The following is a 55,654-nucleotide window of genomic DNA, read 5'->3' as shown; positions in this document are numbered from 1 at the left end:
CAGTCATGTTCACTTCCCGCGCCCATGCCGTGGTCAGGTCGATGCCGTTCGGCATAGGGGGCTGTTCAGGGATGGCGTGATCCTCAGCAGGCGGTAGTAGGCTCATACGGCATTCCTGATGGCTTTCAACTGTTGAACCTGTCGTAGAAAGGCGGCTGGCTTCAGAGCCCTGCCACGGTGGGGTTGGAGTGCCTGCGCGATGTCAGCGGTGGACATTCCGCTGCGCTTGGCCAGCCATTGCCACTGGGCGGCGACCGGCCAGTGAGCGAAAGGGGGATGGCGGTATCCTGCCCGGCGCAGGAGGTCTTCACGCAATCCCTGCAGCAAGGCTTCGCCACCGGCGGTCCGATAGGGTGGCAGGGCGGGCATGCTTGCTCTGCGGCGTGCCCGCACGGACTCGCGAGGCCATGCCCACCAGCCTAGCAGCCCGAGGGCACAGAGCAGCACGCCAAAGGTGAGGGGAAAGCGCTCGAGTATCTCGGCCAGGCCGCCGACTGGGGAGCGGTACTGCAGCACCACGTTACGCCCCTGGTTGAGGTACCAGAGCAACCAGGCATTGTCGAACTGGTCGATGGCAGGGTTGCGCCATAGGCCGGTATCGCTGACTACAGTGAGCGTGCCAGCGCCCAGGTTCAACTGCAGCATATGCGTGCCCTGAGGGCTGTTTGCCCAAGACTGCGCCAGGTCGTCGGCATCTTCCAGATGCCTGCCTGGGGCGAAACCCAATAGCATGGGCCGGGTTGCGGTCTCCAGATAAAGCGCCGTCAAGGTGGAATGGGCGGGCAAAAGGGTGGCACCCGCGCTGGCGTATGCATCGAGCAGGCGAATATTGAGCGGGCCGAGCAAGGGGTCGTTGCCGTTCTGGCTGAGGGAAGGCAGGCCCTGGGCGCTGACCAGCAGGCGCCCGCCAGCATAGACCCAGGCCAGCAAAGACTGCGCCTGGCTGGCGCTCATCTGGTCGCGACTGCCGAGCAGCATCAGGCTCAGGGCGCGGGGCGAATACAAGCTCAAGGGCTGCAGGTCCTGGGTCCGAATCACCTTGAGCCCCTGAACCTCGAGAAAGCGGGCACCGGCGCTGAAGGGGTCGTCCGCGCGCGAGGTCCAGGCCGCGCTCAATAGCACCGCCCCCGCCACGGCCAATAGCGAAGCGACCCAGTGATTCGGCAAACCCCGACTCATGCTGGGTCATCGCCGGGGAAAAGGTGCCGCCAACCTTCGCAAAGTTGGGCCCAGGCGGCATCGTCAGGCGCCACGCCGGCATAGCGTGCCCTGAGCCACTGCTCCTGAAGGTGATGGGTGAAGGCTTCCAGACCACTCAAGCGCAGGCCCCGGACCAGCTTCAGCAGTTCGGTCTCGGTAGTGCCCGGCGGCCAGGATAGGCGGTAATCAGTGGCGAGCCTGGAAAGTAGGCCCTGGTACAGCAGGTCGACAGCGGCGAGTGGGGCGACCCTCCGGGCTTGCTGGGCCTGGCCAAGCGTTTTCGTCGAGGGAACCGGTGTTTCCAGGGGTGTGTAGCGCACCGGGCTGGCATCCAGAGCGATGCGTTCACGTCGCCAGCGGGCCAGGCAGAGGCAGCCGGTGGCCCCCAGGAACGCCATGATCCCCAAGGCATAAAGCAGGGTGAGGGCCCAGGGAGGCAGGGGCGCGGTGTCCAGCAATACCTGGGTGATAGCCGCGCGGGAGGCTTCGGCGCTCAGCTGCGGCTCAGCCATGACTCCCGGCACGCTCAGGACGAACAAGCCGGGCATCGTTAAGGGGCGCAAGTATGAAGGGCGTGAACCTCTGAACGGCATGGTCCGCTCGCGGCAAGGGTGAGCCTGCGATGCTAGCCAGCCCCAGGCGCTCAGGCAACTGCTGGCCGGGTCTGGATACAGCCCGTAAACTGCGGCCTTGTTTGCACCGGGAAACTTCAGTGACCAACAGCCTCTTCTGGTACGACTATGAAACCACTGGCATCGTGCCCAGTCGCGACCGGCCGCTGCAAGTGGCCGGCATTCGCACCGACCTGCAGCTCAATGAGATCGATACGCCGCTCAATATCTACTGTCGCCTGGCCGATGACATTCTGCCTCACCCCGCCGCCTGCCTGGTCACCGGCATTACTCCCGGCCGCCTGCGCGAGCATGGTCTGCCCGAGGCCGAGTTCATGGAGCGCATCCATGCCCAGATGAGCCAGCCGGGCACCTGCGTCGCCGGCTACAACAGCCTGCGCTTCGACGATGAAGTCACCCGTTACAGCCTTTACCGCAATTTCCATGACCCTTACGCCCGTGAATGGCAGGGCGGCAACAGCCGCTGGGACCTGATCGACCTGGTGCGCGCCGCCTATGCGCTGCGCCCGGAGGGCATCGAGTGGCCCCAGGTGGATGGCCAGGTCTCCCTGAGGCTTGAGCTGCTCACCGCGGCCAACGGCCTGGCCCATGGACAGGCCCACGATGCCCTGTCCGACGTGCGTGCGACCATCTCGCTGGCACGGCTGTTACGCGAGCGCCAACCTCGTCTTTTCGATTGGCTGTTCGAACTGCGTAACAAGCACAAAGTGATCGAGCGCGTGCAATTGATGCGGCCTTTGCTGCATGTCTCCGGTCGCTTCGGCGCGGAGCGGAATTATGTGGGAGTGGTGCTTCCCTTGGGGTGGCATCCTCGTAACCGTAATGCCCTTATCATTTGTGATCTATTTCACGACCCTCGGGTACTCTGGGAAGAGGAGTGGGAAGTTCTGGCGCGCCGGTTATATACCCGGCGCGATCAGTTACTGGAGGGGCAGTTGCCCGTACCGCTGAAGTTGATCCATGTGAACAGGTGTCCGGTGATTGCCCCATTGGCCGTGTTGGCGGAAAAAGACCGCGAGCGCCTGCAGCTCGATTTTGCCCTTTATGAAAATCATGTCAGGGGCTTGCGCGAGGCCCAGCATGTATGGACGGAAAAACTCAATCGGATCTACGCCAGCGATGCCTTGGCTGGCAATGATGATCCCGAGCAACAGCTGTATGCCGGTTTTATTGGTGATCGAGACCGCCGCTTGTGCCTGAAAGTTAGAGAGTCGGCTCCCGAAGCGTTGGCGGGGCAGACCTGGATGTTTGACGATCCACGGCTGCCCGAATTGCTGTTTCGCTATCGAGCCAGGAACTATCCCCATACCCTGGACGGAGAAGAACGCGCGCGCTGGCTGGAGTTTTGCCGCCAGCGCTTGCTCGACCCCAGCCTGGGGGCGCCTCATACCCTGGGCAGCTTCCAGCAGGCCCTGGAAGACGCGCTCAAGAGCACGACCGAGACCCAGCGCGCCCTGCTGGTACAGTGGCAACAGTATGTGAATGGGCTGTGCTTGAAACTCGGGCTATAAAAAAACGCCGGCGAGCCGGCGTTTTGGGGAAAACCTTCAGGTATTAGCCCAGCAGCGTTGCCCAGCTTTCCACTTCGTCGCCGCCCCACTTGGCTTTCCATTCTTTCAGGGTCTTGTGGTTGCCGCCCTTGGTTTCAACCACTTCGCCATTGTGAGGATTCTTGTATTGCTTGACCTTACGCGCGCGCTTGGTGCCGGTGGTTTTAACAGGGGCGTTGCGGCTGGGTTTGGAAGTGCGGGACTCCGGATCCAGCAAGGCGATGATGTCACGCAGCGATTTCTGATATTCGCCCATCAGTTCACGCAGTTTGGCTTCGAATTCCAGCTCGGTTTGCAGATTCTTGTCCTGGGACAGGCTTTGCAGGCGAGCCTGGAGTTCCTTGATGGCTTCTTCGGTGTGACGGTATTCGTTGATCAGTGACATGAGACTACCTATGAATGGGGTGTCGATTCGCGCCGATAATAAACACAGCAGTAACTAGAGTAAAGATTAAACTGGCCCGGCGCTGGTGATTTGAGAAAGTGTTTTACCCCAATTTATTTCGAAGTGTTTATAAATGCCAGGGCCGATGCGAACCTCATAAACCTCCTTGACGCCAACCGCGGATGGCACGTGCCTCGCCGATACTGCAGTTTTTCACGGCAGTGGTAGAATGGCGCTCTTTTCTCGATGTACTGGAGCTTTACCGATGCGCACTTTTCGGCTGGTGATCGCCTGCCCCGACGGCGTTGGCATTGTCGCCAAGGTCAGCCATTTCCTTGCTTCGCACAATGGCTGGATCACCGAAGCCAGTCACCACTCCGACGAGCAGAGTGGCTGGTTCTTCATGCGCCATGAGATTCGTGCCGACAGCCTGCCGTTCGGCCTGGATGAATTCCGCGAAGCCTTCGCGCCCATTGCCGAAGCCTTTTCCATGGTCTGGCAGATCACCGATTCGGCCTGCAAGAAGCGCGTCGCTCTCATGGCGAGCCGGGAATCCCACTGCCTGGCCGATCTCCTGCACCGCTGGCATAGCCAGGAACTGGACTGCGACATCGCCTGTGTGATTTCCAACCATGACGACCTGCGCAGCATGGTGGAGTGGCATGGCATTCCTTATTACCACGTACCGGTGAACCCGCAGGACAAGCAGCCGGCCTTCGCCGAGGTGTCGCGCCTGGTGGCCGCGCATGGCGCGGACGTGGTGGTGCTGGCCCGCTACATGCAAATCCTCCCACCCCAGCTGTGCCAGGACTACGCCCAGCGAGTGATCAACATCCATCACAGCTTCCTGCCTTCTTTCGTGGGCGCAAAACCTTATCACCAGGCCTCGGCGCGCGGGGTCAAGCTGATTGGCGCTACCTGTCACTACGTTACCGAAGAACTGGACGCCGGCCCGATCATCGAGCAGGACGTGGTGCGGATCAGTCATAGCCATAGCACCGAAGACATGGTCCGCCTGGGCCGGGACGTGGAGAAGATGGTCCTGGCGCGCGGGTTGCGCTATCACCTGGAAGACCGCGTGCTGGTTCACGGCAACAAGACCGTGGTCTTCGACTGAGATGGGCGATCCTCGGGACCGGGCAACGTCCTCGGCCCCGCCCACCTTGGGCGAGGGCTGCACGGCGCGCTACGATCCCGCGGCGCTGAGCGAGGACGATGGCACGACCTTCCCTGGCGCCGCGCAGCTGTGGCGAGCGCTGGTCCAGGTCGGGGAGCAACAGGCAGTTGCCGAAGATGGCGAGCCGGAACAGGTAAATGCCACGCCTGACGCCGGCACGGCGAAGGAAGCCGATGACCTTACGCCTGGCGCAGCGCCATGAGGCGTCGCAACAGGGGCTTGCCCACCATCAGCACGAACACCGGCGCGCCTGCCAGCAGATAGAAGTAGAACGTCACGATCCGCCAGATGAGAATCGCGGCGGCCGCGGTGGGCTTGCCCACCAGCGGCGTGAGCAGGGCCGCGCTGGTGAGCTCCGCGGCGCCGGCGCCGCCTGGCAGGAGGCTGAACTGGCCCGCGCTCAGTGACAGGATCTGCACCAGGAAGCTCCATGCCCATTGCAGGTCTGCTCCCAGTCCGTGCAAGGCCAGCCAAAGCACGCTGAAGCGCAAGGCCCAATGAGCGCAGGTCAGCAGAAAGGCCAGCGCCAGGGACGTTCTGGGCATGCCGGCGGTGTCCTTGAACGCATGGACGAAACCTAGCCAGCGACGTGCCCAACGCCAGCGGCGCGGTCGGGACATGCGCAGGCGTTTCAAGACGAACCCGCTGAACTGGACGAAGCGCCGCTGGTGTCGCGCCATGGTCCAGCAGGCCAGCAAGGTGGCCACCATCAGAATGGCGCTGCTGCCCAGCAGCCACTCCATTCGGCTATTGAGCTGGTGGAACACGGCGTAGAGCAATACCCCGGCAATGGCCATGCAGAAGAACAGCAGGTCGCTGAGCTGATCCATGGCGAAGACGGCGCCGCTACGCGCGGCAGGGATACCCTGGCGATCGAGCAGGGCAACCAGGGTAAGCGGTCCGCCGCTTCCACCGGGAGTCGCGCAGATCGCAAACTCCGTTGCCATCACCATGCCAATGGTTCTAGGCAGGCTCAAGGCCTTGCCCTGGGCTTGCAGCAACACCCGCAGGCGAATGGCGTTGAGCGTCCAGCACAGCAGGATCATGGCGAACAGGCCGAGCAGCAATGGCAGCGGAAAGCCCCTCAGCTCGCTCAGCAGGCCGGCTCCGCCCAGGGCCCATGGCAAGGCCACCCCGGCGGCCAGGGCCAGGGCGAGCCAGATCAGACGCTTCATGCGGCCTGGGCCGCGGCGCCTTGCTGGGCGAGCCAGGCCCGTTTGGTCGTCGCGACCCGGCCCTCCGCCAGCAGGTGGCGTAAGGTGTCGAGCCAATACGCTCGGGAATCGGCGAAGCGCATGTCTACCGGGTGCAGACCCAGGCGCAGGGAAGGTGCTTCACGCCAGCGCTTGAGCTGCCAGTCGCTGACGGCCCGCGAGAACGAGCGGCGCCAAGCGGTACCGGCGCTCCATACCAGCCCAGGGGCCCGGATCTTCTCGAAGCTGGGCAAGCGGTAGAAGTGCTGCGGGTCGCTGGTGTAGGCCAGCGGGAGTTGGCGCAGCGCCTGTCGGGTACCTTGGCTCATCAGCCAGGCGGGGGCAACGAACCCATGCAAGGGCCAGCCCAGCCGGTGGAAGAGCTCGATACCCTGGTTCAGCCGCTCCAGTGCCTGTTGCTCGGCGAGGGTGTAGAACTCGCCTTCCCAGGTGTACACCCGGCGCATGAACCATTCCCTGGGCGTGCGAGGCGGCGGCGCGTCATCGGCGTGGTAATAGCCATGCAGGGCCAGCTCGTCACCGGCTGCCAGGCGACTTTCCATGACCTGTCGGAAGGACCGGTCATGCTCTAAGGGGTTGCGATGATGGAAGTTCGGTACCACCAGGTGGGTCATCACCACGCCGCCCAAGGCGTCAACGGCCTCGACGAAGGGTTGGTAGTCTGGCCAGGTCTCCGGGGCCACGTCATGCAGTACCAGGAGCACGCTGCGCGCTGGATGATCGAGCTCAGCCATGGACCACCGCCGGCATGCCATAGCTGCCCTGAACAGCTCGGTAATGCCCCAACAGGCCATTCACGACGGTATCCCAGGCGAACTCACGCTCCGTATAGGCACGGGCCCGCCTGCCCCAGGCGGCCGGGTCTTTCTGGAACAGCTGGCGCACAGTCTCGGCCATGGCGCCGGCATCGTTCGGCGGGCAGCGCAGGCCCCCTTCTTCATTGACGAATTCCTTGAAGGCGCCTGCATCTACCGCTACCACCGGAATGCCACTGGCCATGGCCTCCAGGATCACCAGGCCAAAGGTTTCCTGATTGCCGGCGTGGAGCAGCGCGTCGGCACTGGCCATCAGCCTGGCCACTTCATGGATGGGGCAGAAGTGATTGATCACGGTTACGTTGCCAGGGACATTGGCGGGCATGTTCGATCCCACCAACAGCAGATGGTAGTCCGGGCCCAGGTGTTTCATGCACTCAAGCAGCACGGGAATGTTCTTTTCCTTGGAGCCTCGCCCGGCGAAGATCAGCAGGTGGGCATCCGCGGGTATGCCCAGTTCCGCCCTGAGCCCTGGGTCACGTCGTGCCGGATTGAACATTTCCAGGTCTACACCCAGGCGTTGGACATGGACTTCGCGCACGCCGAGGCGGCGAAGCTTGTCCGCCATGACCTTGCTGGGTGCCAATACGCGGTCGAAATTGCCATACAGCTTGCTGACATAGGCTTCCACATTGGGGGTGAACCAATTGCCCATTCGGTTGCTCACCAACAGCGGCAGGTCGGAGTGATAGAAGCCAATGACAGGCACGTCCAGCTGACGCCGGGCGCCAAGGGCTGCCCAGGCGGTAAGGTAGGGGTCGCCCACTTCGATCAGGTCCGGCTGCAGGTCGCGAAGCACGTTGCACCAGGGGGCCAGGCGCAGGGGGAAACGGTAGCCGTTGCCAAAGGGCAGCGCTGGCGCCGGTACCCGGTATACGCCGTTCTCTTCGCTCAGGCTGGGGCCCGGAATCAGCAGGCTATGGCGGATGTCGGCTCTACCGGTCAGGCGACGATGTTTGGCATCAAGATAGGTCCTGACCCCGCCACTGGCCGGGGCGTAGAACATGGTGATGTCAGCGATGTGCACGATCAGCTTCCTTAGGGCCGTGGTCCATTACATGGACCTTCATGACCATTGGATGTTCGATCGGCGGCTTCGGTTAACCTGCGGTGACCTGTCGCGGGGAGGAGGGGTGGGCCGCCGTAGACCGGCGGCCCGCGGGTTCAGGCCATGACCTTGGAGGCCAGCCAGAACAGCCCGGCGGCCAGGGCCATGGTAGCGGGCAGGGTAAGTACCCAGGCCAGCAGGATGTTCTTGACTGTATTGCCCTGCAGGCCGCTGCGGTTGGCGACCATGGTGCCGGCCACGCCCGAAGACAGCACATGGGTAGTGGACACTGGCAGGCTGAACACGTTGGCCAGGCCAATGGCGAAGGCGGCGGTGATCTGCGCCGACATGCCCTGGGCATAAGTCATGCCTTGCTTGCCGATTTTCTCGCCGATGGTCAATACCACGCGCTTCCAGCCCACCATGGTGCCGATGCCCAGCGCCAGGGCCACGGCGAAGATCACCCAGAAGGGGGCGTATTCGGTAGTGCTGGTCAGGTCCTTGCGCAGCTTGTCCAGGTCGGCTTTCTCACGTGCCTCCAGGGCAGGCAGCTTGCTGACCTTGCGGGCGGTGTCGTCCAGGCAGAGCAGGAAGCGACGGGTTTCGATGCGTTTTTCCGCGGGCAGGTCATGGTAGTCCGCGACCCCGCGCAGGTTCTCCTGCAGGGCGGCGAGGGTAGGTTCAGTCTGCCGCGGGTCGCATTCGAACTGCTTCGGCAGGTCGCCGGGCAGGCTCTTGCCCAGGGCCAGGTACTCGCCCAGGGACGCGGCGTTGCGCTGGTAGAACTGTGCCAGGTGCAAGGTAGCGTCACGGGTACGCTCGATTTCATAGGTGCTGCTGGTCAGGTTCAGTACGAACTGACTCGGCACGATGCCTATGAGCACCAGCATGATCAGGCCGATGCCCTTCTGCCCATCGTTGGAGCCGTGCACGAAGCTGACGCCCAGCGCGGAAAGCACCAGTACCAGGCGGTTCCAGAAAGGCGGATGCTTCTTGTCGTCCAGCTTGCGTCGCTGGTCCGGGGTCTTGTGCATCTTGGACAGTGGCCGCCAGCGCTTGAGCCCTATCAGCATCAGGCCCGCGACCGCGAAGCCGGCCATGGGCGAGACCACCAGCGAGGCGCCTATGTCGATCGCCTTCTGCCAGTTGACGCCTTCGCCCAGCGCGATGTGGTTGATCATGGCATTGGCCAGGCCGACGCCGAGGATCGAGCCGATCAGGGTGTGGGAACTGGAGGCCGGAATGCCGAAGTACCAGGTACCCAGGTTCCAGGCGATGGCGGCGGCGAGCAGCGAGAACACCATGGCCAGGCCCTGGCCGGTATTGACGTTGATCAGTAGCTCGACCGGAAGCAGATGCACGATCGCATAGGCAACGCCGACACCACCGAGCAGCACGCCGAGGAAATTGAAAAGCCCCGACAGCACTACCGCCAGATGCGGCGGCATGGCCTTGGTATAGATGACGGTCGCTACCGCGTTCGCGGTGTCATGGAAGCCATTGATGAATTCGAAGGCGAGGACGAAAGCCAGCGCCAGGAACAGGCTTATCAGGACCCAGGCGTCCAGTCCGCTGAATAGTTCGATCATGAAGGTTTGTGACCAGCCGATAAGGGGGCCGGATTATGACAGAAAAATTGCTGAGCCGATGCCCTTCGCTGCCGGTCGGCCCTGGGAAGGCTCTGGCCTGTCATGATCGAACCAATGGCGGCGCCTACTGTGCAAGCGCCGCCATTGGCTACAGGAGCCTCAGGTTACCCCGCCAGAGCAGGGTCGCTGAGCTCTTTTTCAATCTTCTGAATTTCCTGTTGGAAGGCCTGGTCCAGCAAACTCGCGCGTTTGCGCCAAGGTTTGCGTTCTGGATCAGGTTGCGCAGCGTAAGTAGTCACTTCGCCGCCGTAGACGTCCTTGTACCGTTTCTCCTGGCGCTCGAGTTCCGCGCGCAGTTCGTCTTTGGTCACTTGCTTACCTATATCAGGGTGGATCAGGGTGGATTGCTGGACGATACCCTTGCGGGCGAAGCCTTATCAGGCCGGGGCCGCAGGGGCGGTGCCCTTGTATTGCACCATTGAACCGTACGGCGCCAACGTTAGCGCCTGAAGTTGGGTGAGGTCAACTTGGCCTGGTATCAAACTATTAGCCTGGCCAAACTAACCTTACCCAACTTGCAGTTTGTACCGGATAGAACTTGGATCCTCCAACTCGCCGAAAAGTTTAAACAGGTTCGATACAAATCTATCCGCGCATAAAAATGCCCCGCTGGAGCGAGGCATGCCTGACTTCCCTAGTGGGTACCTGACCAGTATTCCCGGGAAGTCATCAGCGCCCCAAAGGTATAGTGAGCTTGGGGAAGGGGTCAATTGCGATTATCGGGCGATCGTTCGATAATCGGCCTCAGGTTTTTATCCGAAACGCCTGGAGGGCTCCATGAACGACCAATTGCGCACTGCCTTCAGCTCCCTGGCTCCTCCGATCGTTGCGTCTCCCGCCAAACGCATCCAGGCCTTTGCCGGAGATCCAGACTTCATGACCTCTCTGGCCCGAGGCCTGGCCGTGGTCCAAGCGTTTCAGGAACGCAAGCGGCACCTGACCATCGCCCAGATCAGCCATCGCACGGAAATTCCCCGCGCGGCGGTGCGCCGGTGCCTGCACACCTTGATCAAACTGGGGTATGCCACTACCGATGGCCGCACTTACTCGCTGCTGCCCAAAGTGCTTACCCTCGGCCATGCCTACTTGTCATCCACACCGCTGGCGGTATCTGCCCAGCCTTATCTGGACCGCATGAGCGAGCAGTTGCACGAGGCTTGCAACATGGCCACCCTGGAAGGGGAAGACATTCTCTACATCGCTCGTAGCGCCACTACGCAACGGTTGATCTCGGTCGATCTCTCCGTGGGCGGACGGCTGCCGGCCTATTGCACGTCCATGGGGCGTATCCTGCTCTCGGCGCTGGATGACGCCACCCTGCGCGAGTACCTGCTCAACGTGGACCTGCAGCCCAAGACCAGCAAGACGTTGACCGACCGCGAAGAACTGGCCCAGTGCCTGGAGCAAGTGCGCCAGCAGGGCTGGTGCATCGTTGACCAGGAGCTTGAACAGGGCCTGCGCTCCATCGCGGTACCGGTATACGACGCCTCCGGGCAAGTGCTGGCAGCCTTGAATGTGAGTACCCACGCTGGTCGGGTGAGCCGCAGCGAACTGGAGCAGCGTTTCCTGCCCATCATGCTGGCGGCCAGTCGTGACCTGAGCAGTCAGCTGTTCCGATAGGGATTCGTTCGATCATCGAACGGATAAGCGTTTATCGAATTGACCCCCCGGCGGGGCCCTCGTAATGTCGCTGCACCGGCGCTGATTTGGCGCTGGCCCATAATAAAGCGAGAGGCCCGGCCCATGAATCGAATGCTTTCGCAGCCTCCTCCGCGCGCCTGTTGCCGCGGCTTGCACCGCCCCTGACAACACTTCACCACAACTCATCGCGCAGTGCTCACGGGCTAGACTGAACCTGTGCGCCTACCTGCGCGTGTCACAGGTAAATAAGAACAATGAACCGCCCACAAGATGCCATCGGCCAGTGCCTGGATGTCCAGACGTTCATCAACAGCCAGCCCTTATCCCGCTTTCAGTGGCGGGTCGTGATCCTCTGTTTTCTGATTGTATTCCTCGACGGCCTGGATACGGCCGCCATGGGCTTCATCGCGCCGGCGCTGTCCCAGGATTGGGGCTTGGCCAAGGGTAGCCTCGGCCCGGTGATGAGCGCCGCGCTGGTGGGGATGGTCTTCGGTGCCCTGGGCTCCGGCCCATTGGCGGACCGCTTCGGCCGCAAAGTGGTGCTGGTGGTGGCGGTCGCGGTATTTGGCGTCTTCAGCCTTGCTTCGGCCTATAGCACCAACCTGGATCAGCTGATGATCCTGCGCTTTCTGACCGGCCTGGGCCTTGGCGCGGGCATGCCCAACGCCACTACGCTCTTGTCCGAATACACCCCCGAGCGGCTCAAGTCGTTGCTGGTCACCAGCATGTTCTGTGGCTTCAACCTGGGCATGGCTGGTGGCGGGTTCATCTCCGCCAAGCTGATTCCCGCCTACGGTTGGCAAAGCCTGCTGTTGCTCGGCGGCGTCCTGCCACTGATCCTGCTGGTCGTGCTGATAGTCTGGTTGCCGGAATCGGCGCGGTTCCTGGTGGTGCGCAAGCGTGGAGTCGAGGCGGTGCGCAAGCTGCTTGCGCCCATCAACCCAAGCGTGGTGGCCCAGGCCGGGAGCTTCAGCGTGCCAGAGCTGGCAACGGTCAAGTCGCGCAATGTACTGGCGGTGATCTTCTCGCAGTCCTACAAGGCCGGGACCCTGCTGCTGTGGCTGACCTATTTCATGGGCCTGGTCATCGTTTATCTGCTGACCAGCTGGTTGCCCACCCTGATGCGTGACAGCGGCGCCAGCATGGAACAGGCCGCGTTCATCGGCGGGCTGTTCCAGTTCGGTGGCGTGCTCAGCGCGGTGGCGGTTGGCTGGGCCATGGACCGTTTCAACCCGCACAAGGTCATCGGCACCTTCTACCTGCTCGCCGGCCTGTTCGCCTACGCCGTGGGCCAGAGCCTGGGCAACATGGCCTTGTTGGCGACATTGGTGCTGATCGCGGGCATGTGCGTCAACGGGGCGCAGTCGGCGATGCCATCGTTGGCGGCGCGTTATTACCCGACCCAGGGCCGCGCCACTGGCGTGTCCTGGATGCTGGGTATCGGCCGCTTCGGCGCGATTGTCGGCGCTTCCAGCGGTGCCGCGTTGCTGGGAGCCGGGTGGACCTTCGCCCAGGTGCTCACCGCATTGCTGGTGCCTGCAGTGCTGGCCACTGCCGCAGTCTTGATCAAGGGCAAGGTCAGCCACGCTGACGCCACCTGAGTCCCTTTTTGTTCGGTGATCGAACTAATACTCGATTATCGGATTGTTCCTAGGCGTGGTGAGTCTTAATCTGCTCCCACGCCCTGTTCTATACCCCCCCGGCAGCAGGTCGCCGTTGGCGGCCTCTTCATACAGACTCACTGAAGGAGTCCATGCGACATGGCTGAACTACTCTCCCTCCACGAGGCCGTGAAGCAGTTCGTCAACGACGGCGATACTGTGGCCCTGGAAGGGTTTACTCACCTGATTCCTACCGCCGCTGGCCATGAGCTCATTCGTCAGGGCAAGAAAGACCTTACCCTGGTGCGCATGACGCCCGACCTGATCTATGACCAGCTGATCGGCGCCGGCTGTGTACGCAAGTTGATCTTCTCCTGGGGCGGCAATCCGGGCGTAGGCTCGCTGCACCGCCTGCGCGACGCCGTCGAAAAACAATGGCCCCATGCACTGGAGATCGAAGAGCACAGTCACGCCGACCTGGCCAATGCCTACGTGGCTGGCGCCTCCGGCTTGCCCTTCGCGGTGCTGCGTGCCTACGCAGGCTCTGACCTGCCCAAGGTGAACCCTCTGATCAAGAGCGTCACCTGCCCCTTTACCGGCGAGGTATTGGCCGCCGTACCTTCGGTGCGCCCGGACGTCACCGTGATTCATGCGCAGAAGGCCGATCGCAAGGGCAACGTGCTGCTATGGGGCATACTCGGCGTACAGAAGGAGGCAGCCCTGGCGGCCAAGCGTTGCATCGTCACCGTCGAGGAAATCGTCGATGACCTGCAGGCACCGATGAACGCTTGCGTGTTGCCTACCTGGGCCCTGAGCGCCGTTTGCCTGGTACCGGGCGGTTCGCATCCGTCCTACGCCCATGGCTACACCGAGCGGGACAATCGCTTCTATCAGGATTGGGACCCCATCGCCCGTAACCGGGATACCTTCACTGCCTGGATCGACGAGCACGTGCGCGGCACCCGCGATTTCGAAGAATACCGCGCCAAACTCAGCCAAGCCGGGGGGAACGCCTGATGACCTACTCCACGTCCGAAATGATGACCGTGGCCGCCGCCAGGCGGTTGAAGAATGGCTCGGTCTGCTTCGTTGGCATCGGCCTGCCATCCAAGGCAGCCAACCTGGCGCGGCTGACGTCGTCGCCCGATGTAGTGCTGATCTATGAGTCTGGCCCGATCGGTGCCAAGCCCAGCGTGCTGCCGCTGTCCATCGGTGATGGTGAGCTGGCCGAAACGGCGGATACCGTGGTTCCCACCGGGGAGATCTTCCGCTACTGGCTGCAAGGCGGCCGTATCGATGTAGGCTTCCTTGGCGCTGCCCAGGTCGACCGCTTCGGCAACATCAATACCACGGTGGTAGGTGACTACCACGCGCCCAAGGTCCGCTTGCCAGGTGCTGGCGGCGCGCCAGAGATCGCCGGCTCGGCCAAGAGCGTGTTGATCATCCTCAAGCAATCCCACCGCAGCTTCGTGGAAAAGCTCGATTTCATTACCTCCGTCGGCCACGGCGAAGGCGGCGACTCTCGCAAGCGCCTCGGCCTGCCAGGCGCGGGCCCGGTGGGAATCATCACCGACCTGTGCATCATGGAACCGGAGGCCGATACCAACGAGTTCGTGGTGACCTCCATCCATCCGGGCGTGACCCGTGAGCAGATCACCGCCGCTACTGGCTGGCCGATCCGCTTCGCAGAGCAGGTGACAACCACCGGCGAGCCTACCGATGCCGAGCTGACCGCTCTGCGCGATCTCGAAGCCCGTACCGCCGCGGCCCACGGCCAAGCACCCGGAGAAGCCTGATGCGCGACGTCTTTATCTGTGATGCCATTCGTACACCGGTCGGCCGCTTCGGTGGCGCGCTGGCTTCAGTCCGCGCGGACGACCTTGCCGCCATTCCGATCAAGGCGCTGATGGAGCGCAATCCCCAGGTGGACTGGAGCGCCGTGGACGAAGTGTTCATGGGCTGCGCCAACCAGGCGGGCGAGGACAACCGCAACGTGGCCCGCATGGCCTCGTTGCTGGCAGGGCTGCCGCCGAGCGTGCCGGGCATTACCTTGAACCGCCTCTGCGCCTCGGGCCTGGATGCCATCGGCACAGCCTTCCGTGCCATCGCCGCGGGCGAGATCGAACTTGCCATCGCCGGCGGGGTAGAGTCCATGTCCCGGGCGCCCTTCGTGATGGGCAAGGCGGAAACCGCCTATTCACGCAACATGAAAATCGAAGACACCACCATCGGCTGGCGCTTCGTGAACCCATTGATGAAGGCCGAGTACGGCGTGGATTCGATGCCGCAGACAGCCGATAACGTAGCCGATGACTACAACGTGTCCCGCGCCGATCAGGATGCCTTCGCCCTGCGTAGCCAGCAGCGCGCCGCGGCCGCGCAGGCCTCGGGGTTCTTCGCTGAAGAAATAGTGCCGGTGCGTATTCCCGGCAAGAAAGGCGAAACCGTTGTCGACACCGACGAGCACCCTCGCGCCGACACTACCCTGGAAGGCCTGGCTCGGCTCAAGCCGGTCAACGGCCCGGACAAGACCGTCACCGCGGGCAATGCCTCGGGTGTGAACGACGGTGCCGCCGCGCTCATCATCGCCTCGGCCGAAGCGGTGAAAAAGCATGGCTTGAAGCCACGCGCGCGGATTCTCGGCCTGGCCAGTGCCGGGGTTGCGCCGCGGGTGATGGGCATCGGCCCGGTGCCCGCGGTGCGCAAGCTCACCGAGCGCCTGGGCCTGGCCATGTCCGATTTCGACGTGATCGAGCTCAACGAAGCCTTCGCCTCGCAGGGCCTGGCGGTGCTGCGCGACCTGGGTGTGGCCGATGACGCGCCGCAGGTGAACCCCAACGGCGGCGGTATCGCCCTGGGCCATCCGCTGGGCATGACGGGTGCGCGGATGGTAGTCACTGCCGTGCACCAGCTCGAGCGCAGCGGCGGCAAGAAAGCCCTTGCCACCATGTGCGTGGGCGTAGGGCAAGGCGTGGCCCTGGCGCTGGAGCGAGTTTAACCGGCGCGTTCATTCAATCCTCCGAAACACTCCAGGCTTCCACGCAAGGCCTGGAGCGTTTCGGGCGATTGTCTGTGGTGGTACGGTAGCGCCTCCGTATCCCATGACGAGAACAACAGATGACAACAACTCATTACACGGGCGAAGAGCGGCGCAAGCGGATTTTCGCTATTGTCGGCGCTTCTTCGGGCAACCTGGTCGAATGGTTCGACTTCTACGTTTACGCGTTCTTCGCGCTTTATTTCGCGCCGTCCTTTTTTCCTTCCGATGACCCTACCGTGCAACTGGTGCAGAGCGCCGGTGTGTTCGCGGCGGGCTTTCTCATGCGGCCCATTGGCGGCTGGCTGTTCGGCCGGGTAGCGGACCGTTACGGCCGGCGAACCTCGATGATGATCGCGGTGCTGATGATGTGCGCCGGTTCGCTGATGATCGCGTTCCTGCCCACCTACCAGAGCATTGGCGTGGCGGCCCCGGTATTGCTCCTGCTGGCGCGCCTGCTGCAAGGGCTCTCGGTGGGCGGCGAGTACGGCACCACGGCGACCTACATGAGTGAGGTGGCGCTGCGTGGCCAGCGCGGGTTCTTCGCCTCCTTCCAGTATGTAACCCTCATTGGTGGCCAGTTGCTGGCCGTGCTGGTAGTAGTGATCCTGCAACAGATGTTCGACAAGGCCGAGTTGATGGCCTGGGGCTGGCGCATCCCCTTCGTGATCGGCGCTTTGGCCGCGTTCGTTTCCCTGCTGCTGCGGCGCTCGCTCGAGGAAACCCTCAGCCCGCAAACGCGCAACGACAAGGACGCCGGCAGCCTGAAAAGCCTGTTCAAGCACCACCGTCTGGCATTCATCACGGTGCTGGGCTACACCGCCGGTGGGTCGCTGATCTTCTACACCTTCACCACCTACATGCAGAAGTACCTGGTCAATACCGCCAAGATGAGCCCGGAGACGGCCAGCTTCATCATGACCGGCGCGCTCTTCGTTTATATGTGCATGCAGCCGTTGTTCGGCGCGCTGTCGGACCGCATCGGCCGACGCAACTCGATGCTCTGGTTCGGTGCCCTCGGCGCCTTGTGCACAGTGCCTATCCTGATGACGCTCAAGACCGTGACCAACCCGATCATCGCCTTTGCGCTGATCACCCTGGCCCTGGCGATCGTAAGCTTCTACACGTCCATCAGCGGGCTGGTGAAAGCCGAGATGTTCCCGCCACAGGTACGCGCGCTCGGCGTTGGGCTGTCCTATGCCGTGGCGAACGCGGTCTTCGGCGGGTCGGCTGAGTTCGTGGCGCTCAGCCTGAAAAGCGCTGGCAACGAAAATGCCTTCTATTGGTACGTCACCGTGATGCTGGTCATCGCGTTCCTGTTCAGCTTCCGCCTGCCACGCCAGGCTGCCTATCTTCACCACGATCATTGATTCCACGTGGCGCGCCCTGGCATGGCGCGCCCTTGGCATGAGGACACCATGAGCCAGAGACCGACCAACAGCCTGTTCGATGCCTACTTCAGTGCCGCAGGCATGCGCCGGATATTCTCCGACCATGGGCGCATTCAGGGCATGCTGGACTTCGAAGCGGCCCTGGCCCGCGCCCAGGCGCGCACCGGGCTGATTCCTGCCGACGTGCCGGCAGTGATCGAAGCCGCCTGCCAGGCAAGCCTGTACGACCCGCAAGCCCTGGCGCTGGCAGTGGGAGGTGGTGGTAACGCGGCCATTCCCTTGGTGAAGATGCTTGGCAAGCAGGTGGCGAGCGCCGACCCGCGCGCCGAGCGCTATGTTCACCTCGGCGCAACCAGTCAGGACGTGATGGACAGCGGCCTGGTATTGCAGATGCGTGACGCCTTGGCGTGGCTGGAAGGCGCCCTGCAGCAACTGACCGACCGCCTGGCCGAGCAGGCCCAGCGTTACGAAGCCTTGCCCATGCCCGGCCGAACCTGGCTGCAACACGCCACGCCGGTCACGCTTGGAATGAAGCTTGCGGGCTGGCTGGGCGCATTGGATCGGCATCGCCAACGCCTGCGTGAACTCAAGCCTCGCTTGCTGGTGGTGCAGTTCGGTGGCGCTTCCGGCACCCTGGCTGCACTGGGCGATCAGGCATGGCCCGTGGCCGAGGCCCTGGCACAGGCACTCGACCTGAGCCTGCCTGAGCAGCCCTGGCATACCCATCGCGATCGCCTCGTAGAGTTCGGTAGCGTGCTTGGCCTGTTGGCCGGCACCCTGGGCAAGATGGGGCGGGACATCAGCCTGCTGATGCAGACCGAAGCGGCCGAACTGTTCGAGCCCTCCGCGCCTGGCAAGGGGGGGTCTTCCACCATGCCGCACAAGCGCAACCCGGTGGGCGCTGCCGTCATGATCGCCACCGCCACCCGCGCGCCGGGACTGGTGTCTACGCTATTGAGCGCGCTGCCGCAGGAACACGAGCGCAGCCTCGGGCTCTGGCACGCCGAATGGGACACCCTTCCGGAGCTGTGCTGCCTGGTATCCGGCGCGCTGGAACAGGCCATCGGCTTCGCCAATGGCATGGAAGTGGATGCCGGGCGCATAAGCAGCAACCTGCAGCTTACCCATGGGCTCGTGCTCGCCGAAGCGGTGAGTATCGTGCTGGCCCAGCGCCTGGGCCGTGATACTGCCCACCACTTGATCGAACAGTGCTGCAAGCGCGCCGTGGCCGAGCATCGGCACCTGCGCGAGGTGCTCGGCGATACCCCCGAAGTGGCCGCCGAGCTTTCGTCTGCCGAGCTCGACCAACTGCTCGACCCCGCTAACTACCTAGGTCAGGCGCAGCGTTGGGTTCAGCGAGCCGTGACTGAACATACCCGTCTGGATGCTTGAAAGGAGGTTTAAGTGGCACGCGTCAAACTCGCCGATGGCGAACTCAATTACCGGCTCGATGGCCCTGAAGAGGCACCTGTGCTGGTGCTGTCCAACTCCCTCGGTACCGACCTGGGTATGTGGGATACACAGATCCCCACCTTCACCGAGCACTTTCGCGTGTTGCGCTACGACACCCGTGGGCACGGCCAGTCGCTGGTGACCGAAGGCCCGTATAGCATCGAACAGCTTGGCCGGGACGTGCTGGCCCTGGTCGACGCATTGTCGCTGGAAAGGTTTTCGTTCTGCGGCCTGTCCATGGGCGGGTTGATCGGGCAGTGGCTGGGCATCAATGCGGGCAACCGGCTGGACCGGTTGGTCATCTGCAACACCGCAGCCAAGATCGCCAACGACGAGGTATGGAACACCCGTATCGAGACCGTGCTCCGCGACCGGGAAGCGGCCATGGTGGGCCTGCGCGATGCCTCCATCGCTCGCTGGTTCACGCCTGAGTTCGCTGAGCGCGAACCTGCCCAGGCCAAGCGTATCACCGACATGCTTGCCGCCACTTCGCCAGACGGCTATGCCGCCAACTGTGGCGCGGTGCGCGATGCCGACTTCCGTGAGCAAGTGGCAGGCATCCAGGTGCCCTTGCTGATCATCTCCGGCAGCCAGGACGCGGTGACGCCACCCAGTGGCGGCGAATTCATCCAGCAGCGGGTAAAGGGCGCCGAGCACGAAGTGTTTTATGCGGCCCACCTGTCCAACGTGGAAGTCGGCGGGCCGTTCAGCCAGCGCGTGCTCGACTTCCTGCGCGCATAAGAGGGTATCACCGTGGACGAACAACAGCGTTACGACGAAGGCATGAAGGTCCGCCGCGCGGTACTGGGCGATGCCCATGTGGACCGCAGCCTGACCAACCTGACGGATTTCAATCGTGAGTTCCAGGAGATGATCACCCGTCACGCCTGGGGTGATATCTGGACCCGGCCCGGGCTTGCGCGGCACACTCGTAGCCTGATCACCATCGCCATGCTCATTGGCATGAACCGCAATGAAGAGCTCAAGCTGCACCTGCGCGCCGCCGCCAACAATGGCGTGACCCGCGAAGAGATCAAGGAAGTGATCATGCAGAGTGCCATCTACTGTGGCATTCCGGCGGCGAACGCCACCTTCCACCTGGCCGAATCGGTGTGGGATGAGTTGGGTGTGGAGTCGAGGGGGTAGGGCATGGCTCCTCGCTAGCAACCACCGGCAGTTGGTCATCAAGGCGACTGGCCAACTGGCTGGTGCCAGCGAAGCTGGCGAATGCTCACATGCCCTTCGCTGGCCTCGCCGGCTCCAGGCGGAGCCAGCGAGGTACCGGATTACAACAGGCTCAACGGGTAGTTGAAGATCAGGCGGTTTTCATCGAAGTCGCCGTTGCCGTTGGAGGCGAAGTCTTTACGCAGGGTAGAATTCCTCCAGCGTACGCTCAGGCTCTTGAAGGTACCGCTCTGGATGGTGTAGGCAAGCTCGGTCTCCCGGCCCCACTCCTTGCCGTCATCCATGGTCGCCGTGTGTACGTTGCTGCCTTGCAGGTAACGGTTCATCAAGGTCAGGCCAGGAATGCCCAGCGCCGCGAAGTTGTAGTCGTGGCGAATCTGCCAGGATTTTTCCTTCAGGTTCTCGTAGCTGGAGCCGTAGGTATCGTTGGCCAGGGTGCCGCCACTGGTGCCGTTGACACGCATCCACATGCTGTCGCCTGCCACCTTCTGCAGGCCGACGTAGAAGGTATGCCCGCCGTATTTGGCCGAGAACAGGCCGGAGAAGGTACGGTTTTCCATTTCGCCCGCCAGGGCACTGCCGTCTTCGGAACCGTGGAAGAAGCCCAGGTTGGCGCCTAGGGTCCAGTCACCCATGGGTTGACTGTGCAGCACTTGCAGGTACTGCTGTTTGTACACGTCTTCCAACTGAGCGCCCCAGAGACCGATCAGGGTGCGCTTTTCGTTGAAGGTGTATTCACCACCAGCGAAGTTGAAGCGATCCGACGCCGCTGCCGTCGACTTGCCCTGCATGTACATGTCTTCCATGCTGGCGTCGTTACGCGGGCTGTTCTGGCGGAACTGGCCACCGTACAGGGTCAGGCCGTCGATTTCCTTGGAAGTGATCTGCGCGCCCTGGAAGGTCTGAGGCAAAGAGCGGCCGTCGTCCGAACGCAGGATCGGCAATACCGGCATCCACTCACCGACCTTCAGTTCGGTCTTGGAAAACTTCGCCTTGCCAGCGACAGCCAGGCGGCCAAAGTCGTCGGCCGGTTCGTTGCCCGCGTGGGTCGGCAACAGTTGGGTACCGTAGGTGCCCGCGCCGCCGTCGAGCTTGATCGAGTACATACCCAGTACGTCGACCCCGAAGCCCACTGTCCCCTGAGTGAAGCCGGACTTGGCGTCGAGAATGAAACTCTGGGTCCATTCTTCGGCCTTGCCCTGGGTGTAGCGCGGATTCACGAAGTTGCGGTTGAAGTAGAAGTTACGGAAATTGAGCGTGGCGGTGGCATCTTCCACAAACCCCGATTCAGCCGCGGCCGCGGGCAGCGCGGCGGCGGAAACAGCCAGGCCGAGGAGGGCGAGGCCGAAACTTTTCTTACGGGCGAAGCTCGTATGGGTGGCGTTCATTCTTGTTGTGGTCTCTGGTGATCATAGGCAATGGTTGGCCGCGCGAGCGGTCACGGAGTGCCGGAGAACCGGTACACCGGGTGTCTGTCTTGAATATCAGGCGTGATGCGGCGGGAGCGCGCGAGCGATATGCATAGTGGCCAACCTGTTGTTATTGGTTTGGGTCCGGACTGCCCGTGTGCGCGGGTAGCCTCGTCTTGCCGATGGTGCTAAGCCCGATCCTTCGGGTCAATTCTGCTGCGGGTAATCCGGGCGATAGGCGAACACTAACTGCCTGGTTACATTACGGCATCAGTCCTATGATGTCCGATCTGATTGTAAGTAAAAATTTCTTTAAAGCGCTATGACTTTTGTCTAAATAAATGCGCCCGTCAAGTCCTGAACCGCTCAAGGACGCGAGAAAGCGCTGAGCCGTATCGGTTTTGGCAAAGCAGCTATGCATTTGTCTTAAGCGAGGCGGGCGGCTCGGGTTGTTTCAATCCCAGGGTGCTTGCCGAAGGAAAGGTGGCATTTTGCTGCTGTTTGCGGCAGAAGTTCGCTCGAGGCGGGAAGGCGCCACCGCTACCCTGGCTTCAGGTAACGGCGGCGGACGGCGGGGGGGTGGACTAACCCTTTGGCGGTTGCAGCGAAGCGTTATTGGCTTGCCCGGCGGTTTCATACCAGCCGCCACCAAGGGCCTTGTACAGGTTCACCTCGGCGGTGAGCTGGGCCAGGCGGTCGCTGATCAGCGATTGCTGGGCGCTGAACAAGGACCGTTGCGCATCGAGCAAAGTGAGGTGGCTGTCCACACCGATGCGATAACGACGGTCCGCCAGGCGGTAGTAATCCTCGCTGGACTTGACCAGGTCACGCTGGGCCTGAAGTTGATCCACATAGGTCTTGCGCGCGGTCAGCCCGTCGGCGACTTCCTGGAACGCCGTCTGGATGGCCTTCTCATAATTCGCCACGTTCACGTCCTTCTGGATCTTGGCGTAGTCCAGGCTGGCGCGCAGCGAACCGGCATTGAAGATCGGCAGGCTGATGGACGGGCTGAAGATCCAGCGTCCCGAACCTCCCTTGAACAAACCATCCAGGTCCGCGCTGGCAGTACCGGCGCTGGCCGTCAGGCTGATGCTGGGGAAGAAGGCCGCCCGGGCCGCGCCTATGTTGGCATTGGCCGCCTTCAGATTATGTTCGGCCTGGAGGATATCCGGGCGGCGGGTGAGCAGGTCGGAAGGCAGCCCCGCTGGCACCTCGCTGAGCAGGTCGCCGTCCAGGTGCTGCCCGCGGGGCAGGTCCTCGGGCAGGCGGGTGCCTACCAGCACGGCCAGGTTGTTCAGGTCCTGGGCCACTTGCCGCTGGTACTGGGCCAGGTTGGCGCGAGCGCCTTCCACGGCGGTGCGGGCCTGGCTAAGGTCCAGCGCCGAAGATACGCCTACCTCGGCGCTGCGGCTGGTCAGCCGCAGGCTCTCTTCATAGGCCTTGAGGGTCTGCTCGGTCAGGTCATACAGGGCCTGGTCCGCCTGCCAGGTCAGGTAGGCATTGGCCACGCTGGCCACCAGGCTGATCTGGGTCGAGCGGCGCGCTTCTTCGGTGGCGAAGTAGCTTTCCAGCGCCTGTTCGCTGAGGCTACGAACGCGGCCGAACAGGTCCAGTTCGTAGGCCGAGATGCCCAGGGTCGCCGAGTAGGTGCTGGAAATGCCGGCACGGCCCGAGGTGGACAGGTCGGCCGGGCTGCGCTGGCGGGTGCCGGCGCCGTCGGCGCTGATGGCCGGCAACAGGTCGGCCCGCTGGATGCGGTATTGAGCCGCGTAGGCATCCACGTTCAGGGCCGCGACCCGAAGGTCGCGGTTGTTCTGCAGCGACAACTCGATCAATCGTTGCAGGGCCGGGTCGCGGAAGAATTCGCGCCATCCCTGCTCGGCGGCGGCGACCTTGGCCGGGTCCGCTGGGGCGAAGGCCGCCCCTTGCGGGTACTGCGCCGGCACCGGCGCCGCGGGTTGCTGATAGTCCGGGATCAGCGAGCAGCCGCTCAGGAGCGCGGCGGCCACTGCCAGGGAAATCAATGACTTGCTCATTGGCGAGCCTCATCAGGTGTAGGGTCGCTAGGCTTCCTGCGACCGTGGAATACAGAAGAAACGGTAACGAAGAACATGGGTACCCAGAAGATCGCCAGGATGGTCGCGGTGATCATGCCGCCGATCACGCCGGTACCGATGGCATGCTGGCTGCCGGAGCCTGCGCCACTGGAGATCGCCAAAGGTACCACGCCCAGGATGAAGGCCATGGAGGTCATCACAATCGGGCGCAAGCGCATGCGGCAGGCTTCCACCGCAGCGTCGAACAGGCTCTTGCCCTGCTCGTGCAACTCCTTGGCGAATTCCACGATCAGGATGGCGTTCTTCGCTGCCAGGCCAACCGTCACCAGCAGGCCTACCTGGAAGAACACGTCGTTGGACAAGCCACGCAGGCTGGTAGCGATAAGGGCACCGATCACGCCCAGCGGCACCACCAGGATCACCGCGATAGGAATGGACCAGCTTTCGTACAGGGCCGCCAGGCACAGGAACACCACCAATACGGACAAGGCATACAACGCCGGCGCCTGGGAGCCCGACAGGCGCTCCTCGTAGGACAGCCCGGTGAAGCTGTAGCCCACGCCGGCCGGCAGTTGCTTGGCCAGGCGTTCTACCTCGTCCATTGCCTGCCCGGTACTGTAGCCAGGGGCCGGAGTACCGAGAATTTCCTCGGCCGCTACGCCGTTGTAGCGCGACAGCTTGGGCGACCCGTAGGTCCACTCGCCCTTGGCGAAGGCCGAGAAGGGCACCATCTTGCCGCTGTCGTTGCGCACGTACCACTTTTCCAGGTCTTCGGGACGCATGCGGCCGCTGGCATCGCCTTGCACATACACTTTCTTCACTCGACCACGATCGATGAAGTCGTTGACATAGCTGCCGCCCAGGGCGACCGACAGGGTGCTGTTGATATCCGACAGGCTCAGGCCCAGGGCGCGCGCGCGTTCATCGTCGACGGTCAGCTGGTACTGAGGCTCGTCGCTCAGCCCGTTGGGGCGCACGCCGGCCAGGATCTTGCTCTGGGCAGCCATGCCCAGGAACTGGTTGCGCGCTTCCATCAGCTTGGCATGGCCGACCCCACCCTGGTCCTGCAGGTAGAAGTCAAAGCCGGTAGCGTTACCCAGCTCCAGTACCGAAGGCGGCACCACCGCGAAGGTCATGGCATCGCCATAGCTGAAGAAATGCTGCTGGGCGCGCTTGGCCACTTCGAACACGCTCATGCTCGAATCGCGCTCGTCCCATGGCTTGAGCATCACGAACGCCAGGCCCGAGCTCTGGCCGCGGCCAGCGAAGTTGAAGCCGTTGACGGTGAACACCGATTTCACCGCATTGCCTTCGCCATGCTCGGCGTCGAGCAGGTATTCCCGCGCGCGGTCGAGCACCTTCTGGGTATTCTCGGCCGAGGTGTTGGGCGGCGTCTGCACCTGGGTGAAGATCACGCCCTGGTCTTCGTCCGGAAGGAAGGCCGCCGGGATGCGAGTGAACAGCCAGGCCATGGCGGCCACGATCACCAAGTAGACCAGGAAGGCCGGCACCCGATGGCGGACCATATGCCCCACGCCGCGCTCGTAGCTGACTACGCTGCGGTCGAAGGTACGGTTGAACCAGCCGAAGAAGCCGCCCTTGGGCTGGCCGTGCTTCTGTTGGTCGATGGGCTTGAGCAGGGTGGCGCAGAGGGCGGGGGTGAACACCAGCGCCACGAACACCGACAGGGCCATGGCCGAGACGATGGTGATCGAGAACTGCCGGTAGATCACGCCAGTGGAACCGCCGAAGAATGCCATCGGCAGCAGTACCGCCGAGAGCACCAGGGCGATACCCACCAGCGCGCCCTGGATCTGCCCCATGGATTTGCGCGTCGCTTCCTTGGGTGAAAGATGATCCTCGGCCATCACCCGCTCGACGTTCTCCACCACCACGATGGCATCGTCCACCAGCAAGCCGATGGCCAGGATCATCCCGAACATGGTCAGGGTGTTGATGGTGAAGCCCGCCGCGGCCAGGATGCCGAAGGTACCCAGCAGCACCACCGGCACCGTCATGGTGGTGATCACCGTGGCGCGGAAGTTCTGCAGGAACAGGTACATCACCAGGAACACCAGCACGATCGCTTCGATCAGGGTGTGCACCACGCCGGAAATCGACTCGGTGACCACCGGGGTGGTGTCATAGGGGAAGACCGCCTCCACGCCCTGGGGGAAGAACGGCTTGAGGTTGTCGATGGTGGCGCGGATCGCCTTGGCCGTGTCCAGCGCGTTGGCACCGGTGGCCAGCTTGATCGCCATGCCGGAAGCCGGCTTGCCGTTGTACTGGGCGTTGATGCTGTAGTTCTCGCCGCCCAGGCCAATGTTCGCCACGTCGCGCAGACGCACCTGGGAGCCGTCGGTATTGACCTTGAGCAGGATGTCGCCGAACTGCTCGGCGGTCTGCAGGCGGGTCTTGCCGATGATGGTGGCGTTGAGCTGGGTACCTGGCAGGGCAGGCAGGCCGCCCAGCTGGCCGGAGGACACCTGCACGTTCTGCGCCTCGATGGCGCTGGTCACGTCCAGGGGGGTGAGCTGGAAGTTGTTCAGCTTGGCCGGGTCCAGCCAGATGCGCATGGCGTACTGGGCCCCGAACACCTGGAAGTCACCCACGCCGGAAGTACGGGAGATCGGGTCCTGCAGGTTGGACACAATGTAGTTCGCCAGGTCGTCCTTGGTCATCGAACCGTCGGTGGACACCAGGCCGATCACCAGCAGGAAGTTCTTGACCGCCTTGGTGACGCGCAGGCCCTGTTGTTGCACTTCCTGGGGCAGCAGCGGGGTGGCCAGGTTGAGCTTGTTCTGCACCTGTACCTGGGCGATGTCCGGGTTGGTGCCCTGATTGAAGGTCACCGTGATGGTCATGCTGCCGTCGGAGTTGCTCTCCGAGGAGATGTAGCGCAGGTTGTCGATGCCGTTCATCTGCTGTTCGATGACCTGCACCACCGTGTCCTGCACGGTCTGGGCGGAGGCGCCCGGGTAGCTCACGGCGATGGCGATCGCGGGTGGAGCGATGGCCGGGTATTGGTTGATAGGCAGCTTGAGGATCGACAACCCCCCCACCAGCATGATTACCAGCGCGATCACCCAAGCGAAGATCGGCCGGTCAATGAAGAACTTCGACATGGTTTACTCCTTCTGGCCCCCGGCCGCCTGGTCGGGCGCCGCTGGCGCGTCCGTCGCTACTTCGTGAGGCTTCACTTCGGCGCCAGGCTTGACGTATTGCAGCCCCTCGACGATCAGCTTGTCGCCGGCCTTCAGGCCATCCTCGATCAACCAGGAAGCGCCCACGGTGCGGCTGGTCTTGAGCGTACGCTGTTCGACCTTATTGTCCGCGGTGACTACCAGGGCGGTCGGGGTGCCCTTCAGATCGCGGGTCACCCCACGCTGAGGAGCCAGAATGGCGTCCTGGGCTACGCCGGCCATCAGCTGGGCATGCACGAACATGCCTGGCAGCAGGCTGTGGTCAGGGTTGGGGAACACGGCGCGCAGGGTCACCGAGCCGGTGGTTTCGTCCACGGATACCTCGGAGAACTCCAGCTTGCCTTCCTGACCGAACAGGGTGCCGTCTTCCAGCTTGAGCTGGACTTTGGCCGCGTTATTGCCGGCTTTCTGCAACTGGCCGTCAGCCATGGCGCGGCGCAGCTTGAGCATGTCCGCGGTGGATTGGGTCACGTCCACGTACATGGGGTCCAACTGCTGGATGGTGGCCAGCGCGGTGGTCTGGCCGTTGGTGACCAGGGCGCCTTCGGTCACGGACGAACGGCCGATCCGGCCGGAAATGGGTGCCAATACCTTGGTGTAGCGCAGATTGATTTGCGCGCTCTTGAGGGTCGCCTCCGCCTGTAGCTGTTGGGCGCGGGCGGTATCGTATTCCTGCCGGCTGACGGCTTGCTCGGCGATCAGTTGCTTGTAGCGATTGGTCAGCGTGCGGTACTGCTCCACGCTGGCCTGGGCGTTAGCCAGGGTCGCCTCATACACCGAGGGGTCGATCTGGTACAGCTGCTGGCCCGCTTTAACATCAGCGCCTTCCTGGAACAGGCGCTTGAGGATGATGCCGTCCACCTGCGGGCGCACCTCGGCCATGCGGAACGCGCTCGTGCGTCCCGGCAGCTCGTTGGTGAGGGTGACCGTCTGCGGTTTAAGGGTGACCACGCCGACTTGAGGAGCCTGGGCCGGGGGCGGCGCGGCCTCCTTCTTTTCGCAGCCACTGAGTAGCGTGGCCAGGGCAACGGCGGATACCAATGCGGTAACAGCTGGCTTGAATTGCATGAAGATCCTCGGGGCGGAACGCAGAAGACGCTCAAGAGTAGTTGAACGGAAGGGTTTGTAACATCTAGATAAATAGGTTGCTAACGAATATACTTACGTTCGCGGCTGTTTGTAAATAGGCGTTTTGCCTTCTCTCTGCTGCGTATCGCTCACCCGCCGACGCGCCTGATCATAATAAAAGCGCCGGTTCGCTTCGTTCCATCGAAGCGCTCGATGAGGTCACTGCCATGGTTCGCCGTACCAAAGAAGAAGCCCTGGAAACCCGTAAGCAAATTGTCGATGCCGCCGAGCTCGCGTTCTTCGAGCGAGGCGTGGCCAACACCACCCTGGCGGATATCGCTGCTCGTGCCGGGGTGACCCGTGGCGCTATCTACTGGCATTTCAGCAACAAGGCCGATGTGTTCCAGTCCCTGCTGGATAACCTCAACGAGCCGCTGGAAGACTTGGCCCGTGCCAGCGAAAGCGCCGATGAACCTGACCCGCTGGGTTGCATGCAAGCGTTGCTGGTGAAACTGTTTCAGGGTGTTGCCCTGGATCCCAGGACAAGGCGCATCAACGAAATTCTCTTCCATAAGTGCGAATTCACCAATGACATGTGTGACCTTCGCCAGCGGCGTCAGGCGGTCATCGCCGAATGCAACGAGCGTATCGCCTGCACGTTGCGTAATGCGGTCAATCGCGCGCAACTGCCCGCCGATCTGGATACCCAGCATGCCGCGCTCGCCCTACATGCCTACGTCAACGGCCATATCAGCCTCTGGCTGCTGGTCCCGGAAAGCCAGCGGCTGGAGGAAGAAGCCGCGCGCTGGGTCGCCGCGCTCATGGACATGCTGCGCTTCAGCCCGGCCCTGCGCGTTCAGCCGCAGCCCTCAGCCGCGCCCTCGCAATAGTACGTCGGGCATCTTCAACGCCGCCGCCAGTCCCAGCAAGGATAGGCCCGCGCTGATACACAAGAGTTCACGGAATCGCCCGCTCAGCTGACTGTCAGCCGGCGCCCGCGGCCCAAGGCTATGCAACAGCGCGTTGTGCTGGACGCCTTCACCCAGGCCTGCGTCTGCTCCCAGCAAAGCCAGCAGTAACGCGGACATGACCGCCACGCCCGTGGCGCCCCCCAGGGAGCGGAACAGGTTCGTGGTACTGGTGCTGACACCGATGTCCTGCGGTTGCGCAGCGTTCTGCGCGCCCACCAGCGAGGTGGGAAACTGCAAGCCACAGCCGACCCCGGTCAGCACCATGAACAGAGCGCTCATGAACAAGTTGCTCACCGGCGTGAAGGCCATGCCGAGCACGCCCACCGGCACCAAGAGCGCGCCGGTGAGAATCACCGGTCTGAAGCGCCCGCTACGCGCCGTATGGCGGCCGCCCAGGAAGGCTCCGATGGGCAGCCCCATGGCCAGCGGCATCAGGAATAACGCGGCGCTGTCAGCTCCCGCCCCGGTGATGCTCTGATAACGCAGCGGTGCGATCACTGACAGTGAAATGGATTGGAAGCTGGTCATGAAGACCGTGCACCAGCACAGCACCGCGGTAGGCGCGGCGAACAGGCGAAGGGGCAGGATGGGTTCGACGAAACGCCGTTCCTGCAGCACGAAGAGAAGCAAGGCAAGGACGCCCAGCGCAAACAGCCCCAGCACCGAGCCACTGTTCCAGGCCCGGCCCTGGCCCACTTCAGTCACGGCCAGCAGCACCCCGCTCAGCCCTACCACCAGCAGTACGATACCCGGATAGTCGATACGCGCCTGGCGTTGCGGGGATCGCAGCCCGGCAAGGGTGCGCCGGATGTACCACCAGGCCGCAGCCCCCAGGGGCAGGTTGAGCCAGAACACCCAGCGCCAGGAGAGGTGCTCGGTCAGCAACCCGCCAAGCATCGGTCCGGCCACGCTGGCGGCGGCATACATACTGCTGAAATAGCCTTGATAGCGGCCGCGTTCACGGGGCGGCACCACGTCGCCGATGATGGCCTGGCTGACCGAGATCATGCCGCCGGCGCCCATGCCTTGAAGTATGCGCGCCAGCACCAGCTGCTCCATGCTCTGGGCCAGCCCGCACAACAGGGAGGCCGCCGTGAACAGGCCCATCCCGATGAGCAGCATGGGCCGGCGCCCGTAGAGATCACCGAGCTTGCCGTACAGAGGTGTCGCCACGGTCATGGCCACCATGTAGCCGGCCACTACCCAGGCCAGCAGCGTCACATCGGCGAATTGGCCCGAAATGGCTGGCAATGACACCGCGACTATGGTCTGGTCGAGCGCGCCAAGGAAGATCGCGCTCATCAGGGCAACCAGTACATCACGCAGGGCTGGGGTGGCAGGCGTAGGAGAGGTCACAGGCTGGCCGCACGGTTATGGGCAGGCCCGTGAGTCTACTAAAGCGCTCGCCCCCCGACCATGAACAATCTGACAGCCGAGGTGACCCTGATTGACGTCAGTTTAATCTCATCGCAGCGCGGCGAAGGATGCCCCTTGGGCCAGGCACAGGGCATGGTTGCAACCGCCGTGCGCGCCTTGGGCCGTACGCATCTGTTCTACCCGGTACAGCGAAGCGCCATAAAGGCTGGCCACCAGCAGGCCTGCCGCGCCGTATACCAGAACCGTTTTTGTTTTTGTGTTCATGGCTGATCTCCCGTACTGCTCGGTTGGGGCCAGCGTTGCTGGCGCCTATGCCGATGATTTCAGTCTAGGCGGCCAGGAACCGGACGCAAGCACAGCGGTGGAGCAGATCAGGCCGAGGTTTTCTTCAGGCGAGCCAGGTCACGACTCGGCGGCGCGCCGAAAAGCCGGCTGTATTCTCGGCTGAATTGGGAAGGGCTTTCGTAGCCGACGCGGTAGCAGGCCGCCGCCACTTCCAGGCCTTCGAACAGCATCAGCCGTCGCGCTTCCTGCAAGCGCAGTTGCTTCTGGTATTGCAGCGGGCTCATGGAGGTTACCGCCTTGAAGCGGTGATGGAGCGTGGACACACTCAGGTTGGCCCGTCGGGCCAGGGCCTCGATACGCAATGGCTCAGCGAAGTTGCCATTGAGCCAGTCGATGGCCTGGGTCACGCGGTGGGTCTGGCTGTTGGTCTGGGCGATTTCGTACAAACGGTGGCCCTGCGGGCTGCGTAACAGGCGGTAAAGCAGCTCTCGGCGGGCAAGCGGGCTCAGCACTGCGATATCCCTTGGACTATCGGCCAGACGCACAAGGCGCAACAGCGCGTCGAGCAGCTCCCGGGACAGGCGATCTACATAAAGGCCGCGGCCAGCCGTGCCGTTGGGCACGCTTAGAAGGCCGGCGTCGGCGATCAGGCTGGTGATTTCCGCCGGATCGATGTCCAGGCGCAGGGCCAGGGTCGGATTTTGCGGGGTTGCCTCCAGAATCCGTCCGCTGATCGGCATGGCTACCGAGACCACCATGTAATTGAGGGAATCGTAGATATAGCGTTCCTCCCCCAGGCTCACTTCCTTGCTGCCGTGGGCCATGACACAGAAGGCAGGTTGGGCCAGAGTCGGGAAGGAGGAAACGCATTCGTCATGGCGAATCAGATACAGCCCGGGGACCGCGCTTTCGCACAATAGCCGCTGTTCTGTATGGCGACTGATGATCCCGGCCAGCTCGGCGCGCTGGCCTTCGATCAGGTTGTCCAGAAGCGCGGCGGATTCGGTCATGGGAAGGCTCCGGTAAGAGGGGCAGGTGAATCTTATAAACGAGCAAGCGGTCCGGATAGGCCGATCCTGCCGATTGCTTGCCCGATCCTGCCTGATCATGCGCCAAGAGGACTATTGCTGAGAGGTCACGGGGCGCGGGCTTGCCCAAAGGTCCATGCCCTGGGGTGATGAGAATCGGGGCATGACGCCACGCGAGGAACAGGCGCTCGGCAGGATCGGGCAAATGCTTGGCAGAATCGGTCTAACGCTGCAGTCGTCCTGTTATCTATCCTGAATCCTGTCCGATCCACGAAGCAGGAGCCTCAGTGATGACCGAACAATCCTTGATCACTCATCGCGTTATCCTTCGTACCTGGCCAGGCCGCTCCAGCCTCGTCGGTAGCCGCCTCGCCCGCCTGGTCGAGCAGGGCCGAACCGTGCCCGCATGCCTGGCCATGGTGACCCAGCGACACCCGGAAGACCCGCGCGCCTGGCAGCTGGAAATGTGCTGGGACAACGAGCAGGCCCTTGGCGCCTGGCTGGCGGCGCCACTGGCGGACCTGTTCGGCGAATTGCTCAACCAGCGGCTGGTGATGCATATCGATATTCAGCCGGGTGCCGCGGTGGCGGCGCCGCTGCGCCAGGCCAGCTGAGGCGGCCCGGGCGAATCAGGTCTGAGGCCTGGCCATCTTGAACAGCGAACCCAGCTCGAAGTAATCCGCCGGACCGCCGCCGCGCAGGATCGGCCGTGCCGCGGCCGTGTCGTAGATCCCATCCTTGAGCAGATCCTTGCGGATATGCACGGCAACCACTTCACCCAGAATCAGCCAGCTGGGTACGGTTTGCCCATCTGCGCGTTGCAGCTGCACGATCTGGGTGAGCCTGCATTCGAAGGATACCGGTGTCTGCGCCACACGGGGCACTTTGATCACACGCGATGGAGCCGTGGTCAGGCCTGCCAGCTCGAACTCGTTCACGGTGGGCGGTACGGCGGCGCAACTGGCGTTCATCGGCTCGGCCAGCTCGAAGGTGGCCAGGTTCCAGGCGAATTCGCCGGTGGCCTCGATGTTGTTCAGGCTGTCCTTGCGGCCAATGCTGCTGAACCCGATGATCGGCGGAACATAGTTGAAGGCATTGAAGAAACTGTAAGGCGCCAGGTTGAGCACCCCCTCGGCGCTCTGGCTGGACACCCAGCCGATGGGCCGCGGGCCGACGATGGCATTGAAGGGGTCATGGGGCAGGCCGTGGCCCTGAGCAGGTTCGTAGTAATGGAAATCTTCATGGGGCATCAGGCGTCACCTGTAGTAAATCGATAGGAGCGGCGAAGGCGAACCGACGCGTCGGCGGCACCGGTTCGCACCAAGGTCACAACAGCTGGAACCGCGCCTGCTTGACGTCCTGGGAGTCCAGGCCGACCTGCACGTCGAAGTCGCCAGGCTCGGCGACATACTGGAGCTGGCTGTTGTAGAACTTGAGGTCGTCCTCGCTCAGTTCGAAGGACACTTCCTTGCGCTCGCCGGCCTTGAGGAAGATCTTCTGGAAGTTCTTCAGTTCCTTGACAGGCCGCGCCATCGAAGCGGTGACGTCATGCAGGTATAGCTGCACCACGGTTTCCCCGTCCCGCTTGCCGGTATTGCGTACCGTCACGCTGACACTGAGCTTTTCGCCACGCTTGAGCCGGGTGCAGGATAGCCGCGGTTCCGATACGTCGAACTGGGTATAGCTAAGCCCATAGCCGAAAGGAAACAGTGGCGTGGGGTCTTCATCGAAATATCGCGAAGTGTAGTTCTCTTCCTTACCAGGAACGAAGGGGCGGCCGATGGTCAAGTGACTGTAGTACATGGGTACCTGGCCAACGGAGCGGGGAAAGGTGATCGGCAGTTTGCCTGAAGGGTTGTAGTCGCCGAACAACAGATCGGCGATGGCATGGCCGCCTTCGGTGCCGCTGAACCAGGTTTCCAGCATGGCGTCGGCCTGTTCGTTCTCCCGTACCAGAGACAACGGGCGACCATTCATCAATATGAGCACCAGGGGTTTGCCGGTGGCTCGCAAGGCGGCCAACAGGGCCCGCTGGGGCGCCGGGATATCCAGCGTAGTGCGGCTGGCCGATTCGTGTGACATGCCCCGCGACTCCCCTACCGCGGCGATGATCACGTCCGCGTTGGCGGCCGCCTTGAGGGCTTCGTCGATCATGGCCTGGGCCGGGCGCGGGTCGATCTCCACTTCGGTGCGGTCCGGGTTCATCCGGTTCAGGAAAGCGATGCTGTGAGGGTCGTCGATGATATTCGAGCCCTTGGCATAGACGACCTGTGCCTGACTGCCCACGGCCTCACGAATCCCTCGCAAAAGGGTCACCGACTGACTGGGCTGACCGACTGCCGACCAGCTACCCATCATGTCGATGGGCGCATCGGCCAGCGGCCCGATGACAGCCAGGGTGCCGGTTTTCCGTAGTGGCAGGGTCTCCCTGGCGTTCTTGAGCAGAACCATCGAGCGCCGCGCCACGGAGCGGGCTTCCTGACGATGCAGTCGCTCTTCGGCGTTGATGTCGACTGGATCATCCGCGGCCTTGCCGATGCGCTGATAGGGGTTGGAGAACAGCCCCATGTCGTATTTGGCCGATAGCACCTCCCGTACGGCGTTGTCGATTTCGGCCTCGGGCACCTCTCCACTTTTGACCAGGCCGGGGAGTTCCTGCCCATAGACCTTGTCGTTCATGCTCAGGTCGATGCCCGCATGGATCGCCAGGCGGGCTGCGTCGCGGCCGTCCCGGGCCACGCCGTGCTTGACCAGCTCCAGGATAGCTCCATGGTCGCTCACGGTAAGCCCCTTGAACCCCCAATCCCGGCGTAGCAGGTCTTGCATCAGCCAGGTATTGGAAGTGGCGGGCACGCCGTTGATCGAGTTGAGCGCCACCATCACCCCGCCTGCGCCAGCATCCAGCGCCGCCTTGTAGGGTGGCAGGTAGTCCTGGTACATGCGGGTGGGGCTCATGTCCACGGTGTTGTAGTCACGGCCGCCTTCGACCCCTCCGTACAAAGCGAAGTGCTTGACCGCCGCCATGATGCTGTCCGGGGCCTTGGTATCCTGGCCCTGGAACCCGCGCACCATCACCTTGGCAATGCGCGACACCAGGTAGGTGTCCTCACCGAAACCTTCGCTGGAGCGTCCCCAGCGTGGGTCTCGGGAAATGTCCACCATGGGGCCGAAGGTCATGTCCAGGCTATCGGCCGCCGCTTCACGCGCCGCGGTGCGGGCGCTCAGCTCGATGGCATCCATGTCCCAGCTCGAGGCCAGGCCCAGACCGATGGGAAATATGGTGCGCTGGCCATGGATGATGTCGTAGGCGAAGAACATGGGAATCTTCAACCGAGTGCTCAGGGCGGCCTCCTGCATCGGGCGATTCTCCGCCCGGGTGACAGAGCCGAAGGTACCGCCAATATTGCCCGCTGCGATCTCTTTGCGAATCTGCTCGTGGGTCATTTCAGGGCCGATGCTGATCAGGCGCAGTTGCCCGATCTTTTCCTGCAGCGTCATCCGGCTCAACAAGCCTGTGATGAAGGCTTCCTTGCTTTGCAACCCAGGGAGTGGCTCAGCGGCTGAAAGGGAGGGGCAGGCGAGGGCGGTTGCCAGTCCAAGCAGGTGGAGGGTTTTCATGAATCATTCCTGGGCCGTGCGCTTCGGGAGGCAGGTACGCGCCTGAAGCAAGGTTTTGTCTTATTTTTGCGAAACTGGGCCCCTTTTAACTCATCGCTGCGGCCGCTGCCACTATCGCACCGCCCGGTAGCGTTTCCCGTTGCCCGCCGCTGCCGTAGAATGACGTCCCGCTGTCCTTCTCCGAGTCGCCCCATGCCTGCCGCGCCTGCTTCCACTCCGCCAGTCGATGATCCTCGTAGCGCCTTTCTTCAACACTTGCGCGCTGCCCTCGAGCAAGGGCGTTGGGTCAAGCTGGTGCTCGCCCGGCCCTTGGGTGCCGAGCCGGAGCTCGAACGCGTCAGCGTCAAGCCGCTGACCGTCAAAGGTCAGCCGCGCCTGGGCTTTGTATTGCGCTACCGCACACGCGATATCACCCGGCACTACAGCCTCCAGGAAGGCCTGGTGGAAATCGCCAACGCGCTGCCCGAACGCTTTCGCAACGCGCACCTGCAAACCACCGAGGAAACCCTGCAGTTGGAGTTCGGCAAGAAAGGCAAGGCCCGCCTGCATCGTGCCAGGGCGCCGGCTTCCACGGCACCGGCCACCGACGCCCACGACCGGGCGAAGCAGCGTTGGCTGGAGCTGGACCGGCCGTTCCTGACAGCCTTGGGTGTGACCGATCGGCACGGCGCCCTGGTACCCGCCATGGCGCGCAAGTGGAAGCAGATCAACAAGTTCGTGGAAGTCTTCGCTCATGCCTTCGGCCAGGCAGGATTTGCAGAGCACGCGCCCGTCACGGTGGCTGATTTCGGTTCAGGCAAGGGATACCTCACCTTTGCCATCCACGATTACCTTAGCCATGGCCTGGGGCGCGAGGCGCAGGTGACCGGGGTGGAGCTGCGTCAGGACATGGTCGAGCTATGCAACCAGGCCGCCACGGGGCTGGACCATCCGGGCCTGACCTTCCAGCAAGGCGACGTGCGCAGCGTGGTGCCCGCGCGGATCGACGTGATGATCGCCCTGCATGCCTGCGACGTTGCTACTGACTATGCCCTCCATACCGGCATCCGAAGCCAGGCGGCGATCATCATGTGCTCGCCCTGCTGCCACAAGCAGCTGCGACCACAAATGAGCAGCCCCGAACCCCTGGGCCCGATGTTGCAGTTCGGCCTGCACATGGGGCAGCAGGCGGAAATGCTCACCGACAGCTTGCGCGCGCTCTACCTGGAAGCCTGTGGCTACGAGACCAAAGTCTTCGAATTCGTGTCGCTGGAGCACACCAGCAAGAACAAGATGATCCTGGCGGTCAGGCGTGGCGCCGCCGTGGACAGCGCGCCACGCCTGGCGCGTATTGCCCAGCTCAAGTCCTTCTACGGCGTGCGCGAGCATTGCCTGGAAAGCCTGCTGCAGAGTGACGGCCTGCTCGGCTAAGGTCTCCGGATTGCACCGATGGGGGTCAGCGCAGCTGACGAACCGGACCGCAAGCGCCGAGGCGGCATCCGGGTCTGGTTCGCTAGCTGCCGCTAGCTCCCACCAGGTGGTGCAGGCAGTGGAGATCGCATAGACCTGCACACCGGTGGGAGTCAGCGCAGCTGACGAACCGGACCGCAAGCGCCGAGGCGGCATCCGGGTCTGGTTCGCTAGCTGCCGCTAGCTCCCACCAGGTGGTGCAGGCAGTGGAGATCGCATAGACCTGCACACCGGTGGGAGTCAGCGCAGCTGACGAACCGGACCGCAAGCGCCGAGGCGGCATCCGGGTCTGGTTCGCTAGCTGCCGCTAGCTCCCACCAGGTGGTGCAGGCAGTGGAGACCGCATAGACCTGCACACCGATGGGAGTCAGCGCAGCTGACGAACCGGACCGCAAGCGCCGGGGCGGCATCCGGGTCTGGTTCGCTAGCTGCCGCTAGCTCCATCCCCCGAATCGAAGTCATTCGGCCGCTATCGTTACCTGCGCGCGGGTTCCGGACGGATATGCAGGCCTGGCAACGCAAGCGGATGGCAGGTGGCGTCGAAAAACTCCAGCGCCAGGCTGTCGCCCAGCAGTTGTGCATAGCGTTGCTTCTGGCTCAGCACCCAGGGCGCGCTAAGCGGAAAGATGCCCACGGCCATCCGCTCGATGGGCGCCTGCCGCAGGGCGGCGGCCAGGTGGCTATCTTGTGCGTTGAGCTGATGCCCCAACAGGCACAACGGCCCTCGATGGCTGGCTAGGGCGGTAAGGCAATGGCTCAGGTAAGCCGAGCCCTGGATGCTGCGCAATTTGTCTGCGGCGCGGCCTTCATTGACGAACAGCGGCACATCGCCCGGCACGTTCACGGCGAACCCGTCGAGCAATTCGCCGCCACTGGCTGCCCGGCGCCGGATGGCGCCGTCTCGATCCTTGAGCAGGTGAAGGCCGCCATGCAGGTAGTAAAGGTGATGCTCCCCTGTGAAGGGGCGCGCCGGGTCGAAGCCGGCGTCCGCCTCCAGGCCGTCATCGAATCCTTCCGGCGCCTCGCCCACAGCCCAGGGGCAGAGTAGGTCGTAGTTGCTGGAATAGATGCTGGAATATTGGCGCAAGGCTTGGTTCATGGCCTGCCGGGTGGTGGCCGGCAGCAACCGCCAAGGCAGATGCACCACGCGCATGGCGTGGATGAGCGCCTCCTTGATGGCGTAATAGCGATTCAACGGCCCGGAGGCACCGATGGCCAGAGCGGCGTTGACCCGCTGGGTTATGTTAAGGGCGCTCAGGGCCTGTTCGAAACTTTCAGTGCCCAAGGCCTTGAACAAGGCCAGGTCAGTCTGCCCCAGCGGGCGATTGCGAACCTTTTGCGCCACCTCGAACAGGCTGTCATAGGCGAAGCCGCGCCAGAGCGCTCGGCTGGCGCCATTGCCTAGTAAAAGCCCGGTGCACTGGCTGGCCAGTCGGGTGTCTTGCCACGAAGGGAGCGAAGGGTCCAGCAGGTAAGTGTCCATGGAGCAGCGTTTCGGTTGCCAAAGCTGGCGGTGACTGTAGCACGTCGGGGGGCCGCGTTCAGGTAGCCAAGGTGTCGCGACTGTCATCTTCGCGAAGGGGCCGCTGCGCTATGCTCCTCGCCTGGCGCGAAGCGCTGCGTCGGGCTGGCCGGCACGCGTGAAGCGAAACGCTCAAGGGAAAGAGGAAAGCCTGTGAACGATCATCATAAACACCAGTGGCGCGTCGCTGTTCTCTGTCTCGCCATGGCGGCAGGTCATGCCTGGGCGGCTGCGCCCTCGGCACAAGCCTTGGCCACCAAGGCCGGCATCCCTTACCCGGCCGTCATCGCGCACCGCGGCGCCAGCCACGACGCCCCGGAATCGACCCGGCCCGCCTACATGGCCGCGCGTGACCTGGGCGCGGACTATCTGGAACTGGATCTGCAGCGCACCCGCGACGGGCAACTGGTTGCCTTCCATGACGACACGCTGTTGCGCACCACCGACGTAGCGACTCGTTATCCGGAGCGGCGCGACCGGCCCATCAGCGATTTCTCCCTGGCGGAACTGCGCGCTCTTGACGCTGGCAGCTGGTTCAATGCCAGCTATCCGGACCGTGCCCGCCCCGGTTTCGCCAATGCCCGCATCCTTACCCTCGATGAAATCATCGACATCGCCGATGCCGATCCAGAGCATCGTACCGGCCTATACATCGAAACCAAGGTGCCCAATCTATATCCCGGCATCGAAGCTGACTTGAAAGCCAAACTCATCAGGCGTGGCTGGCTGACGCCGGAGGGCGAGGTGGCGCCAGGCCACCGGGTCGTGTTGCAGACCTTCGAAAAAGCCAGCCTGCAGCTATTGGCCAAGGAAATGCCCAAGGTGCCCAAGGTGTTGTTGCTATGGGTGGGCGAGGGGAGTATCGAGCCTGAGTCAAAGGTGACCTTCGCCCAGTCTGGCGCCAAGGACAAGGCCGCCTACTATGCGGCGCAACGGCCGGCGAGCAAGGAGGCATTCAGTCAATGGGTCGATTTCGCCAAGGCTCAGGGCGCGGTGGCCACAGGGCCTTCGGCGGCCCTGACGGCGGGCGGCGAGCAAAGCTACATGGACTTGATCCAGCCGTGGATGAACCAGCTCACCCATGCCAAGGGGCTGCTGGTGCATGCCTATACCCTCGATGACCCGGTGGATTTCGACAAGGCGCGCCAGGCCGGCGTGGACGGTATCTTCACCAACAGGGCCGACCAGTTGCTCAGGTTCTATGGTCGACCCGCGGCCAAGTCGGTTCAGGCTGTGCTGGAAGCGGACGGCTACTGACCGGAAATACCGTGCAGCTCCGCAATCCAGCGGCCAATCGGCTCCGCGTTGCGTTCCAGGGTATCCAGGGCGTCGCGCACACTGCCAGCGGTGGCGGCATCGTCACCGCGCACCTCTACCCAGAGCGCCAGTTCTTCAATGGCGGCGGCCAGGGCGACCTGGTTTTCGTAGATCTTTTCCAAAGCGTGATGCAGTGAATCCGGCATAGTCCTTCACTCCGTTGATCCTTATCCAGTGACCTCAGGTGACCGGGTTGGTGCCAGTCAACCACCCAAGCCATGGCAAAAGTGAACCCTGCCTCAAGACCGAGCCCTAATGAAAACAAGCCGTTGCATTAGTCCATTGGAGAATAACCATGCAGGTACAGGTCAACAGCAACCAGATCACCGCTGGCGTCGGGCTGCAGGATTGGGTTGGGGCTACGGTCACCGACACCCTGGCGCGGTTCGACGACTTGCTCACCCGGGTGGAAATTCACGTCAGCGATGAAAACGCTGGCAAGTCCGGCGAGCAGGACAAACGCTGCCAGATCGAAGCGCGCCCCAAGGGCCACTCTTCCATTTCCGTGACTCACAAGGCCGATTCTTTGGACTTGGCTGTGCAAGGGGCGGCAGACAAGATGTCTCACGCACTGGAGCACCTGATGGGACGGCTGGACGAAGCCGTTGTTTCCACTGGCCATCTGACCGCGCCGCCCGTGCTGGAAGACTCGCCCGCCGAAGTGGATGCCATGCTGGAAGATGATTTCCTGGCCCGTCGCGAGGCGGCTGGAAAGGAATGACACGCTTGTAGCAGTCACCGTCAACTGGCGAAGCGGTTCGCCGTGTTCGCCAGCTGGCGCAAGGTTGAGAGCGCCGGTTGATGCTGGCGCCTGGAGACAGGCTTTTAGGACTGGAGCGGGTGGAGGGAATCGAACCCTCACCTAGAGCTTGGGAAGCTACCGTTCTACCACTAAACTACACCCGCTTGAGGCCGTACGTTTTACCAGAACAGGCCGCAGAATAGAAATTATTTTTGCTCGGTCGCTACATTTTCCGCCGCTCGGCTCAGGCTCGACAGCTCCTCCTCGGTAAGGCTCCGCCACTGGCCGGGTGCCAAGGTTGGGTCCAGCCGCAATGGGCCGATCGCCAGGCGGTGCAGGCGGGTCACCTTGTTCTGGAAGTGCCCGAACATCCGCTTCACCTGGTGATAACGGCCTTCCATCAGGCTCAGGTATGCCCGCCGCGGCTCAAGAATGTCCAGCATGGCCGGCAGGGTGGTGAGGTTTTCGTAGGCGAAGTATAGCCCCTGCTCGAATGCCCGGGCATAGTGAGCCTCGATAGGGCCTTCGGTTTCCACGTCGTAAAGTTTGGGCAGCTTGCTGGTGGGCAGGGTCAGGCGACGGGACCATTGCCCGTCGTTGGTCAGCAATACCAGGCCAGTAGTGTTGAAATCCAGGCGCCCGGCCAGGTGTAGGCCCTCGCGCTCTGCCTGAGGTAGGCAGTCGAGCACTGTAGGATGTTCAGGGTCCGCGGTCGCGCTGACGCAGCCGGCCGGTTTGTGCAACATCAGGTAGCGCGCGGCATAGCCCGGTTGCACGACCTCTCCTGACACCTCGATCCGGTCGAATATTCGAACGTCATGGGCCGGGTCGTCGATGGCCGTGGCCCCGAGGTAGACGTCGCCCTTGGCCAAGGCCAGGCGCGCGCGCTGCCGGTTGAAGCCTGGCAGGTTGGCAACGAAGCGATCAATCCTCACGCGAAGGATCCAGAGCCTGGCCAGACGTCGGCGACAATCCAGCGGCACAGCCTGGGCATAGGCACGCCTGCCCACGCTGGGATTCAGGCAGTGAGGCCAGGGTCTCTTCCGCCACCTTGACCGAGAAGCACCAGCAAGGGTTCGCCTGGCCCTCGATGAGCGCGCAATGATTGGAGCTGCCGCAGACCGGGCAGGTACTGGCGTGAGGCATTCCAGCAGGTCTCGTGAAAAAGGAAAGACGGGATTATCCCACAGCCACGCGCGGCCAGGTCAGGCCGTGACGCGCAGGTTCTGCAGCACGATGGGGCGTGCCCAGCCGATGTCAAAGTCGAACTCGCGCTGCTGCCAGATAAGGGTCGGCTCGTCGAAAGGTTCGTTGGGCGGCGGCAGCAACTCCATCTCGAATTCGGCGATGGGCAGTTGCAGGCGGCGCGGCCGAGGCGCCGGGCCGGGTTCAGGCAAGGGTTTGCCATTGGCCATGACCAACGGGCGGCGCCATCCCGTGTCCAGGTCCAGCTCGTACTGGTGGGCCTGGATCTCTTCCGGCGGATAAGGCGTGGCGGCGGGGGGCAGCAGGTTGGTGTCGAATTCGGCGATGGGCAAAAACAGTGCCCGGGGCGGCGCGATGACCCGATCAGCGATCTCGCAGGCCCGTTGTTCCTGTACCTGATCCAGCCACTGACTGGCCGCCAGGGGTTCACCTTCCGGGCTGACGACGTTGGGCAATTCGAAAGCCGCCTCGGCGATGACCTCAGACTGAGCGTCGGCACTGAGCGCGCTGGAGAAAAAATCCTGCCATAGCTTGCTCACCCCGCCCAGGGTCTGGGTGTTGCGGCGGCTGAAGTTACCAACCGGCGACAGATAACCAACAGGTGGGGTGATCAGATCGGACATGAGGTTCAGTGGGCCCAAAGCTCTGGCAAAATACCCGGCACTGTGACTATCGGCCGGCAGCGGCGAAGATTTAACTTTTTTGAGTACAACCGATGCAAGAGCGACAGGCGGCATGCCGCATTCAGGTCATTCCCCTGGGCGAGGCCTTCACCGAGCGTGCCCGGCAACTGGCGGACGCCCTGGGGCTGGCGTTGGTCCTGGAAGCGCCGGATTTCGCCCTTGAGGTGGGGGTGGAGGGCCTGCGTTTGCAGCAGTTGGGCCCAGGCGCGCCTGGGCCGGTGTGGGTGGATTTCCTCGAAGGGGGGGCGGCGCACCGGCGTCAGTTCGGGGGTGGTAGCGGGCAGATGATCGCCAAGGCCGCGGGCTTGCAGCCAGGGGTGCGGCCACGGGTGCTCGATGCTACCGCCGGGCTTGGCCAGGATGCCTTCGTGCTGGCGACTCTTGGTTGTGAGGTGGACCTGATCGAGCGACAGCCGATCATCGCGGCTCTGCTCGCGGATGGTTTGGCTCGCGCGGCCCTGGATGGCGAGGTTGGGGCAATAGTGGCGCGCATGCGTTTGCAGCAGGGAAATGCCATTGAACGGATGCGTCAATGGGAGGCAGTGCCACCTCAGGTGGTCTACCTGGACCCCATGTTCCCGCATCGGGACAAGAGCGCCCTGGTGAAGAAGGAAATGCGCCTGTTCCGTCCATTGGTGGGCGACGACCTGGATGCACCAGCCTTGCTGGAGGCTGCCCTGGCCTTGGCGACCCATCGGGTAACGGTCAAGCGGCCGCGCAAGGCGCCTCCTATCCAGGGCCCGGCGCCCGCGCTTACCTTGGAGGGGAAGTCCAGCCGCTACGATATCTACCCGAAACGGTCGCTCAAGGCTTAAAGCGAGGCGAAAGTCCTGTCAAGGTTAAGGGCGCGGTTCTTCGATCAGATTGCCGCCGTGAAGACCTTCGCCCAAGTTGCCACCATGGATGCCCTTGGACGATTCGATCCTGAAGCCGCGCGGGGGCTGAATCAGGTATTCAGGCGCCTGTGCGCCTGGAGGGTTGCCGACGAACTCTACAAGGATGTCCTGTTCGGTCGTGCCTGGCAGGCTGATCGCGTGATGTGTAGTGTTGTACTTGTACAGGCGGTCCTGCACGTAAATGGCCGCGCCGAGCGCGTAATCATGCCCTGCCTCCAAGCAGTCGGTATCGTAGACCAGGGTGTAGGTCAGCGAACCGCCGTGGGGTATCAGCCGAGACGTGCTCGCAATAACGGGGTTGGGGTGGTCAGCCAGGCTGGCGTTGTAGAGCTCGACGGTCAGGGTGCAGGGTGGAAGCCCCTCCCGGGTGCGATAGTGAATGCGGCCTTCGATCTTGGCGATGCTCATGCTGTGCTCCTTGAGTAAGTCACCCGGTACGTGCCGGGTGAATCAGGGTAGCGAACGCCACAAGCAGCCTAGCGGTGTTTATCTACCTCAACTTGCGACGGCGTCGAGGCGAGCGAGTCGTCGCTTGCCGAACCGTTCTCGCCTATTGCCAGCTCGTCCGTGCGGTGCAGGGTCACCTGGCGGATCGACAGCCGCACCTCGGCGGACAATACCCGCTTGGCAGCGCCTTCAGCCAGTTCACCAAGCTCTTCCTGGTAGCCCAGTCGACCGTCTTGATCACGGTGGACCACCCCGGTGTCCACCAGCGCCTGGATGAAATGGCGGAACAGGGTCTTGTCGAAGAATTCCGGCGCATTGAGGCCATGGAGGATGGAAAGGCGTTGAGCCATGACCGTGGCCAGGTCCTCGAGTGCTTCAGCGGTCAGCCCGTACTGGCCATGATTGAGCAGCAGGGCGATCGACATGTAGAACCGTTGAAGCGTCTGGGTGATGCCCCGGGCCAGCAAGGTCAGCAGCACGAACTGGCGGGAGCTGGGGGCAGGGCGCTGGTAGCTGTCGCCTTCCTGGCGCAGCAAGCCCTGGGCGACAAAGACCTCCAGCCACTGGTCCATCACCGTATCGAGTTCGTCTACCGAAAAGCGAATGAACAGCTCAGCCTTCAGGTACGGGTACAGCGCCCGGGTGAAGCGCAGCACGCCCTCGCGCCTGATCCGGGCCGAGCTCTGGAAGAGGCTTGCCAATAGCGCCGGCAGGGCGAATACGTGCAATACATTATTGCGGTAATAGGTCATCAGGACGGCATTCTGCTCGTTCAGATAGAGAATGCGGCCCAGGGGGTCACTCTGCTCTGCCACCAGGTCCATGCCTTTGACGTGGGCGATGAGGTCCAGGCCGCTCCCTTCGGGCAGGGTGGTATGGGTGGAATAAGGTACCGCACGCAACAATGCCAGGAACAGGTCCAGTACCCGGGCCAGGGCTTGTTCATCGAGGGCCTGGCGGGTAGTGGAAAGCAGCGCCAGGGCCACCAGGTTGGCCGGGTTGATCGCCGCCGCCTCATTGATTGCGCAGGCTACCCGGTCGCCCAGCTTGTGAGTGACCGGGTTCAGCCAGGCGGGCTTGAAGTCATCGGCGGCCGGCTCGGCGCGCCAGCCGGGGCGCTCCTGATCCAGGAACTCGGTCAGGCGAATGGGCGGGCCGAAGTTGACCGATACCTGGCCGAAGCGCTGTTTGAACGCGCCAACCACCTTGAAGACATCCAGCAACGATTCCTTCTTCTTGCTGGCACCGCGTAGCTCACCCAGATAGGTGCGACCTTCCAGCACCCGCTCATAACCGATGTACACCGGCACGAACACGATGGGCATGCGCGACGAACGCAGGTAACTGCGCAGTGTGATCGCCAGCATTCCGGTCTTGGGGCGCAGGGTACGGCCTGTGCGGGAGCGGCCGCCTTCGACGAAGTACTCCACAGGGAAACCCTTGGTGAAGAGGGTGTGCAGATACTCGTTGAATACAGCGGTGTAGAGCGGGTTGCCCTTGAAGGTGCGGCGCATGAAGAAGGCGCCGCCCCGGCGCAGCAGCCCACCGATCACGGGCATGTTCAGGTTGATCCCGGCGGCGATATGAGGTGGTGTCAGGCCGTTGCGGAACAGCAGGTAAGACAGCAGCAAGTAGTCGATATGACTGCGATGGCAGGGTACGTAGATGATTTCATGGCCCGGCGCGATCTGCTGGACCTGCTCGATCTGGCTCACCTTGATGCCGTCGTAGATCTTGTTCCAGAACCAGCTCAGTACCACTTCAAGGAAACGAATGGCTGTGTAGGTGTAGTCCGAGGCGATCTCGTTGCCATAGCGCAGCGCCTGGGCCTCGGCTTTTCCTTGGCTGATGTTTTCCCGTGAGGCTTCGTCGGCGATGGCCTGGCGTACCAGGGGGGCGTGTACCAGGCCCTTGACCAGGTGACGACGATGGGAAATGTCCGGGCCGATCACAGCGGCCTTTTGCTGGCGGAAGTGTACCCGCAGCAGCCTTTGGGCCATGCGGACCGTACGCTCAGGACCTTTGCCAGCGGCCACCAGGCTGCCCAGGGAAATCGGCGGGGCGAACTGCACCCGCGTCTTGCGGCCCAGGATCAGGATGCTGACCAACCGGCGCAGGCGCCCGGTCACCGCCCAGCTGTCGGCGAACAGCAATTTCCAGGGGCTGGATTCGCTGTCTGGCGACAGGCCCCAGAACACGCTGACCGGCACGATCAGGACATCCTCCCCGGCGTGCGCCTGGCAGGCCTCCACCAGGCGCTGCAAGGCCGGCGGCGCGCCCCGCTTGTTCTGCCGCCCGAGCCAGTCTGCGTCGGGCGTGAGGTAAAAGTAGGCCCTTGGCTCAACGATGCCCCTCGCGGCTACCGGCAGGAGCGGGCGTGGCAGGCCCAGCGCGCTGCATTCGTGGTCCACCACCGCCAGGTCGCTGGCTGCCGGGCTTTCAAGTACGTAGACAATCGGCTGGCTGCGATCGAGTTCGATGGCAACGCTGGGGTTGATGCTCTCCGAACGGACCCACAAATAGAGGAGCCGCCGCAGTGCGCTGGAAAGGACGCGGTGCAGTACAGAAGGGGTCATACGGAGTTGCTCAGGTAAACAGGCAGACAGTGTGACAGATCACCATGGAATTGCCTCGCCTGGGGAGGGCGACAAGGTGGTCTGGCAGAAGCGATGTTGGGCCTATGGCGGTGGATGCTGGCCACTGCCTCAGGTACGCCAGACGATCTCTTGCTCACCCTCGGCGCTTACCCGAATCCAGCGGTCAGCGTCTTCATCGTTCTCGTCTTCCACCCAGGTACCCGGGGCGCAGCGCACTTCTACACCCAAGGCGGCATGAGCGGCGCGAGCGCAGGCCAGGTCGTCGGCCCACGGAGTGCGCTCGCTTTCCAGGTACAGGCTGTTCCATTTGCCGACTGCCAAGGGCACCCAGGTGACCGGTATGTCCCCAGTCTGGCATTTCCATGCCTGGCCTTTTTGCGCCCAGGCGGTGCAAGGGCCGATCGCGGCGGTCAGCCAGGCGGTGATCGCCTTGTGGTCGACCTCGGCGTCCTTGAGGTAGATCTCGATATCAGGTTGTTGCATGGCAGGCTCGCTGGGTCGGGGTTCATGACGCCGCCGGAGCGTCGGCATCGTTCAGGAAATAGTCGTAGCGCATGGATACCGTCACTGCAAAGGGGCCGGGGTGTCCGATCACCTCCGCCCGTCGCTCGGCGCTGGCGCGCCAGCCATGGGGGGTCATGGCCAGGAGGTTGGCCCGGCTCGCCGGGTCGATCAGACGCAGGCGGTAGTTAAGCACCTCGGTATGGGCCAGGCGCATGCCCTCGGGCACCAATGCCAGGTGCTTGTCGTCCTGATAGGGCCGTACTTCGTCATAGAGCCGCTCGCGCAGTTCCATCAGGTGGCCCTGGGTAGGGCCCACGCGCATCAGGCCGCCACCGGGGCGCAGCAGGCGCTGGGCTTCGTGCCAGTCCAGCGGGCTGAACACGCTGGCGATGAAGTCGCAACTGGCCGGTGCCAGCGGTACCCTGGCCATGCTCGCCACCAGCCAGTTCACCGAAGGCGCTCGACGACAGGCACGCTTGACCGCTTCCCGGGAAATGTCCAGGGCATAGCCTTGCGCCTTGGGCAGGGCCGCCGCCAGGCGGGCACTGTAGTAGCCCTCACCGCAGCCGATGTCGAGCCAGCGCGTCGGCCGTTGCTGGGCTGCCAATTCGGCCAGGCGTTCGGCCACCGGGGCATAGTGGCCTTCTTCCAGAAAGCCACGGCGAGCCTCGACCATTGCCTGGTTGTCGCCCGGCGCGCGGCTGTTCTTGTGCTGCACGGGCAGCAGGTTCAGGTAACCCTGGCGCGCGCGATCGAAGCGATGGCCGGCGGGGCAGGCCACGCCATGATCGGCGGTGGCGAGCGGGGCGGAGCAGAGCGGGCAGGTGAGCATCAGGCGAGCAGCTTCACGAGGGTGTGGTAGTAGATGTCGGTGAGCAGGTCCAGGTCGCTGGCCAGGACGCGTTCGTCCACCTGGTGGATGGTGGCATTGACCGGCCCCAGTTCCACTACCTGGGTGCCCAGGGTAGCGATGAAACGTCCGTCGCTGGTGCCCCCGCTGGTGGAGGGCTGGGTATCACGCCCTGTCACCTGTCTGATAGCCCCGGCCACGGCGCTGAGCAGGTCGCCCGGCTCGGTGAGGAAGGGCAGGCCAGACAGGGCCCAGTCGATATGCCAGTCCAGGCCATGCTTGTCCAGAATGGCCGCTACGCGTTTCTGCAACCCTTCCACCGTGGACTCGGTGGAGAAACGGAAGTTGAAGACTACCGTGAGCTCGCCGGGAATCACATTGGTAGCACCGGTGCCGCCGTTGATATTGGAAATCTGGAAGCTGGTGGGCGGGAAGAAGGCGTTGCCGTTGTCCCAGTGCTCGGCACCGAGTTCGGCCAGGGCTGGCGCCGCCAGGTGAATGGGGTTGCGTGCCAGGTGCGGGTAGGCCACATGGCCCTGCTTGCCGCGCACCCGCAAGGTAGCGCCAAGCGAACCGCGACGGCCGTTCTTCACCACATCGCCCACCAGGGCGGTGCTGGACGGCTCGCCCACGATGCACCAGTCCAGCCGTTCCCGGCGGGCGGCCAGGCGCTCCACCACAGCCTTGGTACCATGCTGGGCCGGGCCTTCCTCGTCACTGGTGATCAGGAACGTCAGCGCGCCGCGATGGTTCGGATAATCGGCCACGAAGCGCTCGGCGGCGACCACCATGGCGGCCAGGCTGCCTTTCATGTCCGCGGCGCCACGGCCGCAGAGCATACCCTCGGCGTCGATCAGCGCTTCGAAGGGCTGGTGCTGCCATTGCTCGGCCGGCCCCGTGGGCACCACGTCCGTATGCCCGGCGAAACACAGTACAGGGCCGTCAGCCTGGCCATGGCGTGCCCAGAAGTTATCCACCTCTTCGATGCGCATGGGCTCCAAGGCAAAGCCCGCCGCGGCCAGCCGCTGCATCATCAAGCCCTGGCAATCGGCGTCCACGGGGGTAACGGACGGGCGCCGGATCAGCTCGCAGGCCAGGGCGAGAGTAGGTGAAAGATCAGCGGCGGCCGTCATGGGTGCACTCCGGGGGGCAAGGCGAGAAAAGGCTGCGTATGGTAAAGCAAAACGCCGGTTCAGGCGCGCCCGCTCACGCATCGCCCATGGCTACCTTGGCAGGCTGGCGCCATCCTGGGGCGGCCGAAAGCAGGGCCATGATCACCGCCGCCAGGTAAGGCAACGCCTGGACCAACAGCATGACCAGCCACCAGCGGGCATCGGCGTTGGGCGCGCCCTGGGTCAGGTACAGCCCGCCGGCGGCGCCCCACAGTAGCAACAGTACGTAAAGCTCTTCCCGGGCCTGGCTCAGGGCCGCCAACAGGCCCGGACGTTCGGCCAGCTTGGGCGTGCGCACGAAGGGCAGCCCACGGGTGAACAGCCCATAGAGCACTGCCTTGCCGATGGTGTGGGACAACGCCAACCCCGCCAGGGCGGCGCACAGGGCTCGCTGCACCGGCTGCCCGAGGGCGCGCCGGTAGAGAAACAACAGCTTGCCCACCTTGAAGGCGAACAGTGCCAGGGGCGGTATGGCGAACACCAGCAGGGGCGGCTCTACCCGGCTCGGCACGATGATCATCGCCCCGGACCACAGCAAGGCGCCGAAGGTGAAGAAGATATTCATGCCATCGCCGATCCAGGGTAGCCAGCCGGCGATGAAATGGTATCGCTGGCCCCGGCTGAGGCGCGCCTGGCGGCCCGTTAGCAGGGCCCGGGCATGGCGCTTGAGGATCTGGACGGCGCCATAGGCCCAGCGTACCCGTTGTTTCTTGAAGGCGCTGAAGGTGTCGGGCATCAGGCCCTTGCCGTAGCTGGCCGGATGGTAGGCCGCCGAGAGGCCACGCTCGAAGATGCGCAGCCCGAGTTCGGCATCCTCGCAGATGCACCACCCGGCCCAGCCCAGTTCCTGCAGGACGCTGCGTCGGGTCAGCGTCATGGTGCCGTGCTGGATGATCGCGTTGCGGTCATTGCGGGTGACCATGCCGATGTGAAAGAAGCCCTGGTATTCCAGCTCGCAGAGGGTCTTGAACAGACTGGTGTCGCCGTCGCGGTAATCCTGAGGGCTTTGCACGATGGCGATGTTGGGGTCGGCGAAGTGAGGCACCATGTGACGCAGCCAGTCAGGGGCCACGCAGTAATCGGCGTCGATCACCGCCACCACTTCGGCATCGGCCGCTGTGTGTTCCAGCAGATAGTTGAGGGCACCGCCCTTGAAGCCTTCCAGGGGCGCCACATGAAAGAAGCGGAAGCGCTGGCCGAGTCTGGCACAGTGGGCTTGCACCGGCTTCCAGGTTGCCGGGTCAGGTGTGTTGTTGTCGATCACCAGCACCTCGAAGTCTGGATAATCCAGCTGGGCCAAGGCGTCCAGGGTGGCAATGACCATGGCCGGCGGCTCGTTGTAGCAGGGAAGGTGGATGGACACCTTGGGCCGGTACGCCTGCGCGTGCAGCACAGGGTGGAAGGGGCGACGCCGCCTGCGCGTCCACACTGCCTCGGCCAGCTCATGGGCTTCGGTGAGCAGCACCACGAGCACGCCCGCCACGCCTAGCGCCAGCAGGGCGCCCATGGTCAGGCTGAACCAGGTGCTGTACTGCTGGCTGTAGTCATAGGCGATCCACACCAGCACCGAGCCGCAGAGAAAGGCGATAAAGGTCAGGAAGGCGCGTCCGCGCTGGCGCAGGGCCGAACCGTCTATCAACAGCACGGCCAGGGCAATGAGCGCGAAAACCACCGAGGCGGTAGCCAGCAGGCGCCATTGAGGGATGGCCACTACTGGGCCAGTGAAGGCGAATTTCGGTTGCCGCGCTGCGTCGAACACGCCCCAGTAGGCGCCCACTGCTCCTTCGTCACTGGCCTTCCAAGGCTGGTCGTAGGCTTCGATGACATAGAAGTCATAGCCACGACGGTTGAGTGCATTGACCAGTCGGCGCAGATACACCGCCTGGTCGGCCTGGCTGGCATCGGCGCCACCGCGCATGTGCCCGTTGCTTGGCCAGCCTACTTCTGAAAGCAGCAAGGGTTTGCGCGCAAATGCCTGTCTCAGTTCACGGGCGCGGTCCAGGACGAACTGCCCGGCATCGTCGCGTTGGATGAATTCCCAATACGGCAGTATGTGCGCGGCGATGAGGTCTACGTGCTGAGCCAGTTCCCGATGGTGCATCCAGATGTGCCATTGTTCGGACGTGGTCACCGGCACCCTTACCGCGGCGCGCACCCGGTCCAGATAGGCCATCATCTGGCTGGGCGTCACTTCCTCGCGAAACAGGGCTTCGTTGCCCACCACCACCCTCACCACGCTGCGGTACTGGTTGGCCAGTTCGATGCCGGTGGCGATCTCCTGCTCGTTGCGGGCCAGGTCGTTGCCGATCCAGATCCCCAGGGTCAGGGCCATGCCGGCTTCTTCGGCGAGCCGGGGAATGGCGGCCTGGCTGCCGGCCACTGAATAGGTACGCAAGCCTTCGGTGTATTGGCCCAGCTGGCGTAGGTCCTGGCGTATCTCGTCTTCGCTGGGGTAGACGCCCGCCTGCGGGTTTTGTCCGAGGCGAAAGGGCGAATAGGCGAAGCCGGGGATACGATCCGGCCAGTCTGGGGCATTGACAGGGCGGTTGACCAGCGCCCATGCGCCGATGAACAGGGCAGCGATGGCCAGCAGCGTGAAGAGATTCAGGCCCAGCTTGCGGGTAGGCATTACGACACATCCTTGCGGTTTCTCCACAGCTGAAACCAGGCGGCGCGGAAAGTTGCCACTGTTCGCCCAATATCGCGCAAAGCGTTCGCCGGGGCATCGGTGGTCGTATAATCGCCGCCTGCGTAATGGGGTAAAGCAATGAGTAACGATGATCCGAGATTCGGCGGCGTGGCCCGCCTTTATGGCGCGGCGGGCCTGGCCCGTTTGAAAGCGGCCCATGTGGCCGTGGTCGGTGTGGGCGGCGTAGGTTCATGGGCGGCGGAAGCCTTGGCGCGGAGCGGGGTAGGGGCCATTTCCCTGTTCGACCTGGATGATGTCTGTGTCAGCAACACCAACCGGCAGTCTCATGCCCTGGAAGGCAATGTAGGACAGCCCAAGGTCGAGGTGCTTGCGCAGCGGCTGCGGGCGATCAACCCGGCTTGCCGGGTGCAGGCGGTGGTGGACTTCGTCACGCCGGACAACCTGGCCGAGCACATCACCGACGAGCTGGATTTCGTGCTCGACTGCATCGATAGCGTCAGGGCCAAGGCTGCGCTGATCGCGTGGTGTCGGCGGCGCAAGCTCGCCATGGTGACCACTGGCGGTGCGGGCGGCCAGGTGGACCCTACCCAGGTCGGCCTGTGCGACCTCAATCGCACCTACAACGACCCGCTGGCTTCCCGGGTGCGCTCGCTGCTGCGGCGCGACTATGGCTTCTCCCGCAACACTTCGCGCAGCTACAGTGTGCCCTGCGTGTTTTCCACCGAGCAGTTGCGCTATCCCGCCGCGGACGGCAGCGTCTGCCACAGCAAGGCCTTCGTTGGCGAAGGTGTCCGGTTGGATTGCGAGGGGGGCTTTGGCGCGGTGATGATGGTCACCGCCACCTTCGGCATGGTGGCGGCCAGCAAGGCGGTGGAGAAGCTGGTGGGCGGAACGCGTCGCCCCAGCGAGCGGGTTCAGGGCTGAGCGGTGGCTTTCATCTGCTTCAACACTGCGCTCAAGCCATTGGTACGCGACGGCGTCAGCTGACGCTGCAAGCCCAGCTCGCTGAACCAGGGGCCAAGGTCCAGTGCCTGGAGGCGGGCGCCATCGAGGCCGTTGACCCGGGCTAGCAGCAGGGCCAGCAGGCCGCGCAGCAAGCGGGCATCGGTGGCGGCGCGAAAGTACCAGCGTGCCCCCCTCCGCTCGCCCACCAGCCATACCTGGCTTTCACAACCCTGTACCTGATTGGCCTCGGTCTGCTCCTCCAGCGCCAGTGGCGCAAGGCGCTCGCCTTCCTGCATAAGCAGGCGGGCCCGCGCCTCCCAGGACGTGCAATCGGCGAAGCGGGCCAACGCGGCGGCGGCATCGGGGGGCAAGGTCATCGCAGTAGCTCCAGGGCGCGGTCCAGCGCATCGAAGAAGCGCTTGAGGTCGTCCGAGTCATTGTAGATGCCCAGTGAAACCCGCAGCGCGCCCTTGCTGCCGAGGGTCTGGAACAGCGGCATGGCGCAATGGTTACCCACCCTGACTGCGATGCCCTGGTCAGTCAGCAGGTGCGCCAAGTCCGCGTTGTGTACATTCTTCACCACGAAGCTGGCCAGGGCCTTGTCCGGCTTGCCCAGTACGCGAATGCCCTCGCGGTCTCCCAGGCCACGCAGCAGTTGCTGGTGCAGCCCCTGTTCATGGGCCAGCAAGGCTTGCGCATCCAGTGACCCCAGCCAGTCAAGGGTAGCGCCGAGGCCGATCACCCCGGCAATGGGAGGAGTGCCCGCTTCGAAGCCTAGGGGCGCGGGGTGGAAACTGGCCTGATGATAGTCCGTCTGGTGGACCATCTCTCCGCCGAACTGCCAATGGCGCAGCTTGCCCAACGCTTCACTGCGACCGTAGAGCACGCCGACACCATCGGGGCCATACAGTTTGTGGCTGGAAAATACGTAGAAGTCGCACCCCAGGGCGGCAACATCCTGGCGGCCGTGAACCACGCCCTGGGCGCCGTCCACCACCGATAGCGCGCCTTGTCCGCGGGCCAGGTCGATCAATGGCGCCAGGGGCTGGACGGTGCCGAGCACATTGGACAACTGACTGATGGCTACGACCCGAGTGCGGGGCCCGATGAGCTGGGCAGCCTGGCCCAGGTCGATGCGTCCGCTGGCATCCAGGGGCAATACCACCAGGCGCGCGCCACGCCGCAGCGCCAGTTGCTGCCAAGGAAGCAGGTTGGCGTGGTGCTCCAGGGCGCTGACCACCAGTTCATCACCGGGATGCACCTCGGCTTCGAGCCCATAGGCCAGCAGGTTCAAGGCCGCGGTAGCGCCCTGGGTGAAAATGATCTGAGCAGGCGCGCCGGCGCACAGCCAATGCGCCACCTTCTCGCGACATTCCTCGAACGCCTGGGTTGCCAGGGCTCCGGGTAGGTGTTGGGCCCGGTGCACGTTGGCCGCGCCATGGGCATAGTAATGGCAGAGCGCGTCGAGCATGGCCTGGGGTTTCTGTGTGGTGGCCGCGCTGTCGAGGTAGGTTTGCTGTTGCCGCTCGAAGGCGGCCATGGCGGGAAAATCGCCCCGCCATGGGGAGGGCTGGGACATGTTCGAATCCTGGGCGCTGGGAACGGCCGTGGCCTGGAGCCAGAGGCCGGAGCACCAGCCTTTGCCTCCACGCCTGGCCACCCCAGGCTACGATCAGTTGTGGGCGTGCAGCGCTTCGTTCAATTCGATGGCCGACTTGTGGGTCTTGCACTCCACCGCGCCCGTTTCGGAGTTGCGACGGAACAGCAGGTCGTCCTGGCCTGCCAGGTCTCGTGCCTTCACCACCTTCACCAGTTGGTTGGCCTCGTCGAGCAGGGCGACCTTGGTGCCCGCGGTGATGTAGAGCCCGGCTTCCACGGTGTTGCGGTCGCCCAATGGAATGCCGATACCGGCATTGGCGCCGATCAGGCAGCCTTCGCCTACCTTGATCACGATATTGCCGCCGCCGGAGAGGGTGCCCATGGTGGAGCAACCGCCGCCCAGGTCCGACCCCTTGCCAACGAACACGCCCGCCGAAACGCGGCCTTCGATCATGCCCGGGCCTTCGGTACCAGCGTTAAAGTTGACGAAGCCTTCGTGCATGATGGTGGTGCCTTCGCCCACGTAGGCGCCCAGGCGCACTCGCGCCGAGTCGGCGATACGCACGCCGCTCGGCACCACGTAGTCGGTCATCTTCGGGAACTTGTCCACGGAGAACACTTCCAGCAATTTGCCCTTCAGGCGCGCTTCCAGTTGACGCTCGGCCAGCTCGGCCAGGTCGATGGCCCCTTGGCTGGTCCAGGCGACGTTAGGCAATAGCGGGAAGATCCCGGCCAGGTTAAGGCCATGCGGGCGTGCCAGGCGGTGCGACAGCAAGTGTAGCTTCAGGTAGGCCTCGGGAGTGGAGGTCAGAGCGGCGTCTTCGGCCAGTAGGGTGGCGACCAGAGGCTTCTGGCTTTCAGCCAGGCGGGTGAGCAGGGCGGCCTGGGCCGGGTCGATCGCCTTGAGTGCTTCGGCCAGTTGCGAGGCCTGGGTGGTGCTGAAACTGATCGCCTGGTTGCCGCCAGTGTAGCCAAGGGGCTTGGCGACAGCGTCCACCAGCGCGGTGGATGGCCGGACCAGTGGCAGGGCATAGAAGACTTCCAGCCAGGCGCCCTGGCGATTCTGGGTGCCGACGCCGAACGCCAGGCTGAACAGGGTAGTGGACATGCAGTGTTCCTCTTGAAAGGCAGGGCCGGCTGATCAGCTCAGGGCCGCTGCGTAGTGGTCGGGCTTGAAACCCACGAGGGTTCGGTCGCCGAGATCGAGTACCGGACGCTTGATCATCGAAGGCTGGGCCAGCATCAGCTCGATGGCCTTGGCCTGGTCCAGGCCGGCCTTGTCCGCGTCCGGCAGCTTGCGAAAGGTGGTGCCGGCGCGGTTGAGGACAGTCTCCCAACCATGAGCGTCGCACCATTGCCGCAGGTGCTCGCGGTCGATGCCCGAAGTCTTGTAGTCGTGAAAGACGTAGGCGATGCCATGATCATCCAGCCAGCCACGGGCCTTCTTCATGGTGTCGCACGCCTTGATGCCGAAAAGAGTGTAAGCCATGGTAAAGCGGCGACCCAGGGACGCCAGCCTCTGCTCCGGAAAATTGAGGGGTCGTGGATTATGCGGCATCGTACCGGCCCGCGCCATGTTCAAGGCGCCATGGCTCATCGCTGGCTGCCCCGCGCGCGAGTTATAGCGGTAGCTGTGCGTGATTTCCTGAATTTCTGTTTATCAAAACCATAGCGCCTTTCAATTACAGGTTCAGGCACCTCACTCCCTAGGATGAACAGCGATAGACACCGTCACCTGGCGTGGCGATGTCTGGTTTCGACCACAATAATTCCATAGGGAATATCATGAAACTCACTTCCTTGACGGGACAGGCCCTGGGGGCAGTTGCCTTCGGCGCGATTGCCATGACGTCGGTATTTGCCGACACGCTTACCCGCGACAACGGCGCTGCGGTAGGCGATAACCAGAACTCGCAAACGGCCGGCCCCAATGGGCCAACCGTTCTGCAGGATGTACAGCTGATCCAGAAACTGCAGCGTTTCGATCGCGAGCGCATTCCCGAGCGTGTCGTGCATGCCCGCGGTACCGGCGTGAAAGGTGAATTCACGGCCACCGAAGACCTTGGCGAACTGACCAAGGCC

The 55,654-nt window shown here is 63.4% G+C and carries 53 protein-coding genes and 1 tRNA gene (2 of these 54 running past the window's edge); 20 read left to right on the top strand and 34 right to left on the bottom strand.

Translation table 11 applies throughout. The features are described from left to right. The 3 genes in view from BN1188_RS09695 to BN1188_RS09685 are tightly spaced (each overlapping or abutting the next) and all read right to left on the bottom strand, a layout consistent with a single transcriptional unit that may run on beyond the window. A protein-coding gene (locus tag BN1188_RS09695; protein WP_040261187.1) for an AAA family ATPase crosses the window boundary here: on the bottom strand, positions 1–106 show its beginning. 875 nt of this gene lie to the left of the window's left edge; 106 of the gene's 981 nt are visible here — the first part of the coding sequence; the start codon lies at positions 104–106; its stop codon lies beyond the left edge, outside the window. Further along, positions 103–1,179 (bottom strand): DUF4350 domain-containing protein, encoded by a 1,077-nt coding sequence (locus BN1188_RS09690; protein ID WP_040261186.1) that lies wholly within the window; start codon positions 1,177–1,179, stop codon positions 103–105. Before BN1188_RS09690 ends, BN1188_RS09695 begins: the two co-directional genes overlap by 4 nt. Beyond that, positions 1,176–1,712: a DUF4129 domain-containing protein gene (locus tag BN1188_RS09685; RefSeq protein WP_157395812.1), complete on the bottom strand. Its 537-nt coding sequence runs from the start codon at positions 1,710–1,712 to the stop codon at positions 1,176–1,178. The genes BN1188_RS09690 and BN1188_RS09685 overlap by 4 nt, the downstream gene beginning before the upstream one ends. A gap of 200 nt (positions 1,713–1,912) precedes the next feature. Between BN1188_RS09685 and sbcB the strand changes: the two genes are divergently transcribed. Continuing rightward, positions 1,913–3,343 carry an exodeoxyribonuclease I gene (gene sbcB, locus BN1188_RS09680; RefSeq protein ID WP_040261184.1) on the top strand — a complete coding sequence of 477 codons (1,431 nt, stop codon included), beginning with the start codon at positions 1,913–1,915 and terminating at the stop codon, positions 3,341–3,343. A 43-nt stretch (positions 3,344–3,386) separates the two neighbouring features. On the opposite strand, the gene mvaT is transcribed toward sbcB, so the two are convergent. After that, entirely contained in the window at positions 3,387–3,767 is a 381-nt protein-coding gene (gene mvaT / locus BN1188_RS09675; protein ID WP_040261183.1) for a histone-like nucleoid-structuring protein MvaT, read from the bottom strand. 265 nt (positions 3,768–4,032) lie between these two features. Here mvaT and purU point away from each other — a divergent pair, with 265 nt between their 5' ends. After that, positions 4,033–4,884, top strand: coding sequence for a formyltetrahydrofolate deformylase (gene purU, locus BN1188_RS09670; RefSeq protein ID WP_040261182.1), 852 nt, complete (start codon positions 4,033–4,035; stop codon positions 4,882–4,884). A gap of 1 nt (position 4,885) precedes the next feature. Then, the gene (locus BN1188_RS09665) at positions 4,886–5,146 is read left to right on the top strand and encodes a hypothetical protein (RefSeq protein ID WP_040261181.1); all 261 of its coding nucleotides are present in this window, start codon (positions 4,886–4,888) and stop codon (positions 5,144–5,146) included. Here the strand turns inward: BN1188_RS09665 and BN1188_RS09660 are convergent. From BN1188_RS09660 to BN1188_RS09640, 5 genes are all read right to left on the bottom strand, one after another. Beyond that, positions 5,124–6,119 carry a glucosaminyl phosphatidylglycerol flippase gene (locus tag BN1188_RS09660; protein WP_040261180.1) on the bottom strand — a complete coding sequence of 332 codons (996 nt, stop codon included), beginning with the start codon at positions 6,117–6,119 and terminating at the stop codon, positions 5,124–5,126. The genes BN1188_RS09665 and BN1188_RS09660 overlap by 23 nt on opposite strands. Next, on the bottom strand, positions 6,116–6,892 hold the full coding sequence (locus BN1188_RS09655) for an N-acetylglucosaminyl phosphatidylglycerol deacetylase (protein ID WP_040261179.1): 777 nt from the start codon (positions 6,890–6,892) through the stop codon (positions 6,116–6,118). The genes BN1188_RS09660 and BN1188_RS09655 overlap by 4 nt, the downstream gene beginning before the upstream one ends. Next, positions 6,885–7,979 carry an N-acetylglucosaminyl phosphatidylglycerol synthase gene (locus BN1188_RS09650; protein ID WP_040261453.1) on the bottom strand — a complete coding sequence of 365 codons (1,095 nt, stop codon included), beginning with the start codon at positions 7,977–7,979 and terminating at the stop codon, positions 6,885–6,887. The genes BN1188_RS09655 and BN1188_RS09650 overlap by 8 nt, the downstream gene beginning before the upstream one ends. A gap of 158 nt (positions 7,980–8,137) precedes the next feature. Then, positions 8,138–9,610: an inorganic phosphate transporter gene (locus tag BN1188_RS09645; protein WP_040261178.1), complete on the bottom strand. Its 1,473-nt coding sequence runs from the start codon at positions 9,608–9,610 to the stop codon at positions 8,138–8,140. Positions 9,611–9,774: 164 nt separating this feature from the next. Beyond that, positions 9,775–9,981 (bottom strand): hypothetical protein, encoded by a 207-nt coding sequence (locus tag BN1188_RS09640; RefSeq protein ID WP_084596189.1) that lies wholly within the window; start codon positions 9,979–9,981, stop codon positions 9,775–9,777. Positions 9,982–10,447: 466 nt separating this feature from the next. On the opposite strand from BN1188_RS09640, the gene pcaR reads away from it, so the two are divergent. The 9 genes from pcaR to pcaC all read left to right on the top strand — a co-directional run bounded on the left by pcaR (position 10,448) and on the right by pcaC (position 19,938). Beyond that, positions 10,448–11,290: a pca regulon transcriptional regulator PcaR gene (pcaR, locus tag BN1188_RS09635; RefSeq protein ID WP_040261176.1), complete on the top strand. Its 843-nt coding sequence runs from the start codon at positions 10,448–10,450 to the stop codon at positions 11,288–11,290. A 275-nt stretch (positions 11,291–11,565) separates the two neighbouring features. Continuing rightward, complete coding sequence (locus BN1188_RS09630) at positions 11,566–12,912, top strand: 4-hydroxybenzoate transporter PcaK (RefSeq protein ID WP_040261175.1); 1,347 nt, start codon at positions 11,566–11,568, stop codon at positions 12,910–12,912. Between the two features lie 159 nt (positions 12,913–13,071). Then, positions 13,072–13,929, top strand: a complete 858-nt coding sequence (locus tag BN1188_RS09625; RefSeq protein ID WP_040261174.1) for a CoA transferase subunit A — start codon at positions 13,072–13,074, stop codon at positions 13,927–13,929. After that, a complete protein-coding gene (locus tag BN1188_RS09620) occupies positions 13,926–14,708 on the top strand; it encodes a CoA-transferase subunit beta (protein ID WP_187375322.1) in 783 nt (260 codons plus the stop codon). The genes BN1188_RS09625 and BN1188_RS09620 overlap by 4 nt, the downstream gene beginning before the upstream one ends. Continuing rightward, positions 14,705–15,910: a 3-oxoadipyl-CoA thiolase gene (pcaF, locus tag BN1188_RS09615; protein ID WP_269745220.1), complete on the top strand. Its 1,206-nt coding sequence runs from the start codon at positions 14,705–14,707 to the stop codon at positions 15,908–15,910. Before BN1188_RS09620 ends, pcaF begins: the two co-directional genes overlap by 4 nt. 119 nt (positions 15,911–16,029) lie before the next feature. Next, positions 16,030–17,319, top strand: coding sequence for an MFS family transporter (locus BN1188_RS09610; protein ID WP_040261171.1), 1,290 nt, complete (start codon positions 16,030–16,032; stop codon positions 17,317–17,319). A gap of 48 nt (positions 17,320–17,367) precedes the next feature. Then, a complete protein-coding gene (locus BN1188_RS09605) occupies positions 17,368–18,732 on the top strand; it encodes a 3-carboxy-cis,cis-muconate cycloisomerase (protein ID WP_040261170.1) in 1,365 nt (454 codons plus the stop codon). A 12-nt stretch (positions 18,733–18,744) separates the two neighbouring features. Then, a complete protein-coding gene (gene pcaD / locus BN1188_RS09600) occupies positions 18,745–19,533 on the top strand; it encodes a 3-oxoadipate enol-lactonase (protein ID WP_040261169.1) in 789 nt (262 codons plus the stop codon). A 12-nt stretch (positions 19,534–19,545) separates the two neighbouring features. Continuing rightward, the gene (pcaC, locus tag BN1188_RS09595) at positions 19,546–19,938 is read left to right on the top strand and encodes a 4-carboxymuconolactone decarboxylase (RefSeq protein ID WP_040261168.1); all 393 of its coding nucleotides are present in this window, start codon (positions 19,546–19,548) and stop codon (positions 19,936–19,938) included. Between the two features lie 140 nt (positions 19,939–20,078). On the opposite strand, the gene BN1188_RS09590 is transcribed toward pcaC, so the two are convergent. From BN1188_RS09590 to BN1188_RS09575, 4 genes are all read right to left on the bottom strand, one after another. After that, positions 20,079–21,365 (bottom strand): OprD family porin, encoded by a 1,287-nt coding sequence (locus BN1188_RS09590; RefSeq protein WP_040261167.1) that lies wholly within the window; start codon positions 21,363–21,365, stop codon positions 20,079–20,081. A 605-nt stretch (positions 21,366–21,970) separates the two neighbouring features. Then, entirely contained in the window at positions 21,971–23,422 is a 1,452-nt protein-coding gene (locus BN1188_RS09585) for an AdeC/AdeK/OprM family multidrug efflux complex outer membrane factor (protein WP_040261166.1), read from the bottom strand. Next, positions 23,419–26,568, bottom strand: a complete 3,150-nt coding sequence (locus BN1188_RS09580) for an efflux RND transporter permease subunit (protein ID WP_040261165.1) — start codon at positions 26,566–26,568, stop codon at positions 23,419–23,421. The genes BN1188_RS09585 and BN1188_RS09580 overlap by 4 nt, the downstream gene beginning before the upstream one ends. 3 nt (positions 26,569–26,571) lie before the next feature. Beyond that, the gene (locus BN1188_RS09575; protein WP_040261164.1) at positions 26,572–27,714 is read right to left on the bottom strand and encodes an efflux RND transporter periplasmic adaptor subunit; all 1,143 of its coding nucleotides are present in this window, start codon (positions 27,712–27,714) and stop codon (positions 26,572–26,574) included. Between the two features lie 227 nt (positions 27,715–27,941). Here BN1188_RS09575 and BN1188_RS09570 point away from each other — a divergent pair, with 227 nt between their 5' ends. Next, on the top strand, positions 27,942–28,604 hold the full coding sequence (locus BN1188_RS09570; RefSeq protein ID WP_052469221.1) for a TetR family transcriptional regulator: 663 nt from the start codon (positions 27,942–27,944) through the stop codon (positions 28,602–28,604). On the opposite strand, the gene BN1188_RS09565 is transcribed toward BN1188_RS09570, so the two are convergent. The 3 genes from BN1188_RS09565 to BN1188_RS09560 form a co-directional block, all read right to left on the bottom strand. After that, positions 28,584–29,987 (bottom strand): MDR family MFS transporter, encoded by a 1,404-nt coding sequence (locus tag BN1188_RS09565; RefSeq protein ID WP_084596188.1) that lies wholly within the window; start codon positions 29,985–29,987, stop codon positions 28,584–28,586. The two genes, BN1188_RS09570 and BN1188_RS09565, sit on opposite strands and share 21 nt — an antisense overlap. Positions 29,988–30,149: 162 nt before the next feature. Beyond that, positions 30,150–30,326, bottom strand: coding sequence for a hypothetical protein (locus BN1188_RS21590; RefSeq protein WP_157395811.1), 177 nt, complete (start codon positions 30,324–30,326; stop codon positions 30,150–30,152). 107 nt (positions 30,327–30,433) lie between these two features. Further along, positions 30,434–31,357: an AraC family transcriptional regulator gene (locus tag BN1188_RS09560; protein ID WP_040261162.1), complete on the bottom strand. Its 924-nt coding sequence runs from the start codon at positions 31,355–31,357 to the stop codon at positions 30,434–30,436. 308 nt (positions 31,358–31,665) lie between these two features. Between BN1188_RS09560 and BN1188_RS09555 the strand changes: the two genes are divergently transcribed. Next, a complete protein-coding gene (locus tag BN1188_RS09555; RefSeq protein ID WP_040261161.1) occupies positions 31,666–31,989 on the top strand; it encodes an antibiotic biosynthesis monooxygenase in 324 nt (107 codons plus the stop codon). Positions 31,990–32,004: 15 nt separating this feature from the next. Here the strand turns inward: BN1188_RS09555 and BN1188_RS09550 are convergent, their stop codons facing one another. Both BN1188_RS09550 and bglX read right to left on the bottom strand, forming a co-directional pair. Continuing rightward, complete coding sequence (locus BN1188_RS09550; RefSeq protein ID WP_040261160.1) at positions 32,005–32,625, bottom strand: flavin reductase family protein; 621 nt, start codon at positions 32,623–32,625, stop codon at positions 32,005–32,007. A 76-nt stretch (positions 32,626–32,701) separates the two neighbouring features. Continuing rightward, positions 32,702–34,993 carry a beta-glucosidase BglX gene (gene bglX / locus BN1188_RS09545; protein ID WP_040261159.1) on the bottom strand — a complete coding sequence of 764 codons (2,292 nt, stop codon included), beginning with the start codon at positions 34,991–34,993 and terminating at the stop codon, positions 32,702–32,704. Between the two features lie 192 nt (positions 34,994–35,185). On the opposite strand from bglX, the gene BN1188_RS09540 reads away from it, so the two are divergent. Continuing rightward, positions 35,186–36,403 (top strand): class I SAM-dependent methyltransferase, encoded by a 1,218-nt coding sequence (locus tag BN1188_RS09540; protein WP_040261158.1) that lies wholly within the window; start codon positions 35,186–35,188, stop codon positions 36,401–36,403. Between the two features lie 514 nt (positions 36,404–36,917). Here the strand turns inward: BN1188_RS09540 and BN1188_RS09535 are convergent. Next, on the bottom strand, positions 36,918–37,925 hold the full coding sequence (locus tag BN1188_RS09535) for a DUF4917 family protein (protein ID WP_040261157.1): 1,008 nt from the start codon (positions 37,923–37,925) through the stop codon (positions 36,918–36,920). Positions 37,926–38,168: 243 nt separating this feature from the next. Between BN1188_RS09535 and BN1188_RS09530 the strand changes: the two genes are divergently transcribed. Further along, entirely contained in the window at positions 38,169–39,221 is a 1,053-nt protein-coding gene (locus BN1188_RS09530) for a glycerophosphodiester phosphodiesterase (protein WP_052469220.1), read from the top strand. On the opposite strand, the gene BN1188_RS09525 is transcribed toward BN1188_RS09530, so the two are convergent. Then, positions 39,215–39,427 carry a hypothetical protein gene (locus BN1188_RS09525; protein WP_040261155.1) on the bottom strand — a complete coding sequence of 71 codons (213 nt, stop codon included), beginning with the start codon at positions 39,425–39,427 and terminating at the stop codon, positions 39,215–39,217. The genes BN1188_RS09530 and BN1188_RS09525 overlap by 7 nt on opposite strands. 149 nt (positions 39,428–39,576) lie before the next feature. Between BN1188_RS09525 and BN1188_RS09520 the strand changes: the two genes are divergently transcribed. Continuing rightward, entirely contained in the window at positions 39,577–40,002 is a 426-nt protein-coding gene (locus BN1188_RS09520) for an HPF/RaiA family ribosome-associated protein (protein ID WP_040261154.1), read from the top strand. Between the two features lie 111 nt (positions 40,003–40,113). On the opposite strand, the gene BN1188_RS09515 is transcribed toward BN1188_RS09520, so the two are convergent. The 4 genes from BN1188_RS09515 to BN1188_RS09500 all read right to left on the bottom strand — a co-directional run bounded on the left by BN1188_RS09515 (position 40,114) and on the right by BN1188_RS09500 (position 41,852). Beyond that, a tRNA-Gly gene (locus BN1188_RS09515) sits at positions 40,114–40,187 on the bottom strand. Positions 40,188–40,229: 42 nt separating this feature from the next. Continuing rightward, complete coding sequence (locus tag BN1188_RS09510) at positions 40,230–40,958, bottom strand: 16S rRNA pseudouridine(516) synthase (protein WP_040261451.1); 729 nt, start codon at positions 40,956–40,958, stop codon at positions 40,230–40,232. Next, positions 40,948–41,169, bottom strand: a complete 222-nt coding sequence (locus BN1188_RS09505; protein ID WP_084596187.1) for a cysteine-rich CWC family protein — start codon at positions 41,167–41,169, stop codon at positions 40,948–40,950. The genes BN1188_RS09510 and BN1188_RS09505 overlap by 11 nt, the downstream gene beginning before the upstream one ends. A 59-nt stretch (positions 41,170–41,228) precedes the next feature. Further along, positions 41,229–41,852, bottom strand: coding sequence for a hypothetical protein (locus BN1188_RS09500; RefSeq protein ID WP_040261153.1), 624 nt, complete (start codon positions 41,850–41,852; stop codon positions 41,229–41,231). Positions 41,853–41,944: 92 nt separating this feature from the next. On the opposite strand from BN1188_RS09500, the gene BN1188_RS09495 reads away from it, so the two are divergent. Next, the gene (locus tag BN1188_RS09495) at positions 41,945–42,727 is read left to right on the top strand and encodes a class I SAM-dependent methyltransferase (protein ID WP_040261152.1); all 783 of its coding nucleotides are present in this window, start codon (positions 41,945–41,947) and stop codon (positions 42,725–42,727) included. Between the two features lie 24 nt (positions 42,728–42,751). On the opposite strand, the gene BN1188_RS09490 is transcribed toward BN1188_RS09495, so the two are convergent. From BN1188_RS09490 to BN1188_RS09465, 6 genes are all read right to left on the bottom strand, one after another. After that, on the bottom strand, positions 42,752–43,216 hold the full coding sequence (locus BN1188_RS09490; protein WP_040261151.1) for a YbaY family lipoprotein: 465 nt from the start codon (positions 43,214–43,216) through the stop codon (positions 42,752–42,754). A gap of 68 nt (positions 43,217–43,284) precedes the next feature. Further along, positions 43,285–45,831, bottom strand: coding sequence for a glycerol-3-phosphate 1-O-acyltransferase PlsB (gene plsB / locus BN1188_RS09485; protein WP_084596186.1), 2,547 nt, complete (start codon positions 45,829–45,831; stop codon positions 43,285–43,287). Positions 45,832–45,960: 129 nt separating this feature from the next. Continuing rightward, positions 45,961–46,335 carry a hypothetical protein gene (locus BN1188_RS09480; RefSeq protein WP_040261150.1) on the bottom strand — a complete coding sequence of 125 codons (375 nt, stop codon included), beginning with the start codon at positions 46,333–46,335 and terminating at the stop codon, positions 45,961–45,963. A 22-nt stretch (positions 46,336–46,357) separates the two neighbouring features. Continuing rightward, positions 46,358–47,188 (bottom strand): putative RNA methyltransferase, encoded by an 831-nt coding sequence (locus BN1188_RS09475; RefSeq protein WP_040261149.1) that lies wholly within the window; start codon positions 47,186–47,188, stop codon positions 46,358–46,360. Beyond that, complete coding sequence (gene dapE / locus BN1188_RS09470; protein ID WP_040261148.1) at positions 47,188–48,339, bottom strand: succinyl-diaminopimelate desuccinylase; 1,152 nt, start codon at positions 48,337–48,339, stop codon at positions 47,188–47,190. The genes BN1188_RS09475 and dapE overlap by 1 nt, the downstream gene beginning before the upstream one ends. 73 nt (positions 48,340–48,412) lie before the next feature. After that, positions 48,413–51,007, bottom strand: coding sequence for a glycosyltransferase (locus BN1188_RS09465; RefSeq protein ID WP_040261147.1), 2,595 nt, complete (start codon positions 51,005–51,007; stop codon positions 48,413–48,415). 138 nt (positions 51,008–51,145) lie between these two features. On the opposite strand from BN1188_RS09465, the gene tcdA reads away from it, so the two are divergent. After that, the gene (gene tcdA / locus BN1188_RS09460) at positions 51,146–51,952 is read left to right on the top strand and encodes a tRNA cyclic N6-threonylcarbamoyladenosine(37) synthase TcdA (RefSeq protein WP_040261146.1); all 807 of its coding nucleotides are present in this window, start codon (positions 51,146–51,148) and stop codon (positions 51,950–51,952) included. On the opposite strand, the gene BN1188_RS09455 is transcribed toward tcdA, so the two are convergent. The 4 genes from BN1188_RS09455 to BN1188_RS09440 form a co-directional block, all read right to left on the bottom strand. Next, positions 51,943–52,350 (bottom strand): SufE family protein, encoded by a 408-nt coding sequence (locus BN1188_RS09455; protein ID WP_040261145.1) that lies wholly within the window; start codon positions 52,348–52,350, stop codon positions 51,943–51,945. The two genes, tcdA and BN1188_RS09455, sit on opposite strands and share 10 nt — an antisense overlap. Further along, positions 52,347–53,552 carry an aminotransferase class V-fold PLP-dependent enzyme gene (locus tag BN1188_RS09450; RefSeq protein WP_040261144.1) on the bottom strand — a complete coding sequence of 402 codons (1,206 nt, stop codon included), beginning with the start codon at positions 53,550–53,552 and terminating at the stop codon, positions 52,347–52,349. Before BN1188_RS09450 ends, BN1188_RS09455 begins: the two co-directional genes overlap by 4 nt. A gap of 93 nt (positions 53,553–53,645) precedes the next feature. Next, positions 53,646–54,680, bottom strand: a complete 1,035-nt coding sequence (dapD, locus tag BN1188_RS09445; protein ID WP_040261143.1) for a 2,3,4,5-tetrahydropyridine-2,6-dicarboxylate N-succinyltransferase — start codon at positions 54,678–54,680, stop codon at positions 53,646–53,648. 33 nt (positions 54,681–54,713) lie between these two features. Then, positions 54,714–55,061, bottom strand: a complete 348-nt coding sequence (locus tag BN1188_RS09440; protein ID WP_040261449.1) for an ArsC family reductase — start codon at positions 55,059–55,061, stop codon at positions 54,714–54,716. A gap of 356 nt (positions 55,062–55,417) precedes the next feature. On the opposite strand from BN1188_RS09440, the gene katB reads away from it, so the two are divergent. Then, positions 55,418–55,654: the 5' end (the start) of a catalase KatB gene (gene katB, locus BN1188_RS09435; protein WP_052469245.1), read on the top strand. The gene runs 1,233 nt beyond the window's last position; the window shows 237 of its 1,470 coding nt (coding positions 1–237); it begins with the start codon at positions 55,418–55,420; its stop codon lies beyond the right edge, outside the window.

The sequence above is a fragment of the Pseudomonas massiliensis genome (assembly GCF_000826105.1).
In the GTDB taxonomy this organism is placed as follows: domain Bacteria; phylum Pseudomonadota; class Gammaproteobacteria; order Pseudomonadales; family Pseudomonadaceae; genus Aquipseudomonas; species Aquipseudomonas massiliensis.
This window is presented reverse-complemented; position numbering and strand designations above follow the sequence as displayed.

What these genes read in the sequence shown, in the direction of transcription:
- BN1188_RS09690 (WP_040261186.1), bottom strand. Translation starts at nt 1,179, where the DNA reads ATGAGTCGGGGTTTGCCGAATCACTGGGTCGCTTCGCTATTGGCCGTG.
- BN1188_RS09685 (WP_157395812.1), bottom strand. Translation starts at nt 1,712, where the DNA reads ATGGCTGAGCCGCAGCTGAGCGCCGAAGCCTCCCGCGCGGCTATCACC.
- mvaT (WP_040261183.1), bottom strand. Translation starts at nt 3,767, where the DNA reads ATGTCACTGATCAACGAATACCGTCACACCGAAGAAGCCATCAAGGAA.
- purU (WP_040261182.1), top strand. Translation starts at nt 4,033, where the DNA reads ATGCGCACTTTTCGGCTGGTGATCGCCTGCCCCGACGGCGTTGGCATT.
- BN1188_RS09665 (WP_040261181.1), top strand. Translation starts at nt 4,886, where the DNA reads ATGGGCGATCCTCGGGACCGGGCAACGTCCTCGGCCCCGCCCACCTTG.
- BN1188_RS09660 (WP_040261180.1), bottom strand. Translation starts at nt 6,119, where the DNA reads ATGAAGCGTCTGATCTGGCTCGCCCTGGCCCTGGCCGCCGGGGTGGCC.
- BN1188_RS09655 (WP_040261179.1), bottom strand. Translation starts at nt 6,892, where the DNA reads ATGGCTGAGCTCGATCATCCAGCGCGCAGCGTGCTCCTGGTACTGCAT.
- BN1188_RS09650 (WP_040261453.1), bottom strand. Translation starts at nt 7,979, where the DNA reads ATGTTCTACGCCCCGGCCAGTGGCGGGGTCAGGACCTATCTTGATGCC.
- BN1188_RS09645 (WP_040261178.1), bottom strand. Translation starts at nt 9,610, where the DNA reads ATGATCGAACTATTCAGCGGACTGGACGCCTGGGTCCTGATAAGCCTG.
- pcaR (WP_040261176.1), top strand. Translation starts at nt 10,448, where the DNA reads ATGAACGACCAATTGCGCACTGCCTTCAGCTCCCTGGCTCCTCCGATC.
- BN1188_RS09630 (WP_040261175.1), top strand. Translation starts at nt 11,566, where the DNA reads ATGAACCGCCCACAAGATGCCATCGGCCAGTGCCTGGATGTCCAGACG.
- BN1188_RS09625 (WP_040261174.1), top strand. Translation starts at nt 13,072, where the DNA reads ATGGCTGAACTACTCTCCCTCCACGAGGCCGTGAAGCAGTTCGTCAAC.
- BN1188_RS09610 (WP_040261171.1), top strand. Translation starts at nt 16,030, where the DNA reads ATGACAACAACTCATTACACGGGCGAAGAGCGGCGCAAGCGGATTTTC.
- BN1188_RS09605 (WP_040261170.1), top strand. Translation starts at nt 17,368, where the DNA reads ATGAGCCAGAGACCGACCAACAGCCTGTTCGATGCCTACTTCAGTGCC.
- BN1188_RS09590 (WP_040261167.1), bottom strand. Translation starts at nt 21,365, where the DNA reads ATGAACGCCACCCATACGAGCTTCGCCCGTAAGAAAAGTTTCGGCCTC.
- BN1188_RS09585 (WP_040261166.1), bottom strand. Translation starts at nt 23,422, where the DNA reads ATGAGCAAGTCATTGATTTCCCTGGCAGTGGCCGCCGCGCTCCTGAGC.
- BN1188_RS09580 (WP_040261165.1), bottom strand. Translation starts at nt 26,568, where the DNA reads ATGTCGAAGTTCTTCATTGACCGGCCGATCTTCGCTTGGGTGATCGCG.
- BN1188_RS09575 (WP_040261164.1), bottom strand. Translation starts at nt 27,714, where the DNA reads ATGCAATTCAAGCCAGCTGTTACCGCATTGGTATCCGCCGTTGCCCTG.
- BN1188_RS09570 (WP_052469221.1), top strand. Translation starts at nt 27,942, where the DNA reads ATGGTTCGCCGTACCAAAGAAGAAGCCCTGGAAACCCGTAAGCAAATT.
- BN1188_RS09565 (WP_084596188.1), bottom strand. Translation starts at nt 29,987, where the DNA reads ATGAGCGCGATCTTCCTTGGCGCGCTCGACCAGACCATAGTCGCGGTG.
- BN1188_RS21590 (WP_157395811.1), bottom strand. Translation starts at nt 30,326, where the DNA reads ATGAACACAAAAACAAAAACGGTTCTGGTATACGGCGCGGCAGGCCTG.
- BN1188_RS09560 (WP_040261162.1), bottom strand. Translation starts at nt 31,357, where the DNA reads ATGACCGAATCCGCCGCGCTTCTGGACAACCTGATCGAAGGCCAGCGC.
- BN1188_RS09555 (WP_040261161.1), top strand. Translation starts at nt 31,666, where the DNA reads ATGACCGAACAATCCTTGATCACTCATCGCGTTATCCTTCGTACCTGG.
- BN1188_RS09550 (WP_040261160.1), bottom strand. Translation starts at nt 32,625, where the DNA reads ATGCCCCATGAAGATTTCCATTACTACGAACCTGCTCAGGGCCACGGC.
- bglX (WP_040261159.1), bottom strand. Translation starts at nt 34,993, where the DNA reads ATGAAAACCCTCCACCTGCTTGGACTGGCAACCGCCCTCGCCTGCCCC.
- BN1188_RS09540 (WP_040261158.1), top strand. Translation starts at nt 35,186, where the DNA reads ATGCCTGCCGCGCCTGCTTCCACTCCGCCAGTCGATGATCCTCGTAGC.
- BN1188_RS09535 (WP_040261157.1), bottom strand. Translation starts at nt 37,925, where the DNA reads ATGGACACTTACCTGCTGGACCCTTCGCTCCCTTCGTGGCAAGACACC.
- BN1188_RS09530 (WP_052469220.1), top strand. Translation starts at nt 38,169, where the DNA reads ATGGCGGCAGGTCATGCCTGGGCGGCTGCGCCCTCGGCACAAGCCTTG.
- BN1188_RS09525 (WP_040261155.1), bottom strand. Translation starts at nt 39,427, where the DNA reads ATGCCGGATTCACTGCATCACGCTTTGGAAAAGATCTACGAAAACCAG.
- BN1188_RS09520 (WP_040261154.1), top strand. Translation starts at nt 39,577, where the DNA reads ATGCAGGTACAGGTCAACAGCAACCAGATCACCGCTGGCGTCGGGCTG.
- BN1188_RS09505 (WP_084596187.1), bottom strand. Translation starts at nt 41,169, where the DNA reads ATGCCTCACGCCAGTACCTGCCCGGTCTGCGGCAGCTCCAATCATTGC.
- BN1188_RS09500 (WP_040261153.1), bottom strand. Translation starts at nt 41,852, where the DNA reads ATGTCCGATCTGATCACCCCACCTGTTGGTTATCTGTCGCCGGTTGGT.
- BN1188_RS09495 (WP_040261152.1), top strand. Translation starts at nt 41,945, where the DNA reads ATGCAAGAGCGACAGGCGGCATGCCGCATTCAGGTCATTCCCCTGGGC.
- BN1188_RS09490 (WP_040261151.1), bottom strand. Translation starts at nt 43,216, where the DNA reads ATGAGCATCGCCAAGATCGAAGGCCGCATTCACTATCGCACCCGGGAG.
- plsB (WP_084596186.1), bottom strand. Translation starts at nt 45,831, where the DNA reads ATGACCCCTTCTGTACTGCACCGCGTCCTTTCCAGCGCACTGCGGCGG.
- BN1188_RS09480 (WP_040261150.1), bottom strand. Translation starts at nt 46,335, where the DNA reads ATGCAACAACCTGATATCGAGATCTACCTCAAGGACGCCGAGGTCGAC.
- BN1188_RS09475 (WP_040261149.1), bottom strand. Translation starts at nt 47,188, where the DNA reads ATGCTCACCTGCCCGCTCTGCTCCGCCCCGCTCGCCACCGCCGATCAT.
- dapE (WP_040261148.1), bottom strand. Translation starts at nt 48,339, where the DNA reads ATGACGGCCGCCGCTGATCTTTCACCTACTCTCGCCCTGGCCTGCGAG.
- BN1188_RS09465 (WP_040261147.1), bottom strand. Translation starts at nt 51,007, where the DNA reads ATGCCTACCCGCAAGCTGGGCCTGAATCTCTTCACGCTGCTGGCCATC.
- tcdA (WP_040261146.1), top strand. Translation starts at nt 51,146, where the DNA reads ATGAGTAACGATGATCCGAGATTCGGCGGCGTGGCCCGCCTTTATGGC.
- BN1188_RS09455 (WP_040261145.1), bottom strand. Translation starts at nt 52,350, where the DNA reads ATGACCTTGCCCCCCGATGCCGCCGCCGCGTTGGCCCGCTTCGCCGAT.
- BN1188_RS09450 (WP_040261144.1), bottom strand. Translation starts at nt 53,552, where the DNA reads ATGTCCCAGCCCTCCCCATGGCGGGGCGATTTTCCCGCCATGGCCGCC.
- dapD (WP_040261143.1), bottom strand. Translation starts at nt 54,680, where the DNA reads ATGTCCACTACCCTGTTCAGCCTGGCGTTCGGCGTCGGCACCCAGAAT.
- BN1188_RS09440 (WP_040261449.1), bottom strand. Translation starts at nt 55,061, where the DNA reads ATGGCTTACACTCTTTTCGGCATCAAGGCGTGCGACACCATGAAGAAG.